Here is a 54,663-nt window from a genome sequence, read left to right on the forward strand (position 1 = left end):
ATGCAAGAAATCATAGCCTTGCACCAATTGATAGGTGAACTCGGTAAATGACATACCTTGTGCGGCTTCTCCCGAAAGGCGATTCTTAACCGAATCTTTGGCCATCATATAGTTCACTGTAATGTGTTTGCCGACATCACGAATAAAATCCAGAAAAGAGAATTCTTTCATCCAATCGTAATTGTTCACCATTACCGCCTGATTATCTGCTCCGGAGTCAAAATCGAGAAAATGAGACAACTGCTTGCGCACACACTCCTGATTGTGACGCAAAGTAACTTCGTCCAAAAGGTTGCGTTCGCTAGATTTACCGGAAGGGTCTCCGATCATCCCGGTTGCACCACCAACCAAAGCTACAGGCTTGTGTCCCGCACGCTGAAAATGTGCCAAAAGCATAATGGGGACCAAGTTCCCAATGTGCAGGGAATCTGCAGTTGGATCAAAACCAACATAGGCAGCACGCATGGCCTCATTAAGGTGTTCTTCTGTCTCGGGCATCACATCGTGAATCATCCCTCTCCATTGCAATTCGGCAACAAAATTGGTCGGCATCGCTATAAATTTTGGGCAAAGATAGCCGACCCCCTCTCAATATGAAAGTCAGGGCGGGAATTTTAACTGCATTTGCTGTGATTGCAGTACCTTAGCAGTATGATTCTTGTAACTGGAGCCACCGGTTTAGTGGGCAGTCATTTAGTCTGTAGCCTCACCGCTCAAGACCATAAGGTCCGCGCGATATATCGCGACAAGGCCAGTTTGGAAAAGTTTAAGATGGTCGCGGCCAGGTATCCCAAAGCACAATTGGATAAGGTAGAATGGCTAGAGGCCGATCTTTTAGATCTTATCTCTTTAGAAGCTGCTTGCCAAGGAATCACCACCATATATCACGCCGCAGCCTTTATTTCCTTTGACCCGAGAGACCAACGAAAACTAAGAAAGATCAACATAGAAGGCACGGCGAACTTGGTCAATGTAGCCCTTAGCAAAGGCGTTACTAAGATCTGTCATATCAGCTCCGTAGCCACCTTGGGCAAGGCTCTTGCGGGTCAAGCCATAACCGAAGAAACCGAATGGAATCCGCAGCAACCCGGAAGCGGCTACGCCATTTCTAAATACGGCGCAGAAATGGAGATCTGGCGCGGTGGCCAAGAAGGTCTAAAAGTGTGTATGCTACTCCCCTCGGTGATATTAGGAGAAGGGCACTGGAATTCCGCCAGTGGCAATCTTATTAAAAAAGGAGCTAATGGTATGCCTTTTTACACTCCTGGAGGATCTGGCTTTGTAGATGTTCAGGATGTAGTAAAAGCAGCAATTCTCATTGCGAATAGTGCGGCTTGCGAAGGAGAGAAGTTCCTCTTATCTGCCTACAATAAGGACTATAAGAGCTTTTTCACCGATCTGGCTGTGCATTTTAGCAGTAATGAACCCAAATATAAAGTCCCGCAATGGTGCATGCGCATAGCGGCAAGCACAGATTGGTTAGCCAGTCGAATTTTGGGAACGCCGCAACGCTTATCTCAGGCCTTGGTAGACTCCATCTATAAACAATCCAATTATTCAAGCGACAAAATAAAGGAGAAGCTCGATTTTGAGTTCACGCCTTGGGAACAGACCATTGAGCGAATCTGCGATGCTTTTAAAGCCCAGAATCATTTTTAGATTTAGGGGCGATCTCTCCCTGAAGCGTTCTTTTAACTGGTGGTTTTGTGAGACTGTCTTCGGTCTTAGCTGGAATTGAGGTATCAATTTCTGTACTGTCCTGTACACCTAAGCCAAGGCTGTCTCGTCTACGCTTCTGCAGTTCACGCATAGAGTCCTTGTAGCGCTTCTTGTCTTCTTCCTCTTGTTGAACTATAGAATCAACTTCTCGGAATCTGGCATTGATATTCTCCTGAACTTGGAGAAACATATCTCTGTAATTGTCCAGATCCGTGCTGTAAAAGGCATTACTCTTCTCGTATTGCAAACTATCAATATCGTATTTCTTGTAGATGTACTCGGTAAGCGCTATTTGCTCTCTGAGTAAGATAGTCCTGTTGAAATTCTTAGAAGCATTGGCCAAATAAGCATCTGTGTACACTTGGATCATCGTTTCCCTATCTATGAGGTTCTCGGGAGCCTCAGGATACTTTATATCCTGACACTGCCAAAGCAGGAGTGCGATGCCTATGTACCAGAGTTTCTTCATTAACGATTAAAGGTCAGACGTTCGGCCTTAGGTTTTTCCATCAGATGGAAATTCTCGTAAGCCAAGGTACCATTTATAAAAGTATGCGTAACACGCGATTTAAAACTGGTTCCTTCAAAAGGAGACCAACCGCATTTGTACATGATATTGTCCTTATTTACAGTCCAAGGGGCACTAGGATCTACCAAAACAAGATCCGCCTTATACCCTTTTCGAATATAACCACGGTCTTTAATCTCAAAGAGAACAGCTGGGTTGTGACACATCTTCTCTACCAACTTTTCTATAGATATGACCCCTTGATGCACATATTCCATAAGCGCTACCAAAGCATGCTGTACCAATGGCCCCCCAGAAGGAGCCGAGGTATAAGGATTGGATTTTTCCTCCAAAGTGTGTGGTGCGTGATCAGTGGCAATAACATCGATCTTATCTGATAGTAAAGCCTTCCAGAGGCCTTCTTTATCTTTAGCGGTCTTTACTGCCGGATTCCACTTGATCTTAGACCCTTTGGTTTTGTAATCCTCATCTGTAAAATGCAAGTGATGCACACAAACCTCTGCAGTGATCTGCTTGTCTTTAAGCGGTTTTTTATTGCTGAAGAGTTTAGTCTCTTTGGCTGTAGAAAGGTGGAACACATGAATACGAGCTCCTGTTTTCTTAGCCAAGGCCACAGCCTGACTCGATGAAATATAGCAGGCCTCTTCACTGCGGATCTTAGGGTGTAGCTCCATTGGAATGTCATCACCGTAGATCTCTATATGCTTTTTTAGGTTTTCACGAATGGTTTGCTCGTCCTCACAATGCAAGGAAATTCTAAGGTCTGTACTAGAGAAAATGGCCTCCAATACTTCAGGATCGTCCACCAACATATTTCCGGTTGAAGACCCCAAGAACAATTTGATACCAGCCACTTTGGTCGGATCCACTTTTTTAAGCTCCTCTAAATTGTCATTGGTCCCACCAAACATAAAAGAGTAGTTAGACCAAGAAACCTCAGCTGCTCTACTAAATTTCTCTTCTAGTAGTTTAATAGTTGTGGCTTGTGGCACAGTGTTCGGCTGTTCTATAAAAGTGGTGATCCCTCCGGCAACCGCCGCTTTGGATTCACTTTCAATATCTCCTTTGTGGGTCAAACCAGGTTCTCTAAAATGCACCTGATCGTCTATAACTCCAGGGATCAAAAAAGATCCATCTGCATCGATAACCTTGGTATCGGCAGACTTTACGCTAATGCTATCGGCAACATCTGCGATACGATCTCCTTGGATCAGTACATCGCCTTTCATTACCTGCCCCTCATTAACTATTTGGGCATTTTTTATAAGAATATCTCTCATTGTTTGGTTTGTTTGGGTTGGAAGTCTATAGTTCTAAACGTCCAAACAGGCGTTTTAGTCGCATGCCTATCACACCAAAAATAGCTTCTGATATGATACCTTTACTCATTTTAGACTCCCCTTGAGTTCGGTCGGTAAAGATAACGGGAACCTCGGTGATTTTAAAATTTAAAAGATAGGCTTTGTACTTCATTTCGATCTGGAATGCATAACCTACAAAGCGGATCTTGTCCAACTGAATAGTTTCTAGAACTTCCCGCTTATAACATACAAATCCGGCGGTAGTATCAAACACCTTAATACGGGTAATGAAACGCACATATTTAGAAGCGATCCAACTCAGCAAAACTCTGCTCATGGGCCAGTTCACAACGTTGACTCCCGTTACATAACGCGACCCAACTGCCAGATCTGCCCCTTGCTTTGCGCAAGCGTTATAAAGCCTCAACAAATCATTCGGATTGTGCGAAAAATCGGCGTCCATTTCGAAAATGTATTCGTAAGGTCTTGCTAAAGCCCACTTAAAACCGTGAATGTAAGCAGTTCCGAGTCCTTGCTTACCAGATCGCTCTTCTAGATGTAGTCTACCAGGGAATTCCTTTTGCAAGGCCTTGACCAGCCCCGCAGTTCCGTCCGGCGAATTGTCGTCTACCACCAGCACATCTAAAGCGCGCTGCAAGGAGAATACATTGCGCAGCAAGCGCGAGATGTTCTCAGCTTCGTTATAGGTGGGTATGACTACAAGTCCTTCTGACATGCCTGTTTTGAGGCAAATGTAGTTTTTTTCAACTAAAGAAATGTGAAGATTTTTGTAATTGATCGGCTGCATACAAGCGACATTTAGGTTACCTTTAGACGGTGGAAATCGCCGAACTCAGTCTTAGAGAAATAACCTCAGATTCTTGGATCATTAGCCTGGTAGTTTTAGCCCTGCTGATCCTGGCTATCGCCGCCTACAATTACCAGGAGAGTTTTCGGAGTTTTTTACAATTGCCGTTGAGCAATCGCTATTTTATAATCTCTGGTAAATCGCAACACACAACTAGCCCATTTCCGACCCTATTGTTTTTGGTTGGACTTATTGGAGCGGCACTGTACGGAAGTTTTTTAAGTGTTGAATTAAATGCAGGCAGTTCTCCAGGTCTATCCTTTTTTTTGCAAATGACTGCAGCAATATTCGGCTTTTTCAGTATCAAATTCCTCTTAACGCGACTTCTAGGAGTTGTTTTTAAGTTGGAAGACCTAGTAGGGACCTATGTTTTCGAAAAATTGAGCTTTCTGAATCTGATCGGATTAGGACTTCTTGGATTCTGTGTAGTTTATCGATACGGTCCACTACAAAGTGAATGGGTCTTATACCTCGCAGGACTGCTCGCGATAGGAGCTTATATTATGGGCCTGATTTACAGCTACAAAAACAATGAAAACCTGATTTTTCGCAATTTCTTCTATTTTATTTTATATCTTTGCGCACTTGAAATTTCACCCTTTATTCTGCTGTATAAAGTGCTGATTTAAAAGGATGAAAAAGGAAAAAAACGGGGATATGAAAGTGAAAACAATTTTGGTGTCTCAACCAGAGCCTAAAGTAGAGAATTCTCCTTATTTCAACTTGGTTGAAAAACATAAGGTAAAGATCGACTTTAGACCTTTTATTCACGTAGAAGGTGTGTCTGCTAAAGATGTACGCTCGCAAAAGGTTGACCTTGCCAATTATACGGCTATCATACTTACCAGTCGTAATGCCGTAGATCACTTCTTTAGAATTGCAGAAGAAATGCGTTTTAAAGTACCGGATACTTTAAAGTATTTCTGCCAGTCAGAAGCGGTGGCTTATTATTTGCAAAAGTATGTTGTATATCGCAAGCGTAAGATCTACGTAGGTAAACGCACATTTGCAGAGCTGATCCCGTTGATCAAAAAATATAAGAACGAATCTTTCCTTTTACCCTCATCTGATATGTTAAAGCCGACAGTACCGGCCTTATTGGACGAAGTTGGTGTAAACTGGAAACAAGCGACCTTCTATAAAACCGTTGTAAGTGATCTTTCTGATCTTCGCAACGTTTACTACGATATCTTAGTTTTCTTTAGCCCGAGCGGAATCAAGTCTCTCTTTGAGAATTTCCCAGATTTCGAGCAAAACGACACGCGTATTGCGGTCTTCGGAAACACTACAGTAAAAGCGGCTTCAGAACGCGGCTTGGAGATCAATATTCAAGCACCGACCCCAGAAACCCCATCGATGACCATGGCACTGGAAAAATACATTGCAGAAGTCAACAAGAAGAAATAAAAAAAGCTCCGCACATTGCGGAGCTTTTTAGTTTATCTAAGAGCTGTTTACTTTAAAGGTCCTCCGGCTAGAATTTCCTCGCTGGCCATATCATCAAACTGTTTGAAGTTCTCTCTAAAACTCGACGTAAGTTTGGCAGCTGTCTTATAATAACCTTCGTCATTATTCCAAGTCTTCCGAGGACTCAAAACCTCATCAGGAACATTTGGACAAGTTCTTGGCTGATGCACTCCAAATACGGAGTGTATGTGGTAGTTGTCCTTATTGGCCGCTTCTAGACTTCCGTCCATAGCCGCAGTGATCATAGCACGGGTGTATTTGAGCTTCATACGCGTACCTACACCATAAGGTCCTCCGGTCCATCCTGTATTGACTAACCAAACATTTACACCAGCCTCTTGCATCTTCTTGCTCAGCATTTCTGCGTACTTGGTTGGGTGTAAAGGCATGAATGGAGCTCCGAAGCAAGCAGAAAAACTTGGCACAGGCTCGTCTATACCCGCTTCTGTTCCTGCCACTTTAGCCGTATATCCACTAATGAAGTGATACGCAGCTTGTCCTGGAGTTAGTTTCGAAATTGGAGGTAGTACTCCAAAAGCATCCGCAGTTAGAAAGAAGATATTCGTTGGGTTCTTACCTATAGAAGGCACTTGAATATTTTCGATGTGATAAATCGGATAGCTTACTCGTGTATTTTGTGTGATGGAAGAATCGGTATAATCCACTACGCCGTTCTCGTCCATGATCACATTTTCTAGGATCGCACCTTTTTTGATCGCATCGTAGATCTCTGGCTCGCTTTCTCGAGACATATTGATCACTTTGGCGTAACAACCACCTTCGAAGTTGAAGATAGTATTCTCTGCTGTCCAGCCGTGCTCGTCGTCACCAATGAGCTTTCTGTTAGGATCTGCAGATAAGGTTGTTTTCCCGGTACCCGAAAGTCCGAAGAAAATAGAAGTGTCACCATCTTTCCCAACATTAGCAGAACAGTGCATTGGTAAAGTGTTCTCGAAAACAGGAAGTGTAAAGTTCAACGAACTGAATATCCCTTTTTTAATCTCTCCCGTATAAGCTGTTCCACCTACTATTGCAGTTTTTCTAGTAAAGTTTAGAATGGCAAAGTTGTGCTGACGGGTGCCGTCTAGTTCGGCATCTGCCATAAAACCTGGAGCGTTGATCACAGTCCATTCCGGGCTGAAACCTTCTAGCTCAGAATCTTTTGGGCGCAAGAACATATTGTAAACAAACATATTGGACCACGGATACTCATTGATCACGCGGATGTCTGTACGATAATTCGGATCGGCGCAAGCATAGCAATCCCGAACGTAGATCTCCTTTTCGCTTAAATAAGCAGTGATCTTGTCGTAAAGCGCATCGAACTTATCAGAATCAAAGGGAATATTAATAGGACCCCACCAAATTCTGTCTTTGGTAATGTCGTCTTTAACGATAAAACGGTCCATGGGGGACCGTCCTGTGAATTCTCCTGTATTTACCGCAAGTGCACCATTGTAGGCTTCGCGACCCATGCCTTTGGCTATGGTAATGTCGTGTAATTGTTCTGGCGTTAGTTGGTAGTTAACCTTCGCGTTCTTTATTCCGTAGTTGTCTAACGAAATCGTTTTCGTGGAAGGGGTGTTGTCGACCATTATTTTTTAATTTATCAGATGTCTAATTGGTTTACAAAAATAGAAATTAATGCCTAAACAGGGCGCGAAATCTAGCTTTTTACTTAGGATTTACGCCACAGCGCCAGCAAGAGGCGCAGCCAACCGAAAATTAGTAAGGTACCGCCAAGAGGAGTTATAAAAACCAAAGGTCCAGGTGTAAAGTCCCATACTTCCGTGAATGCAAGTACGTATAAAGATCCGGAGAAAAAAATGACCCCTATCAGCCACAAGTAATACACTTGTTTTAGCGCTTTTTTATCTAAAGAGCTCACCAAAGACAACCACATAAGCGCCAAGCCTTGATAGACTTGATACCTTACCCCAACCTCAAAGTTGGCCAATTTCTCGGCAGATAACAGCGCCTCAAGGGCATGAGCACCAAAGGCACCTAAAACAATAGAAAGGGCGGTAAAGATAATTCCCGCAAGAGCAAAATTTTTGTGTTCAATCCGCATGAGCTAAGAGGTACAATTTGTATTTTCGCAGCACTACGAAGGTACAAAATTAAGCCACCATGCGTGAACTTTTAATTATAGGAGCTGGTCGTTCTGCCAGCAGTTTGATCAACTATCTACTAGACAAATCAGCCTCAGAAAATTTGAACATCACCATAGGCGATCAGTCTATACAAGCCGCTCAAAAGTTCACCGATGGGCACCCTAATGCGAGAGCTATCATGCTCGATGTCTTTAACGAAAAAGACCGCAGAGCTGCGGTTCAAAGTGCAGACTTGGTGATTTCCATGCTTCCCGCTCGTTTTCATATAGAGGTGGCCAAAGACTGTTTGGAGTTTGGCAAACATATGGTTACCGCCTCTTATGTGAGCGATGAAATGCTCAGTTTAGATACTAAGGCCAAGTCTAAAGGTTTGGTTTTTATGAATGAAATTGGCTTGGACCCAGGGATAGATCATATGAGCGCCATGCTTGTCATCGACAGAATTCGCGATAATGGTGGAAAAATGTTGCTTTTTGAGTCCTTTACCGGAGGCTTAATTGCTCCGGAGAGCGACAACAACCTCTGGCATTACAAGTTCACTTGGAATCCGCGTAATGTGGTTGTAGCTGGTCAAGGTGGTGCTGCGGAGTTCATCCAAGAAGGCACCTACAAATACATTCCCTACCACAGACTCTTTAGAAGAACCGAGTTCTTAGACATAGAAGACTACGGCCGATTTGAAGCCTACGCCAACCGTAACTCACTTAAATATCGCGAGGCCTACAGCTTGGAAGACGTATTGACCTTATACAGAGGCACCATAAGGCGTGTTGGCTTTAGCCGCGCTTGGAATATGTTTGTTCAGTTGGGCATGACAGACGATAGTTATCATCTGCAGAACACAGAAACAATGACCTATCGGGAATTCGTAAATTGCTTTTTACCCTACTCGCCTACAGATTCCGTCGAACTAAAGATGCGCCACAACTTAAAGATCGATCAGGACGACGAGATGTGGGACAAACTCATGGAATTGGATCTCTTTAACAACAAAAAGACCATCGGCATTAAAAATGCTACTCCAGCGCAAGCCCTGCAAAAGATCTTGATGGACAAATGGACCTTAGACGATAACGATAAGGACATGATAGTAATGTACCACAAGTTCGGTTACGAACTAAACGGCAAGCGCAAACAAATAGACTCCAATATGGTTATCATTGGAGAGGATACTGTAGAAACGGCCATGGCCAAAACAGTTGGACTGCCGGTAGCCATAGCCGCTTTAAAGATCTTAAATGGTGAAATCACTACTCCAGGAGTACAGATTCCTATTGCTAAAGAAGTCTACGAGCCTATTCTAAAAGAACTCGAAGATTACGGCATAGTATTTAAAGAGAACTTTACCGATTACTTGGGCTATAACCCAGACAATATCGCCGGTTAATCACGGCTCCCCATAAACATCATAATAAAGTAGACCAAAGTCGCTAAAGAGCCTAAGGCAGCTACCACATAGGTACGGGCAGCCCATTTTAGAGCGTCTTTAGAACCGGCATACTCTTGCTGGGTCACCATATTTTCGCGCTCCAACCAAGCCAGCGCTCTGTTAGAAGCATCGAATTCCACGGGCAAAGTGATAAAGGCAAACAATGTGGTTACGGCAAAGAGTCCGATACCAACACTAAATACGGCAGTACCAAAAGCACTCCCGGCAGAGGCAAGCACCAAGCCTGCAATTATAACAATGTTAGACAATTTACTCGCAATCCCAACCGCAGGTACGATCTTAGAACGCATAGTAAGCCAAGAATAGGCTGTGGCGTGTTGTACGGCGTGCCCTACTTCGTGTGCGGCCACAGCAGCAGCAGCAGCGTTACGCTGATTGTAGACTCCTTCACTAAGGTTAACCGTCTTCTTTAAGGGATTGTAATGGTCTGTAAGCATTCCAGGCGTAGAAATGACCTGAACATCGCGAATGCCGTGATCGTCTAGCATCTTCTGGGCGATCTCAGCTCCGCTCATCCCATTTTGCAAACGCACCTTGGAATACTTTTTAAACTTGCTTTTTAGGGTGTTGCTCACATACGCACTTACCAAAAAGATAATTCCACCCAGTATATAATATCCTAACATTCGTGTCTTGTTTAATTCAATTAAAGATACAAATAGACAGCAAATTTGCTGCCAAATTTTAAAGTGGAATTTTTGTCAGGCTTTTAGTCGCGTCTGGTCAGATAGGCACGCTGTACCACCCTAACCGGATAGCTTTTTACTTCGGGAATTTCTTCGGATGTACCCCCGCTAATTTCAGCTTTATCAGTTTGCACCATAGTGATCTCGAAGATCATCCGCCTGTCTGTAAAGAATTCTTCTCGTGTTGTGATAAGATTGCCCTGCACTTCAAAGATGCTGATCAGGGTTTGACCTACCAAGCGGGCATCTAATACAATGTCATTCTGCTCATCAACCCGATACAACCCTTTGTTGGCATCTACTGTTTTGAGCAAATATTGCCGCGGAGCTTGTCCCTGATACCCTAAAACATAGTTATACACACCTAAAGTATCGGTAGCAGATAGCTCAAAGCTCATGTCGATTTCTTGAACATTGCTGCCATTATCTATGGTCAGCTTTCCGCTATATCGACCAAAAAAGTCGTCTGGAAATTTCACGGAATCTGCAGGCATGTCTTGTCCAAACATACAAGTTGTAGTAAACAAGAAGAGCAGAATTCTCATTAGCCTACAATGTTTACGATCTTACCAGGAACAACAATTACCCGTTTAGGAGTGCGGCCTTCCAGATACTGCTGTGTCTTCTCGTCTGCTAGAACAGCAGCTTCTATTGCAGCTTTATCCATATCCATAGGTAGCTCCATGGTAAAGCGCATTTTCCCGTTGAAAGAGATCGGGTAAGCCTTTGTGCTTTCTACCAAGTAGGCCTCGTTAAACTCCGGATACTGCACTTTAGATATTCCCTCTTCGTGGCCTAGTTTTGCCCAAAGCTCCTCTGCGATATGTGGCGCATAAGGAGAGATCAATACGGCTAAAGGCTCCAAAATAACCCGACTATTACATTTGCTTGCTGTTAATTCGTTAACGGCGATCATAAAGGTGGAGACGGAAGTGTTGAAGCTAAAGGCCTCAATGTCTTCTGTCACCTTTTTGATAGTCTTGTGCAAGGTCTTAAGCTGCTCCGCTGTAGGTTCTGTATCTGTGGCATTAAAACTACCTTCTGGCCCGCTGTGGTAGAGTTTCCAGAGTTTTTTTAAGAAACTATGAACTCCAGTTATACCAGCAGTATTCCAGGGTTTGGCCTGCTCTAAAGGTCCTAAGAACATCTCGTACATACGCAGGGTGTCTGCCCCATATTGCTCGCAGATATCGTCTGGATTTACTACGTTGAACCAACGCTTAGACATTTTTTCTACTTCGCGGCCAACGATGTATTTCCCGTTCTCCAATTCAAATTCGGCATCCGCAAATTGGGGCTGCCACTTTTTAAGAGCTTCCACATCTAACTCATCCGAAGCATTTACCAAGTTCACATCTACTCTGAGAGCATCGGTGTCTATGTCTTTGGCCAAACCTGCAGACACATAGGTGTTTGTCCCCTTTTTTCTGTAAACAAGGGCGCTAGTTCCAAGGATCATCCCTTGGTTGATCAGTTTTTTAAACGGCTCATCTACCTTAATGAATCCGCGGTCGTACAAGAACTTCACCCAAAAACGACTGTACAACAAATGCCCTGTGGCGTGCTCGCTTCCTCCAATGTAGAGGTCTACGTTCTGCCAATAATCTAATGCAGCCTCGCCGGCAAAATCTTCCGTGTTCTGAGCATCCATATAGCGGAAAAAATACCAACTACTCCCCGCCCAACCTGGCATGGTGTTAAGCTCTAAAGGGAAAACAGTCATATGATCCACTTTATCGTTAGCAACCACCTGATTATTCTCGGTATCCCAAGCCCAAACATCGGCGCGACCCAAAGGTGGATCTCCGTCTTCTGTTGGCAAATACTTCTCTACCTCTGGCAACACCAAGGGAAGGTGTTCACTAGGTATCATTTGCGGCAAACCTTTCACATAATAGACCGGAAAAGGTTCTCCCCAATAACGCTGTCTGGAAAAGACCGCATCGCGGAGTCTGTAATTGATCTTGCGCTTACCACTACCCAAAGCCTCTAACTTATCGATTACTGCATTGAAAGCCTCTTTATAAGGCATGCCACTCACAAAGTCACTGTTGGTGATCACGGTGCCTTCTTTATCTGTGTGAGCCTCCTCTGATACGTCTACATCTTGAAAAATGTTGACTATAGGAATATTAAAATGCGTAGCAAAGTCCCAATCGCGCTGATCTCCACATGGAACAGCCATAACCGCGCCGGTTCCATATCCGGCAAGTACATAATCGCCAATCCAGATAGGCACAGGCTCTTCTGTTAGCGGATGTTTGGCGTAGGCTCCGGTAAAGACTCCAGTAATATTTTTAACATCGGCCATACGATCGCGTTCCGAACGCTTAGCCGTGGCAGCAATGTATTCTGCTACCTCTTTGCGCTGCTGATGCGTGGTTATTTTGCCAACCAGATCGTGTTCTGGCGCCAAAGTAACAAAGGTCGCTCCGTAGATGGTATCTGGTCGCGTGGTAAAGACCTCTATGGGAGCATCGGCTATGTTTACATCGTCTGAAATGACCTTGAAGATCACCGAAGCACCTTCTGATTTACCAATCCAGTTTCGCTGCGATTCTTTTAGGGAATCTGTCCAGTCAATAGTATCCAACCCTTGCAGTAAACGTTCTGCATAGGCAGAGATACGCATGCTCCACTGCAGCATTTTTTTGCGAATCACAGGGAATCCACCGCGCTCGCTCACCCCGTTCACTATCTCGTCATTGGCCAGAACAGTTCCTAAACCTGGGCACCAGTTGACCTCGGTCTCTGCCAAATAGGCCAAGCGGTACTGCAAGAGTACTTTTTGCTTACGCTCGTCACTGTAGTTGTTCCAGGTCTCTGCCGTGAATGGAACCACCTCGTTGTCACAACGCGCATTGATGCCGACATTTCCTTCTTCTTCAAAGACCTTAACCAGCTCACTGATAGGATAGGCTTGTTCGTGCGATTTACAATACCAGCTCTCGTAGAGTTGTTGGAAGATCCACTGGGTCCAGCGGTAGTATTCCGGGTCCGAAGTTCGCACCTCGCGTGACCAGTCAAAAGAGAAGCCCATCTTGTCGAGCTGCTCACGGTAACGCGCAATATTTTCTTTGGTGGTGATGGCTGGGTGTTGCCCAGTCTGAATTGCGTATTGCTCGGCGGGTAGCCCGAAGGAGTCATATCCCTGCGGATGCAAAACATTAAATCCTTTATGACGTTTGTAACGCGAGTAGATATCACTGGCTATATATCCTAAAGGATGTCCTACGTGAAGTCCAGCTCCTGAAGGGTAAGGAAACATGTCCAAAACATAATATTTCGGATCGGCTGTTTCATTAGATGCCTTAAAGGACTCTTGGTCTGCCCAATACTGTTGCCATTTTTGTTCGATGGCGTTAAAGTGATAACTGCTCATTGCCAGATTTTATGCGCGAATTGGTAATTTTCTAATTGCCTAAAAACAATAGCCGCAAAGTTAAAAATTATTGTGCCAATAGCCCACAGGAAATCCGCAGTAAAATTGGGCCTTTAGAAATTCAAACAGACGAAAACCAAAACTTTAGACGTTATTAAGGCAGCCTCCAAAAAAGGATGTATTTTTACCTCTAGTAAAGCCCAAGCCCGATATGAGTTCCAAATACGAAAAGTTCCAAAAAAGACGCCTGATCTCATCTTACTTCTCTGTAGTTCTGAGTATCACCTTGGTCTTGTTCCTTTTGGGAATGTTGGGGCTCATCGTATTGAACTCCAAACAAGTGGGCGACTATTTTAAAGAGCAGATTCCCTTTTCGGTTTATTTGAAAGACGATGCTAAAGAAGCCGATGTGACCCAGCTACGACAAGGCTTAGCCATGGCAGATTATGTAAAATCTGCCACCTATGTTTCCAAACAGCAAGCGGCAGAGGCACATGCCGAGGCTATAGGTGAAGACTTCATGGATTATCTAGGGTACAATCCGCTGCAAAACAGCATTGACGTATACCTCAACGCGGACTACGTAACTGCCAATACCTTTGAAGAAATTACCAACGAACTCTTAGACAAACCCTTTGTAGAAGAGGTAGAATACGACAAACCTTTGGTAGAAAAATTGGAAAGCAATGTTAAACGCATAAGCCTTTGGATGCTTGTGATTACAGGTGTTTTCTTGGTTATCGCCGTATTGCTTATAAATAGTTCTATCAGACTTTCGGTTTATGCCAAGCGTTTTACAATCAAGACCATGCAAATGGTTGGAGCCACCAAAGCCTTTATTCGCAGACCATTTATTTGGCAAAACATAAAACTTGGATTACTCAGTGCGATCTTGGCCATGGCAGGCATGTTGGGGGTGTTATATTACCTGCAAAAGAGCTTTGCCGAACTCAACCTATTAGACGATAAGCTACTACTAGGCGGTCTTTTTGGTGGAGTACTTGTCTTTGGGTTCCTGATCTCTTGGGCAAGCACTTATTTTGCAACGCAACGCTTTTTAAACCTGCGTATAGACGAGCTTTACAACTAAAGCTGCAGTATGCGAAAAACAGTTTTAATAATCTTTGGAACACTCTTAGCCTTTATCTTACTTTGTGTCTTGCTCTTGGAGCTGTTGGTAATAAGAGACACCCAACCTCATGATTGTTTGGTAAAACAGGTCAAAATAACGGCGGTAGAAGCAGGTAGTGATTTTGATATTTTTATTACTGCGGATACGGGCCAGCGCTACTATATCAATCGGGGGCTAGAACAAGGTCTGACGTTAAATTCTTTGAAAAAGACCACTTTGAACCGGACCGCTAGCGTACATTTAGCTAAATTTGCCCTTGGAGTGTCCAATCATATCTCGCAGTTGCAAGTAGGAGATTCCATAATTTTTACAGAATTCAAGTAAATGGGAGAACAAAAACGTAAACAACAGTCCAAGCCTCAGTTTGTCTTTAACAAAAAGAACTATCGCTTTATGTTGATCGGGCTAGCCTGTATCGCTCTAGGTTTTATTCTTATGGCAGGTGGCGGCAGTGACGATCCTAACGTTTTTAATCCAGACATCTATCACTGGCGAAGAATCCGTTTAGCCCCATTCTTGGTTTTACTTGGCTTTGGGATCGAAGTATACGCCATCTTACTCAAAACAGACAAGGAGCAATAATTCATGGAGCTTCTAGACGCTATTATTCTTGGGATCATTCAGGGATTCACCGAATTTTTACCTGTGTCTTCCAGCGGCCATTTGGAGCTTGGAAAAGCTATTTTGGGCGGCAATGCAGTGCCGGAAGAGAGTTTGTTATTTACTGTTGTCTTGCACTTTGCAACAGCCCTGAGTACTATAGTTGTTTTTAGAAAAGACATTTGGGAGATCTTAAAAGGTCTGCTGAGCTTTAAGTGGAACGAACAAACACAATTCTCTTTAAAAATTGTGATCTCCATGATCCCCGCTGCCTTGATCGGGTTTTTCTTTGAGTCCGAATTGGAAGCATTTTTTGGTGGAAATATCGCCTTTGTCGGAGCCATGCTCTTGCTAACGGCTGCGCTTTTATTTCTGGCCGATCGCGCGAAGAATACCCTTAAGCCCGTTTCTTATAGCAATGCTTTTGTAATTGGAGTTGCCCAAGCAGTGGCCATGTTGCCAGGTATTTCTCGCTCAGGTTCGACCATAGCTACTTCTGTACTCTTGGGTAATGATAAAGGAAAAGCTGCGCGTTTTTCATTTTTAATGGTCATTCCGCTGATCTTTGGAAAGATCGCTAAAGACATTTTAGACGGAGCTTTGAGCAGCCCGGATACTCAATTCGTAGTTTTAGGCGCCGGATTCATCACTGCTTTTATCTGTGGGATCATTGCCTGTACTTGGATGATACAACTGGTAAAGAAATCTAAGCTCACCTATTTTGCTATCTATTGCCTTTTGGTAGGACTCCTTGCCATAGGCGTGAGTTATTACTAAGATGACCGGACAAGACTTTTTAGACGGACAACTACTGCTAATAGACAAACCTCTGGAATGGACTTCCTTTCAAGTGGTTAACAAAGTGCGATGGCTTATTAGAAAGCAATTCGGCTTTAAAAAGATCAAAGTAGGGCATGCCGGAACTTTAGACCCATTGGCCAGTGGTTTACTGCTGATCTGCACCGGAAAGTTTACCAAGCGCATCACGGAGTTTCAAGCGCAGCATAAAGAATACACCGGGACCTTTACCCTTGGAGCTACCCGCCCGAGTTTTGATATGGAAACCGAGATCGATCAGGAATTTGACCTGAGTGGATTAACTGAGGCTGCTATAGAAGCTGCGACTCAACAATTCCAAGGAACCATAACCCAATATCCTCCAATTTTCTCCGCAGTAAAACAAGACGGAAAACGTCTCTACGAACTCGCCCGGAAAGGACAACAAATAGAAATAAAACCCAGAGAAGTTGAGATCCTGCACTTCTCTTTAAGTCGAATAGCGCCGCCAGAGGTGGATTTTATAGTGCAATGCAGTAAAGGAACCTATATAAGATCTCTAGCCAATGATTTTGGTAAGGCTTTAGACAATGGGGCATATCTTTCTGCCTTAAGACGCACTAAAATTGGGACCTACAGCGTTGAAGATGCAATGGACATAACCGCATTCGAAGATTACATAAGTAGTTTGTAATTAAGTTTTTACCCGCAATTCAGCTTATATTAGCAATACGAATTCAGCCCCATGAAGTACACTCCGTCTTTAAAAGCTTTTATACTCTCGTTCCTGATCACCGGGAACTTGGCACTATTGCTTTGGGGTTTTCAGATCAGAAAAAAAGTAGCAGAAGATCGGCAGACCGAATACGATATAGAGCTGCTGGCAGACCTTTTAGAAGAAGAACTCCAAGAAGAAACCACAGCTTCTGCGCAGCAAACTAAAACCCACAAGGCCTTTAACGAGACCCGCAAAGAGCTCACTGCCTTAAGCAACCAATCTCAAGAAGATCAAGACGATTTTGACCAACGCCTAAAGGCGCTAGATCAAGCCATTAAAGATGTAGAGAGCGCCAAAGACAATCCAAGTTTTGAAAAAACGGACCCTTACGAGGCTCCAGAAAAAAAGGTAGTAGATGGCAATGAAAGCAATACTAGTATCCGCTATCGTCTGGTTGACCGCAATGCCTTATATGTTCCCAACCCGGTCTATACCTGCGCTGCCTCCGGAACCGTGGTAGTAAACATCAGTGTAGACGCAAAAGGACGGGTCATTGCGCAAAGTATAAACGAGAATTCCAGCAGCACCACTAACGGTTGTCTCTGGGATGCTGCTTTAGACTATGCCTCTCAAACTGTATTTTCTAAAGCGCAAAGAAACAGCCAACTCGGCAGTATCACCTATTATTTTCCCGGTCAGGGTTAGAGCAGTTCCAAAAGATCTGCTGCTATGGCTTTACCCTTATCCTTATTGTACCAAACTTGCAAGTCTTGTTTGAATTCTGGAGTGAGTTTTCCGTGTTCTGCCTTAAAGATGTTGACCATGGCCGTTGCCGGAGTTGGTCTTGGCCCCCAGCTGCCCAATAGCTCTTTACGGGTATTGTCAAAAGCGATAAGTTTAGGGATAGATCGAGCGCCTTGGGTCAGAAAAGCATCCATCAATTCTAAATTCTCATCGCGTAATAGGATCTTGAGCTCGATATTGGGATTTTCCTGGACAAAGGCATCCATGATGGGCGTGGCATGAGCTGCATCTCCACACCAGCTTTCCGTTAGAACCAGCCAAGTTAGGGGCTTATCTCTTTTGGCAATTTGCGCTCGAGTAGCCTCGTCCAATTTAAAGGTTTTGGCCCAGCGTTTCATTCGTCTGTCGTTTAAGAGCGTGTATTGCGCCAAAGACTCCGTGACTTCCGGACCAGTATTGGTATCGTTTTCCACGTGTTGCTTAACCAATTCCTTGTACTCTTGATAACTCATAGCCTTCTCTAGCCCTTGCTGAATTAAATCCAATGTTGGGGTTTCCATGATACTTTCCATAGCCAATCAGACGCAAATAAAATAAAAAACTTACTACCTTGATCGTTCCTAAGAACAATCCTAATTATTCGATCATGGATAAAATCAATCGATGCGCTTGGTGTGGGGATGATCCGCTCTATGTGAAGTACCACGACAAAGAGTGGGGAACCCCTGTTTACGACGATGATACCCTTTTTGAATTCCTGATCTTAGAAACCTTTCAGGCGGGATTGAGTTGGATCATCGTGTTGCGCAAACGCGAAAACTTTAGGCGCGCTTTTGACCGTTTCGACTATAAGAAGATTGCCAAATACGGAGAAGATAAGGTAGCTGAGCTATTATTGAACCCGGGAATTATCCGCAACAAACTCAAAGTAAGAGCAACAATTAGCAACGCCCAAGCCTTTATGAAGGTTCAAGAGGAGTTTGGAAGTTTTAGCGATTATATATGGGGGTTTACCGAGGGCAAACCAATAACCAACAGTTATAAGAGTTTAAAGGAAGTTCCTGCCAACACTCCCTTAAGCGATACCATTAGTAAGGATCTTAAAAAGCGCGGGTTCAAATTTGTGGGCACAACCGTGATCTACGCTCATATGCAAGCCACAGGCATGGTCAATGACCACCTTACTTCTTGCTTCAGATACAAGGAGGTCTAAAACCTATTCCTTCTCCTTTAATAATTCGTATTGGGCTTTGTAGGTCTGCGCCAAGTCAAATTCTTTAAGCGCCTCTAGTGTTTCTGCAAATCGAAGATATTCGATAGCTTCAGGCTTTTCGTTAAGGGCAAACAGCTTGACATACCATTTCTTCGCTTCAGTATAATTCTTTTCTAAGAAACGTCCACTGGCTAGTTTTTGATAGACCTGAGCAGAATGATAACCTTGAGCCACCACGTCTTCGTATACTGCTAACACATCGATCTGGGTTGAGGAGACTGCAGGTCCTTGCTGGTTATCGGCCTGGGCTAAAGCTCCACAGGAAAACAGGGAAAGTGCGAGTAAGCAAAGATACTTTGACATATACAGGGATGAATTTGAAAGCAAATTTCTGCCAAAACTGTGAAGTTTAATAGATTAAACCTCTTATTCACAGTATTGTAGGAAACTACGGCAAGGTACGAATTTTAAAGTAAATCTTCTGGCGCAGTCGCCTGCCAATTTTTACGGAGAAACCCCAAACCCCTCACCAATTTGGTAAGGGGTAGCGATTTGTTCTATTGCTTTATGAGTTTACGCTGTACGGATCCGAATTCACCCTTAAAAGTGACTATAAGTGTGCCGCTCCAGATTGGATTGAGGTCTAGTTGTATCACTCCGTTGCTGCTTTGTACTGCGGATGTGTACAATCGCTGTCCGTAAATGTTGTGGATCTCAACACTTACTGGTCCTCCGATATTATTGAGTCTAAAATTGACACGATCATCGGCCGGGTTTGGATAAGGCCCTATAATGTTGTTATCTGCCCACTCGGCAGCAGAGAGGGTAGCCACGTCTATGGTCCAATAACCCTCTGGCGCAACTATGGGTCTGGTTAGTTGTTTGCCAGAATTGGCCTCTGCCCAGATATAATATTCAATATCCACATCAGAAGGGATCGTCAAATTGGCTGTCCAATCGTCTCCTCCAGCCGGAGTCATATCGATCTCATTATAAGCGCCAGCTCCTGTTTCTCGCCAAAATACCTTAGCCTGATTGATGCCTGAGTTGTGTTTGATCATAGCGTCAAAAACCACATTGAGTCCTTCTGTAGCTTCTGCCACAGGCTGGTGCACTATCCACAAAGGCTCGGCCACACCAATAGAATGCGTGATGCAATGAATCGCTCCAAATAGAGCTATCAAGTTCTCTCCGGAGTTATCCACATCTATACCCACCACATTGTACCCTGGTAATAATTCTTCATATTTGGCCAAGGCAGGCCCATCTACTGCTGGTCGATAGGTAGGCACTATAACTGTTCCGTTGATAAAAACAGAATTCGAATAGGTTCTATAATAGCCTCCGGTATCTGGATAATTGCCTCCCACACTTGGCGGCGCGTCTATCCATTCGACCTTGTAAGGCGTTCCAAAAGGCGAGTTGAAATTGCTCAAAACATAATCGATATTGGCTTCGATCTGTGGGCCGTCGGCCACGCCAGGAGGATATTTACTTACAAGCAAGGTTTCCTCATCTAGCAACTTCATATGCATGTCGATATGATGGATTAGATCGTAATCCAACATATCCATTTTAATATAATTAGAGATGCCCATATAATCGAGCATGATATCATCTATCTGAGCTTCTGTTTTAGGGCTTACACCGTAAGGGTTCCCTGGCTCATTCTCTTCTAAGATAAGCTTAGAGGCAAATCCGTTACCCAGACCGTCGCTCATAAAGTTACCTCCCGTGTTGACAAGGTCGTTAGTGCCAGAATCGGTAATATAGATAGGGCTGCCAGTATAGGTAGCATGGGCAGAAGGAATAACATCGTCCAATGGCCGCGGTCTGTTGTAAATCCAGTCTACCAAGGCTCACTCGCCTACATCGTCTGAGTAGACAGTGTTCCCAGCGTAATCGCGGATCCAGATACTGTTCCAGGGTTGATCTAAAAAGATCACATTGGTCAAATCAACACCGTTTGATGATAAATAAGAGGCTACGGAGGCTTCATTTTGGGTCACAATGATCACTTTTGCCTCTTCTACGGCAGCTGCCACTATTTGGCGTAGTATGTTTGGAAAAGCAGGTTCCCAAGTAATCACAAGATACTCGATCTCTTCCCATTCGGCCATTGTTCTAACCGCTGAACTGGGTGGAGGGGTTGGAATCGCACTTGCAAAGGTCATTTCACTGACCAATAGCGATTCTTCTTCTGTAATGTAATTGGGTAAAGGGGAATCGGATTGTGAAAATCCAACAAAAGGCATGGCAAGTATAAAGGCCAAAGCCATTATTTTTTTGATAGGGGTCATAGCGCTTTAGTTTAAGTAGGACTCGAATATACTGATTTTCAGCGGAAATACTAAGAGAACTACTCCTTGAGATATTCTAAAAAGTCTGCACGTACTATCTCTCTAGCCCCCAAACTCGCCAAATGATCTGTATACATCTGACAGTCAATCAGCTTGTAATTCTGCTCCAAAAGTGATGCTGCTAAAAAGCTGAATCCAACCTTAGAGGCATCGGATCGTTTTGAGAACATACTTTCTCCGCAGAAAACCTTGAACTCCGGCAGGTCAATGCCGTAAAGTCCACCAACCAATTCGTCTTGATACCAAACCTCAACGCTATGGGCATGTCCCATTTGATGCAATTCTATATAGGCCTGAACCATTTCTTCGGTGATCCAGGTGCCTAACTGATCGGGTCTGGGTGCAGCCCCACAAGCACGAATCACTGCTTCAAAACAGGTGTTTTGGGTTATTGCAAAGCCACCTGTTCGAATAGACTTACGCAAACTTTTAGACCGTTTAAACTCAGCAGGAAACAAAACCATCCGCGGATCTGGACACCACCATAAAGGTGGGTCGCCATCTGAGAACCAGGGAAAGATCCCAGAGCGATACGCCAGCAATAAACGCTGCGGCTTTAAATCTCCACCTAGAGCCAATAAACCATCTGCTCTGGCCTCAGTTGGGTCCGGAAATCTCAAGGATTGATCTAAAAAATGGAGCATGACGAATCTACTAACTGTCGGATATTGCGAATGTTAGAAATTTTTATAACCTTTACAAAACCTAAAGTGGTAGGTTTTTTTTAATTTATTTGAGTTTGCCATTTTAGTAACCTAAAACCAACGAAACTAACCCTGCTTCTGGCGGGGTTGTTTTATTTTACAGCAGTAATAAGCCTGCAATAAAAACTGCACTACCCACCAACATAATGATCAAAGTATAAGGTAAGATCTCTTTGGCTTTGAGTTTGGTGATTCCCAAAAGCGGTAAGGCCCAAAAGGGTTGTAACATATTGGTGATCTGATCCCCGTATGCCAAGGCCATTACTGCTTTTGGCAATGGCACGCCAAGCTGCATGGCCGATTCGATAACGATAGGGCCTTGCACAGCCCATTGGCCACCACCACTGGGCACAAAGATATTGACCAATCCAGCGCTAAAGAAAGTAAAGATAGGAAGCGTGGTCTCATTGGCAATGGACACAAAAAAGTCTGCAATTTGCCCTACCATGCCACTCTCTGCCATAATCCCCATGATCCCAAAATAGAGTGGGAATTGTATCAAAATACCCGCCGCGCCCTTTATAGCTTCTTCTACAGCTGCCAAGAACGAATTGAACGATCCGTGAAGCAGTAGCGCCATCCCAAGCATAAAGAAGTTCAGCATATTGGGGGTTAAAGTTAGTTGCAGTAGTTGCGATCCGTATTGGTATAGAAAAGTACCCAACACAAGTAGCCCGACTCCACGACCAAACCACAAGGAAGCGTCTAAGCGCTCGGCAGCTCCCTCGGCCTGTTGCGCAGTTGTCTCTAAACTATATGGTCTAACATGAACCTCAGTGTGGGGGGCGTGCTTAGATAGCCGATAGAATACCAGTGGAATTAGAATGAGTAATAGTGCAAATAGCAAGAGGTTCCACCAGCTGAAAATAGTTGCACTGCCCGGAATGGCATCTGGTAGTTGCGCCAACACAGCTGTATCTGAAATACCTGCCATGATCTGCTGTAAATGTCCGGATTCGGCTACTTTTAATGGAGCGGAACCACTTATGCCGCCATGCCAGATCATCAATCCGCAGTAACCTGCAGCTCCAACAAGTGGATAATTGATCTTAAAACCGCGTTGGGTAGAAGCTTCTGCTACCTTTCTAGCCATAATGGCTCCGAAGATCAATCCCAACCCCCAATTAAAAAAGGAGACCAAAAGCGTACTTACGCTTACCAGCAAGACCGCCTGCGCCGTATTGCTGACCAAACCCGTTAGGCCCTGAATGAGTCGATTCATGGGCGCGCTGAGCACCAGAATATGACCCAATACCAATATGAGCATCATTTGGTAGCCAAAAACCAATAGGTCCTTGTTCCAGATACCCCGCTCCCAGTAAGAGAGCAATTCTAAAAAATGAGATCCTTCTGCGGGGGCAGGAGTTGTGAGTAAGGCCAGAACCAAGGTGGTCAAGGTAAGCAGCACCGCAATAGTAAAGGGTGCCGGCAAAAACCGTTTAAAGATGACCTCTATGGTTCGGGTAAAGCCCACTTAAGCTTTTGGCTTAAAAGGGGAGATCGTCGTGATCTTCCTCGCTAAACTCGCTAGTTGGCTCAAAGGCATCGGCCGGTGGTATAGGCGGCATGTCTGAAGGGAGGTCGGCCTCCATGCGCTCAATACGCCATCCTTGGATAGAATTGAAATACTTAGTTTCTCCTTGTGGATTCACCCATTCGCGACCTCTAAGGTTAATACTGATCTTAACAGATTCCCCGACTTTAAAGTTGTTCAATAGGTCTGTCTTATCCTGAACGAATTCTATCATTAAATGCTGCGGATACTGCTCTTCTGTAGTGAGCACTACTTCGCGTTTTCTGAATCCGTTAGAACCGTAGGTTTTGGTTTCGTCTATGAGTTTTAAAGTTCCTTGTACTTCCATAATCTTACTTTGATAAGAGCACTTTCCAGGCGTCTGAAACGGCTCCTTTGGCGATATAATTTTTTGCTAGTTGATGTTTTTGCTCACGATCTCCTTGGATCAAAACCTCCGGATGAAAGGCCTCCATAAAGCTGGCGCTTTCAACCTCGGTAGGCAATTGTTCTACATTGCCCAATTGACCCAGATCGTTTCCGCTTAAAATAGTACTCAAACGGATCTGCTCCGGAATCTGATCCACACCAATACCAAGTGTGCTCAATGGTTTAGGCACCTCGAACATTCCAGTCTTTGCCCGGCTGTACCAATTACCACCCATACGAGCCACCGTGTCTATCTTAGCGGCATCGATACGACCTTCATTGTCTAAGATCTCTTCTTTTATGTGCATGCGAACTACCTGCGCGATCACAAGGTTTCCCGCTCCGCCTTCTTCTCCCAAGGCAACCACATTTAGCACCTTGCATTCGAGCTGAACAGGCGCTTCTGCAACGCGCGGAGGAATGACAAGTTCGGAGGGTAACTCGGTAAGACCGGCTTTCACGAACTCGTTCACTCCTTTAGGGTATTCGGTAGAAGAAAGTGACATTTGTTGCACCATGTCGTAGTTGACAATATTGATCACAACTTCTGGCACATCCAAGACATTCTCTAGGGTGTGTTTTACGGTATTGTCCCTAACTCTGCGAGCTGGTGAAAAGATCACTACGGGTGGATTGGCGCTGAACACATTGAAAAAACTGTAAGGCGAAAGGTTAACCTTTCCGTCTTTATCTACCGTACTTGCAAAAGCGATTGGACGCGGAGATACCGAGGCCAATAAAAAACCATGCAATTTGCCCGTTGAAATGTTTTCCGGATGTATTGTAAGCATGGCTACAAAGGTAATTATTCTCTTAGGTGAATCACAAAAAAGGGGGCTAAATCCGTACAATAATTTCAACATAATTACATTATATTTAGCCAGAGACAGCTCAGGCTATGGAGATAAATACTCGTTTTACGCGCAGAGCGATCATCGTGTTCACTTTGGTCATTGTAGGGATAGTTGGCTACAACACCTATTTGTTCTACAATCAGCTCAAAGACAACGAACGCGACAAGATGCAGATCTTTGCCAAGGCCTTACAAGAAATGGCAGAGACCAGCACTGATGAACTAGGCACGGACCAGAGCCCGCTGATCATTGAGGTCATTAGAAGCAATACTACTACGCCGCTCATTCTTTATACACACAAAGGAGATTCCTACGATTTGAGCAATATACCCCAGGGTGCACAGCTCAGCAGAGAAGAGATAGAGCAAATGGTGGAACAGTTCAAGCAAACCAACTCACCTATAGAAACGCGTTTTGAGGGAGAAGTGCTGAACACCATCTACTACGGAAACGCCCCGATTATCAACAAAGTAAAATACTATCCGCTGGCCATTTTGCTGGTCATTCTACTTTTTGTGGGATTCATTTATTTCTTTTACCAGACCACTAAATCGGCCGAACAGAATAAGCTTTGGGCAGGGATGGCCAAAGAAACGGCCCATCAGATCGGCACGCCACTATCTTCTCTTGTAGGATGGACAGAGATCTTGAAAGCAGAGAACACCAATCCGGCCTATATCGCAGAAATAGAAAAAGATATTAAACGCCTACAAACCATTACAGAAAGATTCTCCAAAGTAGGCTCTAAACCCAATTTAGAAGAGCGGGATGTGGTTAAAGAAACCCAGTTGGCCTACGACTATCTCAAAGCCCGAACTTCTAAACTGATTCAGTTCGAATTGGATCTGCCTCAGAAGAAGATCCCTGTGATGCTCAACGAACAACTATTTGGTTGGACAGTTGAGAATTTGGTGAAAAACGGAATCGATGCTATGAAAGGCAAAGGTACTATCAGCATAGAAATCAGCGAGCAACCCAAAACGGTTACCATACATATCACTGATACTGGGAAAGGAATTCCAAAAAGAAACTTCAAGAAGATTTTTAACCCGGGCTTTACCACCAAAAAACGCGGTTGGGGCTTGGGTTTGTCGCTGGCCAAGCGTATTATCGAAGAATATCACGAAGGCAACATTCGAGTGCTAAAGAGTCAAATCGACTCCGGAACTACGATGGAAATTCAACTCAAACGCCTTTAAAACGCATCTATGACCACTACTTCTAAACTCATTAGAAAAGCAGAACTCAAAACCAACTGTCCGGAGTGTTATACCACAGACGGATTGATGGTGGAATTCTATCAGCCCTATGTAAACGGCCGCTGGTATAAGCGGTTTCTTGATGAACTGAGCTCCAAGATGTATTGCACCAAATGTGAAACAGAGATCTTTCCGGTCTCTTGGACTCCAGATATTGAAAGGGTTTACGACTATCACAAAAAGAGCACCAAGATGCGCTCTTCTAAAAGGCATTGGAAACCTCTTGCCTTCATTGTAATGCTAACAGGGATCGCTTTGGTCGCGACCGCTGTTGTATTTGGATTGAATTATTTAAGCTGATCGCGAATAGCTGCGGCAGTGGCTTCAAACTCCTCTTGACTCATACTTACCTTTTCTGAAAAAGTCATCTCGCCCATGTGATTCAAAGGGATAAGATGCACGTGTACATGCGGAACTTCTAGTCCTATCACCGCCATTCCCACACGTTTACACGGAATTGACTTACCGATAGCCAAAGCCACTTCCCGAGAGAATGCCATAAGGCCTTGGTAGGTCTCTTGATCCAGATCAAAGATCTTGTCGACTTCTTTTTTGGGAATGCAGAGGGTGTGTCCTTTGGCATTCGGATTGATATCTAAGAATGCATAAAATTCTTCGGTTTCGGCGATCTTATAAGAAGGGATTTCGCCTTGAACGATCTTAGTAAAGATACTGGCCATAGGTCTGTTGTTTATCGGAATCTAAAAATAGCAAATAAAAAAGCCCCGTTAAAGAACGAGGCTATATAATTTATGTGGAAGGATCTATGCTCCTCTGGTGATCTCCATGATCTCGAACTTCACTGCGCCATTTGGCACTTGAACCTCGGCAATCTCTCCCACTTTCTTACCTAACAACCCTTTGCCGATAGGCGAATCTACAGAGATCTTTCCGCTTTTTAGATCGGCCTCACTTTGAGCAACCAATTTATAGGTCATCTTGGCATTGTTCGCTGTGTTCTTAATGGTAACAGTAGAGTGCACCAATACTTTAGATGTGTCTAACTGAGACTCGTCGATAAGTCGCGCTCCGGCCAAGGTCTCTTCTAGCTTGGAAATTCGCATTTCCAACAAGCCCTGCGCTTCTTTAGCTGCGTCATATTCGGCATTTTCAGAAAGGTCTCCCTTATCTCTGGCCTCGGCAATAGCCTGTGAAGCCTTAGGACGCTCTACATCTTTGAGGTGATTGAGCTCCTCACGTAGTTTCTTTAATCCTTCTGCGGTGTAATAGGATACATTACTCATAACTTCATTCTTTTAACGCCCTGTAGAGGGCGCCTGTTCAAAAAACACAAAAAATCCCATGCAGCACGGGATTTCGTGTGTAAAGATACTAAATTTTTAAATTTTCAGTCAGAATACACTAATTTGCACTCCCTTGAGTTTAATAGTCAAGGATTATAAATTGTTATAAAAAATGAAAGCATTCAGATTTGTACTTTACGTAATGGCTGTTGGTTTGATGAGTGTCGGATGCAGTGGCGATGATGGCCCGCTGCGCGCCAATCCGAATCTTCCCAACATTAACGTGAATCTTACGCTAGATCTGAACCTTCCGCAGTACAATCCTTTAAACTTTCCTGGAAATTCCTTTGTAACTGGCTTACAAGGAATACGTGGTATAGTGATCTACAACATAGACAACAGTCAATATACAGCCTTCGAGATCGCTTGCCCCAATACGCCTTTAAGCGATTGTTCTACCATGACTGTGGACGGGCTTACAGCCACTTGTCCTTGTAATGGCAATCAGTACAACATCATTACCGGACAATTAACGGCAGGCGAAGGACAGTACCCGATGCTCACCTACCGTATTTCTAGATCCGGAGATCAACTTACCATCAATAATTAGAACTGGATACTCGCGCCCACTAAGAAATTAATGGTCGCCTGAGGAAAAAATCCAGCGCCTTCAATGGTAGTAACGGTTCCGGGATTACTAAAATCGTCGTCAAAGGTGAAGAAGTAGCCGTTAGATACATACTCCACGTTGAATATATTGTTCACCAACCCACTAAAGACAATGCGCTCTACTAGTGGGGCAGTTTCCCAGCTGTAGCTAATGTTCAAGTCGTTAACAAAGAAAGAATCTAACAAAGAGGCTTCACTATCAATGTTGCCCATATATTGCTCACTCACGTACTTAGACAAGAAACTAATCTGCAGATCCTCTTGTGGCATATACGTTAAAATACTTCCTGCAATCAATTCTGGAGAGAAGGAAATGTTTGTAGTACCCAAGTTTACCAATTCGCCATCGCGTGAGGTTGTAAAATCTTGGTTCTTATTGCTGCTGATTGCAATATTGGGTCGCCAGTTTAGTTTTGGAGCAATTTGTAAATTAGCCTCAACTTCCAAACCTAGGCGGTAACTTTTTCCGCTAGTGGCGCGAATCGGTTGCCCAACGTCATCCAAAGCTCCAGTCAATACCAATTGGTTGCGGTAATTCATAAAATATGCATTAGCACTGAAACTGTTCTTGCTCGCTGTATGACGCCATCCAAGTTCAAAGTCGTCTAAGGTCTCTGCAGTGGTTACGCCGTTTTCGTAATCTGCGCGTCTTGGTTCTCTATTGGCTCGTCCATAAGATGCATACAGCTGATCATTACTGTTGATTTTATAGCTCGCACCAGCCTTAGGGTTGAAAAAACTGAAGTTATCATCTACATTCAGCTCAATGAGATCTGAAGTGGTTCCATCTGCCTGATAATCGATGAACCGGCCTTGCAAATCGGCAAATACGGTCCATTGATCATCGATACGATAAGTGGCCTTGGCAAAAGTGGTGAACTCGTTCTTAGTACCTGTTCCGAAGTAGTAACGGTCGCGAATTTGAGAACCACCAGCATTCTGGGCCCAAATCACTTCTCCAAAGTGATCTCCTCCGTAGTAACTATAAAAGAAACCACCAACTATATCTACCGTATTGTCCTTGTAGTTTACAGAAGTATTGACCACGTAATAGTCGTTATCCAACCATCGGCGACGCACCAAATCTGTAGTATTGATCACTTCACCGCCGAGTTCAATTGGCGTAAATCCATAGGTCTCGAAATCTTCATCTTCACGATACTGCTCAAAGAATCCGCGGCCATAAGTATAGTTAAGCCCTACCGTAGCAGACCAGTTGTTATCAAAACGCTGGTTCCAATGCAGTTGATAGTGATCTTGCGCATAATCATCTACCTCATTGTCGTAGAACTGAATGTTTCCATTGGCATCGGTGAACTGCCCTACTGGGTTAAAAGTTCTATTGGTCTCAAGGGTTTCTCTATCAATTCCGAAGTACGCTTGATAGGTCAATTCACGACCACCAAAAGCGATAGCTTTAACCAGAGTATTCTCTCCCACATAAGCAGCTTGTAAGAAATAGGATTTTAGATCGGAAGTGGCTCGGTCTATATACCCATCCGAAGTAATATTAGATAAACGCCCTGCTATCTCCCATTTGCCATTGAGCAATCCGGTAGAGAACTTTAAAGTGTGTTTTCGAGTGTTGAAAGACCCAAAGGAGTTCGCAAATTCTCCGTTGGCCTCTTCTGAGACAGCGTCCGTCAAAATATTCAAGCTTGCACCGAAAGCGCCAGAACCGTTAGTAGAAGTTCCTACCCCACGCTGTAACTGTAGGTTCTCTACAGAAGATGCAAAGTCCGGCAGGTTCACCCAAAAGGTCCCCTGACTCTCAGCATCATTAAAAGGGATTCCGTTAAGGGTAACATTTACGCGGGAAGCATCGCTACCGCGGACGCGAATTCCGGTATAACCTACACCTGCCCCAGCATCACTATTGGTTACTACACCTGGCAAATAATTCAATAAAATTGGGATGTCTTGCCCTAAATTTCTCGGAGCAAGTTCCTCTTTGGTGACATTGCTGTGCGTGATTGGAGAGTCTGCCTCCACCCGTACAGATTTTACAAGAACCTCATCTAGAGCTTCTACTTTGGTTGTGTCAATTACTGTTTGCGCTTGTGCCATCCAGGTAGTCATTCCTGCAAATAGCACGACCATTAAACGTTTCATTCGTCTGTGGATATCTATCCGTTTTAGAGGAATAAAAAGAGGTAATTATTCTATGTTGGTTAAAAGTATTTACTGCGGATGCAGTCCATTGAAGTGGGGTTCCAGATTCGCATCAAGAACAACAACATTCGATCGTCGAGCTACGGCTTTCAACCAATAATTAGGTTAATCTCTGCTTTGAAATAATCATCACAAAGCGCGCGCAAAGGCATCTGTTCAAAATCGAACTAAAACATCCAACGCGACAAGCCAGCACCTCACTAAAAACGTCCACTGGACGTTTTCTTAACGTTCGGCTTCCTAAACGGCATTACCCGTTCCAGGTTCAATGGGTATAATCTCAGCCTTGTTTTTACACAAAGCACCCCTTTGTTGAGATCGTGATACAAAGATAAGGAAAAACTAGATTTGCGGCGGACGACGATCTGCTTTTTTTTGCGATTGTCGTTTTTTGTCTTCGCTGCGCTTTTGCTTAACCGCTCGTGGTATGCGAGTCGCTTTGCGCGTTTTTTCTGTCTTTAATCCTTGCTGCAAGAGGTTAAAGAAACGTTGGATCACCAAACGCTTATTTCGAACTTGACTCCTGGTCTCTCCGCAGTGCAATTGCAATTGCCCGTTGGAAGTTAGCCTTGAAGCCAGTCGGGTTTTTAAGAGCGTTTTCTCATCTTCGGTTAAACCCAAAGAGTCATAAAGGTTAAAGCTTAAAACAACCTTGGTCGCAACCTTATTGACATGCTGCCCTCCAGAGCCACTGGAGCGAGCCATCTTAAAATGTAATTCGCTTAAGAGTTGCGCTCTATCCATTACATATTGGGTCGGTGCTCGCGTTGTAAGAGATCGTTGACCGTCTTAACCGGGTTAAAGGTCAATAGAGGAACTTCTACAAAAATGGTATTCCAATGCGCCATAGAACCGTTCCACAATCCTGGCAATTCTAAGGCTTTTACAATATTGCCGTCTTTGTCCTTATGGGTAATAAAACCAGTGTTCGGGTCGGTAAAGGCAGAAAGATCAAACTTGTCTCCTTTGTAATCGCGAACCCCGCAAACCAGATCTACCGGATTAAAGTGGGTTGACTCGTGGAATATATTGCGCTGCGATGGATCTTTGAGATCTATCTGTGCAGATTCTACAATTTGCAAGGACTGCACGCCATCTTTATCCACAACCCAAAACGGTCCTCCGCCAGGAGATCCTGTATTTTTTACCATACCACATACGCGGGTAGGTCTGTTCAGTAAGCTCAGCAAATGCAAAATACTGTTGCTCACATCTTTAATATTGAGCTCGTTCCACATAAAGGATTTTACCTCGGTAACTAGTTCCGGGTCTATCTCCTCTTGCCGCAACTCTTTCACATAATGATGGATCTTATGTTGCAACCACAACAGCTTTCCGGCTAACATTTTCTTGTAGCCAGAGATCTCTTCCACGTACTCTTCTGCAATGACATTGTCTATATTCTTAATGAAAACAACATCGGCATTGATCTCGTTTAAGTTTTCCAATAGCGCTCCGTGACCTGCTGGACGAAATACTAGTTTCCCCTCCTTATCGCGAATGGGCTCATTGTTGATGTCTACCGCTATGGTATCTGTAGAGCTCTTTTGAAAGGAATACGAAACATGAACCTCTTTCTTGGTCTTTTTTTCAACCCGACTCTTTATACTCTCAAACGCCTCTTTGAAATACTCCACGTGTATCGGAGCAAAGGTGAAATGAACAAAGACCTCATCGCGATTAGCTGCATAGAAGCAACCTTCATAAAGTTGCTCTTCAAAAGCGGTTGTGAAGTGCTTGTTGTATTTGTGAAATGGGATTAGCCCTTTAGGCAAACGAGCAAAGTTAAGTCCCTTTTCTGACAAGAGAACCTCTGCCACAATAAGTGCACGCTGCCCTTTAGTTTTGTATTTGTAATCCGGATAGAGTTCGCGGACCGCCTTGCGCAGTGAATTAGCAAAAGCAAACTCAGAAAACGAATTCAAAAACTCCTCTAATTGAGTCAACCTGTGGTGAGCAATAAAATCTTTGAGTTTTTCCTTATCAGGATCGTAATGGGTAAGCAGCGTATTTAAGGTCTGGAACATGCGCGTGGCAGCGCCAGATGCCGGCACGAATTTGACAATATCAGAACTGTTCTTGTGTTTGTCAAAGTATTGAATATACTTCTTGCGCTCCTCAGAATTAAAATTGCTTATCCCGTTGCCGATCACTGCTGGGGTATTGATCTTGGTGGGTGGGAAACCCCTTTTAAACATCTCGAGCTGTCCTAAAACTTGTGCTTTTGACAAGCCGTGTTGCTCAATTTGTTGTTCGTCTTCTCGGTTAAAATCCATGCCGTCTTTCGCGGTATTTGTCAATTTCAAGAATGGCCGTTTCCAATCTTGTCTGTTCATCACCTTTTAGCAACAAATGGGGAGCATCTTGCTGCTTTAATCGTTCTTCAAAAATAGAAAATAGTTTTTGTCTATCGAAAGGACGGTCTCTCAAGGGATCATTTTCCCAAGGCGCATCGATATAAGTCAATAAATAAAGGTCGTAATGCATCTGGGTCAAACCCTGCTCTAATTCCGCAGGGATCTCTCCAAAATAATAGTCCGAATAACAGGCAATCTCCAAAAGGTTAGTGTCGCAGAAAAGCAGTGAATTGGCCACGGCTAAGGCTTCGTTCTCCGCGCGAATTTGTCCTTGAGCTATGGGCAGAATATCTGAAAGATCCGATCGGAAAGGATCCCTGACAACAACTTGCTCATAGTAATGACGCATGTATTCGGCCACATAAACAGTCTCATAATGAGCTGCCAGGGCTTTTGCCAAGGTGGTCTTTCCGGTAGATTCCGGGCCAACTATGGCAACCTTTATCAGCTCGCTATTTTGTTGTCTAAGTGTTTCTTCCACGCGTAATAGCCTTGAATAGCTAGAAAGGTAAAAATTAAATACTGTAAAGCAAGCATACCCCAACCTCGGTAGGCATAGAGTGGAACACTGATCACATCTGCAAAGATCCATAAGGTCCAGTTCTCCAATTTCTTGGTCGCCATATACCACATGGCAGTAAAGAATATACCAGAAGTAAAGATGTCGATGTAATTAGACGTGCCTATTGTTGTCCCAGAGGCCGTATAGACTCCATAAGTCACTGCCATGGTGAGCAAACAGAGGCCGAAACCTATCCATTTCTCACGACTGTTTGTCCGACTTACTTTTACCACCAAAGCATCGTCTTTTCGGCGTGCCCAGTTCCACCAACCGTAGATACTCATGGCCGAATAGTAGACATTCATCATCATATCGCCCAAAAGCTCATCTTGCAAAAAAATGTAGACCGTGATAACAGTCGCGACCAAGCCTGTCGGATAAACCAGAATATTTCGCTTTTTGGCGTAGATCACACTGGCAATTCCAAAGACGAAAGCCACGGCTTCCAGTACAATCAACGAGGTTGTGCGTTCGTAGTACGGAGAAAGGAAAAAATCAAAAATGGGGTTCATAGTCGCTTCTATCGCTTTTAACCATTTTTAAATATAAGACCACTTGATTCAGATCTATAAAGGCCTCTTTTACTGCGGAGTTCAACAAATCCATCACCTGGTCATAGGGCCCGTAAACCTGTGTGCTCAAAGGATTCTCCAATACAGTGAGCCCAGAAGCTCTTAAGGTTTTTATAAAGGCGATTATTGGAGCTTCAAAATCATCCTGTAAAGGGCTCAAAGTAAGTTCTACAGATACATTCATCGGTTGTGATTTTCAAATACGGTTCCCATGACCAAAAGATTAGCTCCTGCGTCATAGGCGGTTTTCATTTGTGCTTCGGAGCGAATCCCTCCACCAACAATAAGTGGCAAATTAATTGCAGCTCGTACTGCGCTAATAATCTCCGGACGTACTGGATTTAGTGCACCACTTCCAGCTTCCAGATAAACACAACGCGCTCCGCAGTACTGTGCTGCCAGAGCTACTTCGACCACGGTTTCTACATCGTCTTGCGACATGGCCCGGGTTTGGGTAACACGAGCGACCGCAGACTGATTCCCTCCATCGATCAGTAAATAAGCCGTCGGGATGACCTCCAAAGAGGAATGTCTTAAAAACTTTGCGGCTTTGCGTTGTTGCCCGATCAAATATTCAGGATTATCTCCGGAGTAGAGAGAGAGGAATAAGACAGCATCCGCAGCATCGGTCAATTGATCATGACTCCCCGGAAACAAAACAATTGGTAGGCCCGCCGGTCTGAGACTGGCTACAGTTCCTGCCGTTGCACCTGTGGGAACCTCACTGCCTCCTACAAAAAGATGCGTGGTTTGCTTCGGTATCACAGTCAAGAATTCATGGGCAGAAGCGGGATCGAATTTGTCTGGATCTACCAGAATAGCTAATTGCCGCTTTCCAATCTGTGCTGCGCTCAATAGCGCTTGGATAATACTAGTTTGTCTTTGGGTATCCATAACAACAACTGAATCCATCAAACTCTAGAAAAAACACCTCGTATACACTCTTAGCTCCCTTGAAATCTATGGTGGCAGTAGTCTGCTGATCTACCCCTAAGTGAAAATCGTGTACATCTATATGCTGTAAGAAGCTCAATCCAGGTTGTCCGAACATTTTGTAAAGGGTTTCCTTGGCACACCAGACCAAACTCAATTTACGGATCAAGGCTTCTTCATTGGCCAGGGTTCTATATTCCTCCAGCGGTGTAAACTTATGGGCGATCTTAAGGATCTTTCCACGTTCTTTTTCTATATCAATACCAACGGCATTTGGCCCTACTATGATACCGGTAAACTCAAAGGAATGTGTAATACTGATCCCCGTCCCATCTTTTAGGTGCGGTTTGCCAAAATCATTGTAGTAGAGGTCGTGGTCGTTGTAACCGGCCATAGCCAACAAATGCCTGATACTTAAAAACCCTCGGCGGTGAATGTCACTTTTCATGCCTTGAACCCTATCGGCATGAGCTGGCTGCAATTCGATTCCGGCTGCAAGCTCCTCAAAAGTCTCTTCTATCTTCCAGAGATAAACAGTAGTCTGATTCTGAGCTGTTATAGTTTTGTAAAGAGGCACCGGAATTACTGGATATTGCTTAATTTTGCACAGCGCTAAAGCTGGCGCGGTATTAATATCAAATATACATATATGTCAACGAATACAACTGCATATACGCCTTATAAAGTTAAGGACATCAGTCTTGCAGACTGGGGACGCAAAGAGATTGAACTCGCTGAGGCAGAAATGCCAGGACTTATGTCCCTGCGTGAAGAGTACAAGAATGAGCAACCCCTTAAAGGAGCACGAATTGCCGGATGTCTTCACATGACCATCCAAACGGCAGTACTTATTGAAACCTTAGTTGCTCTTGGAGCCGAGGTAACTTGGAGCTCTTGTAATATCTTTTCTACGCAAGATCAAGCTGCAGCTGCTATTGCCGCTGCAGGAATTCCGGTTTATGCCTGGAAAGGAATGAACGAGCAAGAATTCGACTGGTGTATTGAGCAAACCCTTTTCTTTGGAGAAGACAGAAAGCCACTCAATATGATTCTAGATGATGGAGGTGACCTGACCAATATGGTTCTGGATAAGTATCCAGAATTGGTTTCCGGTATCAAAGGACTGTCAGAAGAAACTACTACTGGAGTTCATCGTTTGTATGAGCGTATGGCAAAAGGAACTTTGCCAATGCCAGCCATCAACGTAAATGATTCAGTAACCAAGAGTAAGTTTGACAACAAATACGGCTGCAAAGAAAGTGCGGTAGATGCTATCCGCAGAGGTACTGACATCATGCTTGCTGGTAAACGCGTTGTAGTTTGTGGTTACGGAGACGTGGGAAAAGGAACTGCGGCTTCCTTCCGCGGAGCAGGTAGTATTGTTACCGTAACCGAGATAGACCCTATCTGTGCGCTACAAGCTGCTATGGATGGTTATGAAGTTAAAAAATTAGAGACCGTAATCGGGAACGCTGACATTGTGATCACCGCTACCGGAAACAAAGACATTGTACAAGGACAACACTTTGAGGCTCTTAAAGACAAGGCTATTGTTTGTAATATTGGTCACTTTGACAACGAGATCGACATGGCATGGTTGAACAAGAACCACGGAGCAACCAAAGTAGAGATCAAACCTCAGGTTGATAAATACACCCTTAACGGAAAAGATGTGATCATCCTTGCAGAAGGCCGTTTGGTGAACCTTGGTGTTGCTACAGGTCACCCGAGTTTTGTGATGAGTAACAGTTTTACAAACCAGACCTTGGCACAAATTGAACTTTGGAACCACAGTGACAAATACGAGAACAAAGTGTATATGCTACCAAAGCACTTGGACGAAAAAGTAGCGAAATTGCACTTGGCCAAGATAGGTGTGGAACTTACAGAACTCAGAAAGGAACAAGCCGACTATATCGGAGTTCAGCAAGAAGGTCCTTTTAAACCAGAATACTACAGATACTAATAGTTTCTTAACGAAAAAGAAAACCCTCGCCAATCGGTGAGGGTTTTTGTTTGCTATTGTTTTATAAGCACCATGGACGCCGATTCTCCTTTTTCCATATTGGTAATCGCTTCTATAACATTGAGCGAATCTGAGAGTGTCAGTTGGACTGTGTTTGCACCAATGCTACCTGCACTTGTCGCCTCTACCTTTAGGGTTACTGGTTTACTGCTGAGCTTAATGGTGAAACTTTGTGGTTTATTGCCAATGGCCTCGTTTTGAATTAAGATCTTGTCGTCTGCATAAATGCTGATACGATCGCCGTCTTCTCGGCCTACATCGGTAAGTGTTAAAGTTACGCTATCGTCTTTGGAGAAGACCTGTACTACTTCGTCCGCTCGCAAGAAATTGGTATTTAAGGTGTCTAGTGTACGCAATAAATTGACCGCATCTTTCTTTTCTTTACTCACCAAGATACTTTTGTCTACAGCCTTATCTAGTCTTGCGGCGCGCTTCTCTATCTTGACCAAACTCTTCATATCAATCTCCCCGTCGATACAAGAACCTCCGTCGTCGTATTTGCCAACAAAAGTACCAGCGAGTTTTCTGCGGTCGTTGAGCTTGGCCAGACGGCCTTCAAAATGAATGTAACAGAAATCTGTCTGTGTAATTGGCGATTTGGTATAAACGATCCCCGACTCGCGAAACTTGAGCTGCTTCTCGTCTTTATCATAAGTTCCGGTGATCATACTCTTGGTCTCATGCGGCCCGGAAAGGTCTGTTATGGAATAACCTTTAATAAAACCATTGGTCTCCTCAAAGCTGAGTTTATAAGAGATAAAGGAGGAATCTGAAAGGGTGATCACCCCTAAATACTCGTGGGTGGTTTGGGCCGAAACGGTACTAGAAACAAGCACTATGGCCAAAATTAATTTTAAAAATCGCATTGAATTCGGATGATGTTCTGTATCTTGTTGTAAACTTAATCAATACAAATTATGAAATTAAAGTTTCTACTTTTATTTTTTGCATTGATCCTAGCCGCTCCGGTAGCGCAAGCTTCTTTCCCGGTGCAGCGAACTGCAACCGTGTCTGTTGAGGCACAAAGTGACGAGAATGCCGAAGTACTTTACTCGCCTGCAGCAGCAGGACAAAAAAGTCAAGGTGTTGCCTTATTGCTTTGGTTGTTCCTCGGTGGACTTGCAGCACACAGATGGTACTTAGGTAGCCCATGGTATTGGAACCTACTATTTATCATCACTGCTGGAGGTTTGTTAGTTTGGGCCATTATCGATTTAATTGACATCATTACCGGAAACTATCCGGCCAAAGGTGGCTTTAAATCAGAATTCTGGTAGGATCTAATTGCCGAAAGAATTAAAAACCCTCGCCCAAGGCGGGGGTTTTTTTATTGCTCTTTCTTACACAAAAAAAGCCCCTGCTAAAAGCAAGGGCTCTCTTATCTCAATACAAACTATTTCTTAAGCTTCTGAAGTGTGGAATAATTGAAACGTAAGATTTGTGAAAAATGTTTGAATCAGCTCGCTATCGCTCAGCTGATTCGAAAAACAAAAAAAGCCCCTGCTAAAAGCAAGGGCTCTCCTATCTCAATACAAACTATTTCTTAAGCTTCTGAAGTGTGGAATAATTGAAACGTAAGATTTGTGAAAAATGTTTGAATCAGCCCGCTATCGCTCAGCTGATTCGAAAAACAAAAAAAGCCCCTGCTAAATGCAAGGGCTCTCCTATCTCAATACAAACTATTTCTTAAGCTTCTCCGTGTGGAATAATTGAAACGTAAGACTTGTTGTTTCTCTTCTTTTCAAACTTCACAATACCGTCTACTTTGGCATGTAAGGTATGATCTTTTCCGGCGTATACATTCTCACCTGGATTGTGAGCAGTACCGCGTTGACGTACGATGATGTTCCCAGCAACGGCTGCTTGTCCACCAAAAATCTTTACGCCTAAGCGTTTCGATTCTGATTCTCTACCGTTCTTCGAACTACCAACTCCTTTTTTGTGAGCCATCTTCTTTCGGTTTTATAAGTTACTACTAGAGGTTATGCTTTACCTCCGTCTAATTTGTCTTGTAATTCTTTAAGCTCATCCCACTTACCATCGGCAGCAAGTTTAGCTTGTTGTGGCCAAGTGTCTGGAACGTGGTTTCCACGAACTCCAGCGATGATCTCACTGATCGCAGCTGGCTTTGCTTTGGCAAGGTCAGCAAAAGTAGCGATCCCTGCTGCAGCAAGAGTTTCTGCAATCTTAGGACCAATACCTTCGATCTTTTTAAGATCGTCTTTAGCGGCTTTCTTTGGAGCTGCCTTTTTTGGAGCTGCTGCCTTAGGAGCTTCTTTCTTAGCTGCAGGCTTAGCCGCTGCTTTTGGAGCCTCCTTCTTGGCTGCTGGCTTGGCTTCTTTCTTAGGAGCAGCTTTCTTAGCTCCAGAAGCAACAATGCTCTCAATTACGATCTCAGACAAATACTGTCTGTGTCCATTCTTTACTTTGTAACCTTTGCGACGTTTCTTTTTGAATACGATCACTTTGTCACCTTTTAAGTGCTTAAGCACCTTAGCACCTACTTGGGCACCTTCTATAACCGGGGCGCCAACAGTTACTTTGTCTCCATCGCCAATAAGAAGTACGTTGTCAAAAGCAACTTTCTTTCCTTCTTCTGTGGCCAAACGGTGTACAAAGACTTTTTGGTCTTTCGCAACTTTAAATTGCTGCCCTGCTATCTCTACAATTGCGTACATGGCGTAACGTTTGATTAAATTGTTTTTAAACTGATCCTCTTGAGCACAAAATCAATATTGCTTAAGAGGGGTGCAAATATAGGGCTAAATACCAAAAAGACAAACGGTTTCAATTAAATTTCACACCGTAAAAATCCGCAGTAAAAACTGACTTTCCTATTGCCGCTTCAACTTGATAGGTAAACGTCCGCGGTTGGCCCAATAAACCCCCACCAAAATAAGTAGTGAAGCAAGGGCTTCTTGCAGGGTAAAACGCTCTCCGTCAAGAAGGCCCCAGAGTACAGCAACAATGGGCATTAAATAAGTAACAGAAGCCGCAAAAACAGGAGTTGCCATTTGCACCAATTTGTTGTACAAAACCTTGGCCATAGCAGTTCCAAACAGACAAAGCACCACCAAATAGCCCAAAGACGAGACCACCTCTTCGCGCTCTAATGGATTGGTCTGCAAGAACCCATCCCAAAGCAAAACAAAAAAGGCAGGTACCATGATGGCTGCAAAATTACCCGCGGCAATTGCCAAAGGAGGCACTTCTTGTAAATGCTTTTTGATGATGTTGGAATTGGTAGCATACATCACCGAGGCTAAAACCACAAAAAGAGCATAGAAATAATTCTGATCGGGTTTTAAAGCTGCACCACCTAAGATCAAGAGAACGGTCCCGATAAAGCCAATAACCACCCCTATTACTTGCTGCCTGGAAGTTCCAATTCCAAACAGACTCAGTCCGATAATAATAGTGTTTAACGGCACTAAAGAATTCAAGATAGAGGCTATAGCACTATCTATCTCGGTTTCTGCAAATGCAAAAAGAAAGGCCGGAAAAAAGGTTCCTAAAAAGCCGGAGATGGTGATCCAAAGTAAGCTTTTCTTAGGGATCTTTCTGAGTTTACTCCAGCCGGCGATCAAGAGAAAAGCACCAGAGATCAGCACGCGCAAGGCTCCCAACTGAACCGGATTCAGACCAACTAGCGCTTTTTTGATCAGGATGAAAGAACTCCCCCAGATCAGTGCTAAAAGCACCAAAAAAATCCATTTGAGATTGGCCTGTTGCATGAAGTTGCAAAGGTCTGAAAAATAATAGGATCAGGCTATAAAAAAAGGTTTATTGTGTCCAGCTCATGCTCTCCATGATACGGCGTACATCTTCACGCAGGTACTCCACAGCAGGCCAAATAGAATCGAAGTTCGGCTTGGCGTTGAAATAGACCGAGCCTGTCACAAAGTGATTGATAGAATCGGTAACATAGAATTGAGATTGGGTAGCAGCATCACCATCGATCATATAAAACATACCATACACCTTATTGATAGGATCAATACGCGGTTGCTCCAAGATCTTATTGGCCTTGACAGTATGATCATAGGTGAGTTTTTGGGCATCAAACAAGAGCGAGTCTAAGTTGTTCTCCACCGGGCGGTAAGTCATATAAATGGTCGCATTTATATCCGGGTAATCTACATTGACCCAACAGTTAGCTCTTTTCTGAACGCGAGCGATCTGATTTACACTGAAGCTGTAGTCACAGTCAAAGTCGGCCTCGGCATAAACAGCCTTAGGATATTCCAATCGCAATTGAGCAGCAGGTTTTACGACCACTCGTTCTTGGCAGCTCCCTAAAAATAGTATACTGAATATTAATGCGGCAAAATACCTCATTCCTTTATGGTCAACTTGATTTGTTTGATACGTTTGTTCTCAAAAGCTTCTATGGTAAACGTGTAATTCTCGAATTTTAGTACCTCGTTCTTTTTGGGGAACCCTTTGGCGATCTCTAACAGAAATCCAGCTAATGATTCTGCTTCGCCTTTAGCTTCTTCAAAAAGCGAAGGGTCGTCCAAACCGATCACCTTATAGACGTCTTTAAGCGGGGTTTTGCCCTCAAAGACATAGGTGGTGTCATCTAGTTTAGAGTAAATGATATCATCATCGTCGAACTCATCAGAGATCTCACCCACTATCTCCTCCAATATATCTTCTAAAGACAGTAAGCCACTAGTACCTCCGTATTCGTCAACCACTATGGCCAAGTGCATTTTCATCTCCTTGAATTCGGCCAACAGATCGTCGAGTTTCTTGTTCTCTGGTACAAAATAAGCTTCTCTTTGCAAGGAAACCCAGTCGAGTTCTGAATTGTCCAGATAAGGCAATAAATCCTTTACATAGAGTACACCAGTAATATTGTCAATATTGTCTTCGTATACCGGAATACGCGAATAGCCGTTAGCGACCAGATCGGGTAAAATATCTTTGAAGGCCATTGCTTTATTGAGTGCAAAGATATCCATGCGTGGCTTCATGACCTGTTTTGCATCGGTATTTCCAAAGGTCACTATGCCCTGCAAGATCTTTTGTTCTTCTTGGGTAGTGTCATCTTCTGAAGTGAGCTCTAAGGCCTGAGACAAATGGTCTACGCTGAACTTAGATTTCTTCTGACCGAATCTATTCTCTATGATCTGGGTCATGGATCGCATGGGAATTGAAAGTGGCGAGAGCGAAAATTCTAAAGCTTTTAACGGATAGGCCATAAAAAGTGCAAAGGACAAATTGTTACGCGAAGCATAGATCTTAGGCAATATCTCCCCGAACAATAAGATCAGAAATGTCACAACGCCCACTTCTACAACAAAACGCAAAGGAATCCCCAGCACACTAGCGGTTAATCCTCCAAAGAAAACCTCAGCCACCGAATCAAAAAGCAAGATGATGGCAATATTTATAAAGTTATTAGACACCAGGATAGTGGCCAGTAATTTTTTTGGCTTGGTTAGCAGGTCATTGACAATGGCGAGCTTTTTAGAAGGCGCTTCTGTATCTGCTTCCAGATCTGTTACAGAAAGTGAAAAGAAGGCAACTTCTGAGGCTGAAATAAGCGCAGAACAAAGTAAAAGCAGTACAATGACTGCAAGACTAATTGCGTTGGAATATGCTAAGGCTAACAGTATACTCGGAGGTTCCAGATCCAAGGGTTATTGGGTTTAGTTACTAAAAAGGAAGATCATCGTCGTCCTCTTCTACTGGCGCCGGGGCTGCCGGCTTTGCCGCAGGAGCAGCCTGTGGCTGCGCAGATGGCTGTGCCATCTGACCCGGCGCTCCCATATTTGCAGGAGCTCCGCCTTCTGCTTTTGGGGTCAAGAAAGTAAAGTCCGTACATTGGATCTCTGTGGAATACCGATCGTTTCCTTGTTCGTCTTGCCACTTTCTGGTCTTTAAACGACCTTCTATATATACCTTATCTCCTTTATTGAGGTACTTTTCACAAATCTCTGCGGCTTTATTGCGCACGACAATATTGTGCCACTCGGTATTGGATACCTTTTCTCCAGTGGTTCTATTGGTATAGGTTTCGTTGGTAGCCAAAGGGAATCGACCTATGGCTCCCCCACCTTCAAAATAATGCATTTTAACCTCGTCGCCGGTATGGCCAATAAGGATCACTTTGTTTATCGTCCCGCTCATAATTCTAACTTCTACGAAGGAGTCAAAAACTCCTCACATCAAAATCAAATATACCTAAAATTTTGGCTTAAAAGCCGTAGCTGTTTATAAATCGTTCTAAAACCACAGGCACCGGAAATTCCCTGAGCTCCTCCGCAGAAATAGCTCCCTCTGGTTCTGTGGTTGTAGGGATTATCCAGAAGGTGATCTCCAAGTGCTGATGAGACAATTTATGCACTACCGCTTTATCGTTATATCGTATCGGATCAGCCTCGGCATCCGCAGAAAATATTTGCCCAAATAGCGAACTACTTTTAATGTCCTTAACCGTTGCCGACTGCTCGGTCTCTAAGTTTGGAAACTCGTAGAGCTTGTGCCAAATCCCTTTGGCGGTGCGTTGTTGCAGTAGTGTTTTATGCTGCGGACTTTGGGCAATCAGATAATTAAAATACCGCTTAGTTACTTTTATCTTGCCTTTCTTTACCGGCAAGGCACTAATCTTATCCTGAGCTCGAGCCACGCATCTATCTGCAAAGAAACAGTGCTCGCAATCTGGATTCTTGGGGGTACACAATCGCGCCCCGAATTCCATAATGGCCTGATTAAAAGTTCCGGGCTGCTGCTTGTCTATTAGCTCTTGCGCCAAAGTTTTAAATTCCTTTTGACCCGCAGAACTATCTATAGGAGTATCAATACCAAAACTACGCGATAGCGCCCGGTATACATTACCATCAACCACTGCGGCGGCCTCATCAAAGCAAATCGAGGCAATCGCACTTGCGGTATAGTCACCTACTCCTTTGAGTTTTTTCAGTTCCCCATAATTATTTGGAAATTGACCATTCAGGTCGTAAGCCACATACTTGGCTGTGGCGTGCAAATTTCTGGCCCTGGAATAATAACCCAAGCCTTGCCACAGCTTTAAGACCTCTTGTTCGCTGGCCTCGGCCAGATCTTTCACCTCGGGGAAACGCGCTGTGAACTTTAAATAATAAGGTAAACCTTGTTCAACGCGTGTTTGTTGCAGCATAATTTCGGACAACCAAATCTTGTAGGGATCTTTGGTCTGTCGCCAAGGCAGTTCACGTTTATTTTGTAAGTACCACGCAATTAGTGGGTTAGAAAATTCGGAGGGGACCGCGTTCATAGGAGCGAAGGTAGCCGATATCTCGTTATTTTTTAAGCAATTAAGCTTTATTAATTGAATTTAAAATGTTTATATTTGCGCTCTTGTAAAATTATCCCTTAAACAAAAAACACATTAATAATGACGAAAGCAGATATTGTAGCGAGAATTTCAGAGAAACTTGGAATGGAAAAAGGAGATGTTCAAGCTACTGTTGAAACCTTTATGAGTGAGGTGAAGAATTCTTTGGAGAGTGGTGACAACGTATACCTAAGAGGATTCGGAAGCTTTATCATCAAAACTCGCGCCGAGAAAACCGGTAGAAATATCTCTAAGAATACAACAATCAAGATACCTGCACACAATATTCCAGCGTTCAAGCCTGCAAAAGTATTTGTAGAGAGCGTTAAGTCTAACGTGGAGGTTAAATAATAACACTAATAGATTCTGACCTATGCCAAGTGGTAAAAAAAGAAAAAGACATAAGGTAGCGACGCACAAGCGCAAGAAAAGAAGACGCGCTAATCGTCACAAGAAAAAGTAGTGTTTCACTACTTTTTTAGTATTCAGCATTAACAAATCGTTCTTTGATACTGAAAATAACTGCCCGCTTTGCTGAGCGAAAAGGCTGGTATTTTCAATGGTTTTAGAAGTAAAACCTGTAAAATAATATGTTTAATCCATCTGTGATGGCCTTAGGGCTTCATGGATATAAAATTACATCGAGTGAACTACGAATTATTTATTAGATCCGGTTCCTCTGAAGTTGATTTTGCCCTTTTAAAAGATGGAAAACTTATTGAACTGCACAAAGAAGAAGACGGCAACAAGTTTTCTGTAGGTGATGTTTTCATTGCCAAGATCAGAAAAACGGTGCCCGGCCTAAATGCAGCATTCGTGAATGTGGGTTACGAAAAGGACGCCTTTTTGCACTATCACGATCTGGGGCCAAACGTTCCTTCTTTAATGAAGTTCATAAAACGTGTAAGCACAGGTAAACTTAAAGAGTATTCTCTAAAGAACTTTCCTTTCGAAAAAGAGATTGATAAGCACGGAAAAATCAACGACGCGCTTAAAAACAATCAATCGATTTTGGTTCAGGTTGTAAAAGAGCCGATCTCTACCAAAGGACCCCGAATTTCTTCGGAACTGTCCATAGCAGGTAGATATATTGTATTGGTTCCTTTTTCCAATCGGATCTCGATCTCGCAAAAGATCGGCACAAAAGAAGAAAAAGACAGACTAAAACGCCTGGTGACCAGTATTCAACCCAAAGGTTTTGGGATCATAGTACGCACCGTTGCGGAAGGAAAGAAAGTAGCTGAACTGGACAAAGACCTGCAGAATTTAATGGACCGCTGGACGGCCATCTGCAAGAAGCTACAAGGGGCGCACCTCCCCTCTAAGGTGCTTAGTGAGATGAGCAGAGGAACCTCTATGATTCGCGACTTAATGAATGACAATTTTAGCGCCATTCATTGCGATGACGAGCAACTCTACTATCAGATCAAAGATTATGTGCAAGAAATTGCACCCAAGAAGGAGAACATTGTAAAGTACTACGATTCTAAAGTTCCTCTTTATGAGAAATTTGGAATTGAAAGACAGATCAAGACCTCCTTTGGTCGAACGGTATCGACGAGCAAAGGCGCCTATTTGGTAATTGAGCACACCGAGGCCCTCCACGTTATCGACGTGAACTCCGGAAACCGATCCAACAAGTCCAAATCGCAAGAAGACACAGCCTTAGAAGTGAATTTAATTGCCGCTACCGAGGTAGCGCGCCAATTGCGTCTTCGCGATATGGGTGGTATAATCGTGATCGATTTTATAGACATGGGTAAAGCCCAACACAGACGCGAACTCTACAACCATTTGCGCAAGGAAATGGAAGACGACAGAGCAAAACACAAGATTTTGCCGCCTAGTAAATTTGGACTTATCCAAATTACCAGACAACGCGTAAGACCGGAAGTGAATATCAAAACCCGAGAAGAAGATCCTAACGGACAGTCGGGCGAGATCGAAGCTCCAATCAGTGTGGTCCATAGAATTACCGAAGACCTAAAACGCTTAAGTAAAAAAGACTATAAAAATCTGACGTTAAATACGCATCCTTTTATAGCGGCCTTCTTAACCAAAGGCTTTCCATCTGTGCGAACCAAATGGTTCATGGAGCACAAAAAATGGGTAAAAATCCAACCTAGAGATGCTTACACGTATCTGGAATATCATTTTAAAGATAAAAATGGTAAGAAAGTAAATTAACCCTAAGAAACCCTCATCGCATTTGCGGTGGGGGTTTTTTGTTTTAAAAACTTTTCTTTTTTGGGCATGCCCCTCTCTTTGTTCGGGTCGGGCTTTTCGCAGTACATGGTACTTTGCTGCAATCCCTCATGCGGATTATCAATTCTCAAATCAATCCATAAATTCATAAATTAGTACGGACTTACTCCCCAAGTGCTTTTGAATGTTTTGTTCATTAGTAACTTGGGGAGTGTTGTTTTAAAACTCTGACTTGTGAGAAAATTACTTTTATGTATTCCCCTATTGTTTTTATTCGCTTGTGCTAGTGCTCCAAAAGCACCTTTTGATCTGCTCTTAGGGTATGATTATTCCATAGTCGAATACGAATTCAACTCAATTAGAGGGGATTTCTACAATGTGAAATACAGCTATGAAATGCAATTAAACTTAGGTGCTGGTTTCTCAACGCGCAGCAAGGCGTTTGGCCAAGGAATCTATGTTGACATACGCCCCCTTGCTGTTCACAATTTCAACGCCACTGATTACAGAATAACAGCCATATCTGAGAATTTTGGAATTAGCGCTTTACCCGTATTGTTCTATATCTTTGAATGATATGAACCTCCACGAACACTTCAAAAACCTATTTGACCAGCACGAGCTTTGGGAAGATGAGATCACCCTAAAACGCTACGAATACCTCAAGGTTCAGGGTACGGCAAATACCAATCTCTATTACGTTATTTCTGGGAGTCTGCGCGCCTATATAATTGACGAGTTTAAGGGCTATGTACAGCAGGTCAGATTGGCTGAGAAATAAATACTAAAAGAGGCAATGGCCTCTTTTTTTTATGCCTGAGTGTGATTTTTTACCTTAAGGGTGTACTAACGCAGTGAGTCTCTATTATAATCGATGAGTAAATCGGCCGATTTTACAAAACTGATCAAACAGCACGAAGGTATTCTCTATAAGCTCAGCAACGCTTATGCAGATAGACCAGAAGAGCGCCAAGACCTCTATCAGGAAATGGTATATCAACTCTGGAAATCTTTTGGTTCTTTTAAAGGAAATTCCAGTTGGTCTACCTGGATGTATCGCGTGGCCTTGAATACGGCGATAAAGTATCTAAAGCTGCAAAAGCGCAAGCCAGACGATCAGCAACTCATACCGGAGTTGCACAGAATCATAGAAGAGCAAGATGCCTTAATGGACGAGCGCACGCAGTATTTGTACGCGCAGATCAGACAACTGGGTGAAGTGAATCGGGCGATAGTCCTCTTGTATTTAGACGGAAAATCGTACGAAGAAATTGGACAGATCACGGGTTACAGTCCGAGCAATATCGGTACCCGATTAAATAGAATCAAAGCACAAATGCGTGCCAATAAACCGCAGCACTAGTTATGGAACTACATGAAATGCAAGCTGCCTGGCAGCAGATGAATCTGAAAATCGAAAAACAACAACAGTTAACAGATCAATTAATTATGGAAATGACCACTCAAAAATACCGCGCAAAATATCAGAAGCTCAACACTTACGAAACTATTGGTGGCGTGCTCTGCTATATCTTTGCAGCTTATATACTTGTTAATTTTGGCAAGCTAGACATTTGGTATTTACGCCTTTGCGCTATTGTAGCGATCGCTGTTTTGACCGTGCTTCCCATACTTTCATTAAGCGCCATTCGCGATCTACAAAATTTACCCATAAGTTCAGGTACTCAAAAGCAGTTGATGGAAGACTTTACCGATCGTAAACGTAGATTCCTCTTGTTTCAAAAGATCAATTTAGGAATGACCCCGCTGCTTATGGTGGCCATATTGCCGGTCTTTGCGAAGCTCTTTAAAGGCCAAGATGTGTTTGTAGAAGGCTCCGTGATGTTTTGGTATGTGCCTATTGGAGGAATCATACTCTTCTTGGTCTTCGGTTGGGTTTTAAAGTGCTACAGAAGCATCAATGCCTCGGCAGCAAAGACCTTAGAAGAACTCGATCAGCAGTAAACTACCAATCCGAATCTTCTAATTCAAAAAGATTATCAACGGTGGTGGAGAAGATGGCTGCCAATCGCAAAGCCAATACCGTTGAGGGGACGTATTTACCCAACTCCATGGCATTGATGGTCTGGCGGCTTACCTTGGCGGCTTCTGCCAAGGCTGCCTGGGTCATGTTGTGACGCGCGCGCTCTACTTTGATATTATTCTTCATTGCTAACCGTATTGTGCAGCTTGCGCAACTGCCAGTTAAAGCGAATAATAAAGAACGCCAAAATGGTGAACATATTAACGATCATGATCCATAGAAAGGAAAGATCGTAAACAAAGATAAAGGCCAGCAGTAACACGCCGTAATTCACATAAGTGGCCCAGACCAGGCTCTTTAGGCGAATACTACTGATGAGCTCGTCCTCCAATTTCTCCTTAGAAAAAGCGACAACCAGACCGCTTAAAATGATAAGCACTCCCAGTATCTCGTTAAGAATGTTGTTATCGATAAATCCAAAATACTTGCGTTCTCCAAAGATCTCATCGACAGCAATTGCAAAGACAGGCAGGTCTAAAAATGCCGGGCTGTAATCGTTGAGAACTGTCAAAAATCCCAGAATAGCAGCTGGGATGAGCACCATCCAGCCCCATTTTTTGTAGCGATGCGGAAATAAATAATTCGTGTTCATTACTATTCGTTTTTAATGATTGATGTTTCAAAAGTATAGAATATTTTCCATTATGTAAAGTTTATTTTACTTTTTGTCGTTTATTTATGACATTTCATAGCTCGTTTTTTCATGCTTGAATGTGTATTTTTGAAGCCGATGAATCGTGCGCAACACCGTAAAACCTATACTGTTGAAGAGGCTCAGGCTCGGCTGGAACGTTATTGTGCCTACCAGGATCGCTGCCATAAAGAAGTGGAGAAAAAGTTGACCGAGATGCGCATGATTCCCGCTGCTAAAGAGGAGATCATCTTGCATTTAATGCAGCACAATTACCTCAACGAAAGTCGTTTTGCACAGAGTTTTGCTCGAGGTAAATTCCGAAACAAGAAGTGGGGAAAACAACGCATTGTTCGCGAACTCAAAACCCGAGGCATCTCTGCCTATAATGTAAAACTGGCTTTAAAGGAAATTCCAGAGGCAGACTATTACAGCACCTTCCACAACTTAGCGGAAAGGCGCTTTGCTTCTCTAACCGAGACCAATCCGCAGAAAAAGAAAAAGAAATTGGCAGATTACCTCATTTACCGAGGTTGGGAGACGCATTTGATCTATGAGAAGATCAATGAATTGATGAATTTGTAATACTAAGAGATCCCCAATTTACGGTGGGTATTCACCACGGCCTTCTCGTTCTTACCATCTATCCAAGCTTGTCCTTTCATGCGACGCATGGCATTATCAAAGTGTCGCATTACAAATATGTTATACAGGGCCTTTCCTAGGTTCTTCGGATTGCGGGCAATGGCGCGTAAGCTCATACTAAAGCCTGGCGTTATATAGCGCATATAATGCCAATATCCCTCTGGCATATAGAGCACATTACCGTGCTCCAAGTCTGCGATATAACCTTTAGCTTGTTTTAAAGCAGGCCATTTCTCATAGTCAGGATCGGCAAAATTTATGTCCTCTCGCGTAATGAGTGAATGCGGGATCTTGTACAAATAATCATTTTGCGCTTGGTCAAAAAGGATCACTTGCTTCTTCCCGTGAAAGTGAAAGTGAAAGATGTTGGCGAGGTCTATATCGTAGTGCATAAACGTGTAAGAGTCCTCACCTCCAAAGAAAAGCATAGGCAAACCTTTCATGAGTTTGATACCAAAATCAGGATAGGAGAAATCCTTTTGTAGCTCAGGCACCTCTTTTAAAATGTTCCAAAGAAATATCCGGAACTTGGTTGGTTCGCGCTTAAGTAAGTCTATATACTCACTCATCTTCATTTTTGCATGTGGCTCATTAAATCCGTCTTTGTAATCTACCGGACGGTCGTCATAAAGAGGAACCTCTTTCTCTCCGGCAACGGTGGCCATATAATCCAGATCCCATTTCTCAAAGGCTGGCCAATCTTCGATAAAACGTTTTATCACAACTGGCTTTTGGGGTTTTAAGAATTCTCTTTTAAACTCCTCCTTAGTAATGGTCTCGCGAACTTCTATTGGACTTAACTGCATACTCCTTCTTAAGATCGGGGCTAAAATTACGAAACATTTAAATAACCTAAAACGATCCTTCTACATGGCAATCTGGGACTAGAGCGGTTTGAAGAAAAACAAAAGGGCGAGGATATCCCCGCCCTTTTGCCCCTAGCGATACTCTACTTAACTATCGGTCGTAATGACCAGAGCATCTGAGAAGGTACTGAATCCGTCCGAACCACAATTGGCACGCACATAGATTTCATAAGTGGTCGATGGACTCAGCCCTTCTATTTTGAATGAATTTTGCGAGGTATTCTCTGTAGTTCCGGTTCCTAAAGCAAAACCTGTTGGCCCGTACTCGATCTCCCAAGCAGTCTCGTTATTCTCGTCCCAAGACAGCTCAATAGTGGTGTCGCTTAGACTCACTAGCTGCAAATTAGACGGTGGATTACAGGTCACGCTCGGCTCTGCAGTAACTACATCCACAGATATATATTCACTAAACCCATCAGAACCGCAATTGGTACGCAAATAAATGCGATACTCCGTAGCTGGTTCCAGGTCTTCAATGAAAAAACTCTCTTGTGAGGTTTGGCGGACCGTACCGGTGCCTAAAGCAAAACCAACCGGGCCGTATTCAACCTCCCAGGCGGTTTCTGCGTCGATCCCCCAAGAAAATAAGATGGAGGTCGAGTTGAGTTGTTCAATAATGATGCTTCCGGGTTGTTTGCAATTGTTCGGAGCGTCGTCGTCTTTACTACAGGAAACTAAACACAGCCCAACAATTGCTAATACTAGCAACTTTCTCATAGGTGTTCGAATTAAGATTGGGTAATGGTGTTTCCAGTCTAAAGAACGCCAGAGGGAGACTTAAATTGTAGTTTGTAATAAAAAAAGTAGTGAAGTTTACTTCTTTCGCGCCGCTTCATTACGGGCAATTTTATGCCCAGGTCGCGTCCATTTGGGTTTTTCACCTAAAGGATTGTATGCAGAGTCTTCTGCCTCAACTGTTTCCGGTTGTGCTTTCTTTACAAACGCTTTCTGCGGAGTGAGCCCAAGCATTTTAAACATTTCCATGTCCTGGTTCACGTCAGGGTTTGGCGTGGTCAATAGTTTGTCTCCGGCAAAGATGGAATTCGCTCCGGCAAAGAAACACATGGCTTGTCCTTCTCTGCTCATCTCTGTACGACCTGCAGACAAGCGCACCTGGGTTTTTGGCATCACAATACGCGTAGTGGCTACCATGCGGATCATCTCCCAGATAGAGATCGGCTCAATGTCTTCCATCGGAGTGCCCTCTACGGCTACTAAAGCGTTGATAGGTACTGATTCTGGCTGCGGATCTAGTGTAGCCAAGGCTACCAACATTCCGGCTCTGTCTTCCAGGTTCTCTCCCATTCCAATGATTCCGCCGCTACAAACCGTCACATTGGTCTTGCGAACATTAGAAATGGTATCTAAACGGTCTTGATAAGCGCGCGTAGAGATCACATCTTTGTAATAGTCCTCTGAGGTATCCAAGTTGTGGTTATAGGCATACAAACCGGCTTCTGCCAATCGCTTGGCTTGATTTTCGGTCACCATACCTAGGGTACAGCAAACTTCCATATCGAGTTTGTTAATGGTACGAACCATTTCCAAGACCTGATCGAACTCTGGACCATCCTTTACGTTTCTCCAGGCTGCTCCCATACACACTCGTGAACTCCCCGATGCCTTAGCACGCAAAGCCTGAGCTTTTACGTGCTGCACAGTCATTAGATCATTACCTTCAATATCGGTGTGATATCGGGCCGCTTGAGGGCAGTAACCGCAGTCTTCCGGACAGCCACCAGTCTTAATGGACAAGAGCGTAGAGACTTGTACCGTATTTGGATCGTGATGCTCGCGATGCACTGTAGCAGCGCGATAAAGCAACTCCATAAGCGGCGTATTGTAAATTTCCATGATCTCTTCTCGGGTCCAGTCGTGTCGCATAGTTTCGCTATTCTCGCTCCGTTAAAATTTGGTTGCCGAAGCCTGGGTTAGATATGCAAATATAAGATTCGTATGCAGATAAATTGCGGTTCAAAGCCTGAGTTTTTCACGGCTTATTTACATACAATTAGACTCACGGCGTTTCCGCCAAATCCAACCGCGTTGATCATTACGGTCTTAAACTGCTGAGGCTTTTCTATCGCTTGTTCTAAAAATGGATTTACAGGACAATCTTGCTGTTGTAGCATTAGCATGGCGAGTTCCAAACTGAGCATGCCGGAGGTTCCTAAGGTGTGGCCAATAAGGTGCTTATTTGATACTAAATAAGGCAAGTTAGAACCAAATACTTCTTGTAATGCCCGGTATTCCGCCTTATCGCCCAAGATAGTTCCCGGAGCGTGCATCACCACAGCATCTACAATTTCCAGTCCTGCTGCGGTTAATGCCATTTTCATGGAATCTTGAAAGCAATCTGCTTGTTTACTTAAAGAAGTATGATGATCTAAGGTTTCCGTACCCCAGCCAAAACCACATATAAGTCCTTGTGCCTGTGGATGGTCTCCTAAAACTAAAACAGCTGTTGCAGCCGCCTCTCCCAACACCATAGTGTTGGCCGTTTTATCAAGATCCAGAGCACGGCAGGCAAAGCCGTCTGTATTTTTTGAATAAAGATTGAGGGCTTGCATTTGAGCAATGGTAAAGGCAGTGAGTGGCGCCTCGGTCCCTCCAACAAGCATTGCCTGAACCATACCAGAACCCAACCAAGCAATTCCATTCAGTACAGCATGCATTGCAGAAGCGCAGGTTACAGAATGTCCCAAGCTCATTGCAGGGAGCTGAAGATCTTGAGCCACCCAAGTGGAAACATTCCCCAAGGTAGTAGTGGGAGAAGACAGTGTATGGGCTTCCCCGCGGTTTATAAAATCTTGATGGTATTTCTCAAAAAGTCCCGTGGCTCCGCGCGATGACCCAATGTTAACTCCCCATTTTCCCTTAATCTGCATACCATCCATTGAGCCTCTAGCAGCCAAGATTGCCAACAAGGCTGTTCTGTCCAGACGCTTGTAATTGGGATTTTGTTGAGCCAGCTGTTCTACCTCCTGCTCAAGCTGCTGAGATAAACGAGCAACAGCAACAGGACCAGATGGTGTTGTAGTCTTAGAAAACAAAGCTTGACCAGCACTGTAATTTTCCCAAACAACTGCAGAAATGCTGCCCAATGCAGACACGGAAGACATTCCTAAAATGCTTATGTGGTCCATCAAAATTTTGTAAATTTCTGCAAAAATAGGCCTTTAAAAGTTCATTTGAAGCATCAGAAACTATGGATGAAGTATTACCTCAGAAAAATTGGTGGCAACGCAATTGGAAATGGGCACTCCCAACAGGAGGTTGCTTGGTTGTGCTTGTTTTAATAGTAGTTTTTGTGGTTTCATTGGTCACTGGAGTCTCGGCGCTTTTTAAAGAGTCAAAACCCTATCAGACTGCCTTGACAAAGGCCCAAGAAAGTGAGTGGGTCATAGAACAATTGGGCGAGCCTATAGAAGTGTCGGGTATTGCTCAGGGGAATATCAATTATTCGGGTAACCAAGGCACAGCAGATCTAAAGATCCCGGTAAAAGGACCAAAGAACAGCGGAGAAATACTGGTTTGGGGCGATAAATCCGGTGATGAGTGGGCCTATAAATACATCCGCTTTAGAGTCTCCGGTTCCGAGCAGGAATACGATCTGATCAACAACCGATTGCTAAGTGCCGAAAGCGACTAGGGCTTGTCTCAGAACTTCATAAATCTTCTGCAATTCCTCTTGTTGAATCACAAATGGAGGAACTATATAGATCGTATTACCCAAAGGCCTTAAATAAACCCCTCGATCCATAAAGAATTGTAGAATGGTGTCACGCTCTTTGCCGTAACGCGGTATTTCTTTTTTAAGATCGATGGCATAGATCACACCACATTGTCTGGTAGAGGCTACTGCAACATGTTTTTTTATCTCGGCATCGAATTCCTGATGGGAATCAATTATCCTTTGGATATTCTGTTGGATCTCGTCGGATACAAGCAGCTCCATGGCAGCAATGGCAGCAGCACACGCCAAAGGATTTGCAGAATAGGTATGCCCGTGAAAGAATCCGTCGGCTAACTGATCGCTGTAAAAAGCATCGTAAACCGCTTGCGTAGAAGTAGTGAGTCCCATAGGCAAAAGCCCGGCGGTTAGGGCCTTGCTCAAGCAGATAATATCAGGGAGTTCGCTAAGTTGTTCACTGGCAAAATATGTCCCTGTTTTTCCGAAACCGGTCATGACCTCATCGGCTATACAAAGAGTCCCTGCAGCATGACAAGCTGCGATCATGAAAGACAAGCCAGTTGCATCGTTGAGTTGCATTGCAGCAGCCCCTTGAACCAAAGGCTCAAATACAAAAGCCGCCACCCGTCCAGTTTCCAAATACTTTTTGAGGTCTTTTAAAACCTGCTCGTTGTTGGATCCATTTGGAGGTGTTATCCGCTTGACCTCCAAAGAAAAATCGCTAAAAGGTCCGTTGTAAACATCCAAACCTGAAACAGACATAGCCCCAAAAGTGTCGCCGTGGAAGCCGTTTTCGAAGGCCAGCAAGAGATCGCGCTTTTCAGCGCGATTGAAGTGATATTGCAAGGCCATTTTAACGGCAACCTCAATACTGGTAGAGCCGTTATCGGAAAAGAAAAC

At 43.8% G+C, this 54,663-nt stretch carries 66 protein-coding genes (2 of these 66 only partly in view); 24 read left to right on the top strand and 42 right to left on the bottom strand.

The features are described from left to right. On the bottom strand, positions 1–552 hold the start of the coding sequence (tyrS, locus tag AC0J2F_RS06255) for a tyrosine--tRNA ligase (RefSeq protein ID WP_473009293.1). Its footprint begins 747 nt before the window's first position; the window shows 552 of its 1,299 coding nt (coding positions 1–552); it begins with the start codon at positions 550–552; its stop codon lies beyond the left edge, outside the window. Positions 553–651: 99 nt separating this feature from the next. On the opposite strand from tyrS, the gene AC0J2F_RS06260 reads away from it, so the two are divergent. Continuing rightward, complete coding sequence (locus AC0J2F_RS06260) at positions 652–1,659, top strand: NAD-dependent epimerase/dehydratase family protein (protein WP_473009294.1); 1,008 nt, start codon at positions 652–654, stop codon at positions 1,657–1,659. Here the strand turns inward: AC0J2F_RS06260 and AC0J2F_RS06265 are convergent. Genes AC0J2F_RS06265 through AC0J2F_RS06275 form a run of 3 tightly spaced genes read right to left on the bottom strand, consistent with a single transcriptional unit; the run spans position 1,637 to position 4,285 of the window. Next, the gene (locus AC0J2F_RS06265) at positions 1,637–2,188 is read right to left on the bottom strand and encodes a DUF4296 domain-containing protein (RefSeq protein WP_473009295.1); all 552 of its coding nucleotides are present in this window, start codon (positions 2,186–2,188) and stop codon (positions 1,637–1,639) included. The genes AC0J2F_RS06260 and AC0J2F_RS06265 overlap by 23 nt on opposite strands. Continuing rightward, positions 2,188–3,528 carry a dihydroorotase gene (locus AC0J2F_RS06270; protein ID WP_473009296.1) on the bottom strand — a complete coding sequence of 447 codons (1,341 nt, stop codon included), beginning with the start codon at positions 3,526–3,528 and terminating at the stop codon, positions 2,188–2,190. The genes AC0J2F_RS06265 and AC0J2F_RS06270 overlap by 1 nt, the downstream gene beginning before the upstream one ends. 25 nt (positions 3,529–3,553) lie before the next feature. Beyond that, positions 3,554–4,285, bottom strand: a complete 732-nt coding sequence (locus AC0J2F_RS06275) for a polyprenol monophosphomannose synthase (RefSeq protein WP_473009297.1) — start codon at positions 4,283–4,285, stop codon at positions 3,554–3,556. 101 nt (positions 4,286–4,386) lie between these two features. On the opposite strand from AC0J2F_RS06275, the gene AC0J2F_RS06280 reads away from it, so the two are divergent. Continuing rightward, positions 4,387–5,046 (top strand): DUF4271 domain-containing protein, encoded by a 660-nt coding sequence (locus AC0J2F_RS06280; protein WP_473009299.1) that lies wholly within the window; start codon positions 4,387–4,389, stop codon positions 5,044–5,046. 28 nt (positions 5,047–5,074) lie between these two features. After that, positions 5,075–5,824 (top strand): uroporphyrinogen-III synthase, encoded by a 750-nt coding sequence (locus tag AC0J2F_RS06285; protein ID WP_087525514.1) that lies wholly within the window; start codon positions 5,075–5,077, stop codon positions 5,822–5,824. Between the two features lie 47 nt (positions 5,825–5,871). Here the strand turns inward: AC0J2F_RS06285 and pckA are convergent, their stop codons facing one another. Both pckA and AC0J2F_RS06295 read right to left on the bottom strand, forming a co-directional pair. Next, entirely contained in the window at positions 5,872–7,479 is a 1,608-nt protein-coding gene (gene pckA, locus AC0J2F_RS06290; protein ID WP_473009300.1) for a phosphoenolpyruvate carboxykinase (ATP), read from the bottom strand. 83 nt (positions 7,480–7,562) lie between these two features. Next, a complete protein-coding gene (locus AC0J2F_RS06295) occupies positions 7,563–7,955 on the bottom strand; it encodes a DUF423 domain-containing protein (RefSeq protein WP_473009301.1) in 393 nt (130 codons plus the stop codon). A 59-nt stretch (positions 7,956–8,014) separates the two neighbouring features. Between AC0J2F_RS06295 and AC0J2F_RS06300 the strand changes: the two genes are divergently transcribed. Next, complete coding sequence (locus AC0J2F_RS06300; protein ID WP_473009302.1) at positions 8,015–9,385, top strand: saccharopine dehydrogenase family protein; 1,371 nt, start codon at positions 8,015–8,017, stop codon at positions 9,383–9,385. Here the strand turns inward: AC0J2F_RS06300 and AC0J2F_RS06305 are convergent. The 3 genes from AC0J2F_RS06305 to leuS all read right to left on the bottom strand — a co-directional run bounded on the left by AC0J2F_RS06305 (position 9,382) and on the right by leuS (position 13,516). Continuing rightward, positions 9,382–10,074: a zinc metallopeptidase gene (locus AC0J2F_RS06305; protein WP_473009303.1), complete on the bottom strand. Its 693-nt coding sequence runs from the start codon at positions 10,072–10,074 to the stop codon at positions 9,382–9,384. The two genes, AC0J2F_RS06300 and AC0J2F_RS06305, sit on opposite strands and share 4 nt — an antisense overlap. Positions 10,075–10,157: 83 nt before the next feature. Continuing rightward, positions 10,158–10,679, bottom strand: a complete 522-nt coding sequence (locus tag AC0J2F_RS06310) for a hypothetical protein (RefSeq protein ID WP_473009304.1) — start codon at positions 10,677–10,679, stop codon at positions 10,158–10,160. Next, positions 10,679–13,516: a leucine--tRNA ligase gene (leuS, locus tag AC0J2F_RS06315; RefSeq protein WP_473009305.1), complete on the bottom strand. Its 2,838-nt coding sequence runs from the start codon at positions 13,514–13,516 to the stop codon at positions 10,679–10,681. Before leuS ends, AC0J2F_RS06310 begins: the two co-directional genes overlap by 1 nt. 211 nt (positions 13,517–13,727) lie before the next feature. On the opposite strand from leuS, the gene AC0J2F_RS06320 reads away from it, so the two are divergent. Genes AC0J2F_RS06320 through AC0J2F_RS06345 form a run of 6 tightly spaced genes read left to right on the top strand, consistent with a single transcriptional unit; the run spans position 13,728 to position 17,448 of the window. Then, the gene (locus tag AC0J2F_RS06320) at positions 13,728–14,606 is read left to right on the top strand and encodes a cell division protein FtsX (RefSeq protein ID WP_473009306.1); all 879 of its coding nucleotides are present in this window, start codon (positions 13,728–13,730) and stop codon (positions 14,604–14,606) included. Positions 14,607–14,615: 9 nt separating this feature from the next. After that, complete coding sequence (locus AC0J2F_RS06325) at positions 14,616–14,972, top strand: hypothetical protein (protein WP_473009307.1); 357 nt, start codon at positions 14,616–14,618, stop codon at positions 14,970–14,972. Further along, complete coding sequence (locus AC0J2F_RS06330; protein ID WP_087524141.1) at positions 14,973–15,230, top strand: DUF3098 domain-containing protein; 258 nt, start codon at positions 14,973–14,975, stop codon at positions 15,228–15,230. A 3-nt stretch (positions 15,231–15,233) separates the two neighbouring features. Continuing rightward, positions 15,234–16,025 (top strand): undecaprenyl-diphosphate phosphatase, encoded by a 792-nt coding sequence (locus AC0J2F_RS06335; protein ID WP_473009308.1) that lies wholly within the window; start codon positions 15,234–15,236, stop codon positions 16,023–16,025. Position 16,026: 1 nt separating this feature from the next. Continuing rightward, positions 16,027–16,719: a tRNA pseudouridine(55) synthase TruB gene (gene truB / locus AC0J2F_RS06340; protein ID WP_473009309.1), complete on the top strand. Its 693-nt coding sequence runs from the start codon at positions 16,027–16,029 to the stop codon at positions 16,717–16,719. Between the two features lie 51 nt (positions 16,720–16,770). Beyond that, positions 16,771–17,448 (top strand): energy transducer TonB, encoded by a 678-nt coding sequence (locus AC0J2F_RS06345; RefSeq protein ID WP_473009310.1) that lies wholly within the window; start codon positions 16,771–16,773, stop codon positions 17,446–17,448. Here AC0J2F_RS06345 and AC0J2F_RS06350 read toward each other — a convergent pair. Next, positions 17,445–18,059 carry a thioredoxin family protein gene (locus AC0J2F_RS06350; RefSeq protein ID WP_473009311.1) on the bottom strand — a complete coding sequence of 205 codons (615 nt, stop codon included), beginning with the start codon at positions 18,057–18,059 and terminating at the stop codon, positions 17,445–17,447. The genes AC0J2F_RS06345 and AC0J2F_RS06350 overlap by 4 nt on opposite strands. A gap of 74 nt (positions 18,060–18,133) precedes the next feature. Between AC0J2F_RS06350 and AC0J2F_RS06355 the strand changes: the two genes are divergently transcribed. Then, the gene (locus AC0J2F_RS06355; protein WP_473009312.1) at positions 18,134–18,700 is read left to right on the top strand and encodes a DNA-3-methyladenine glycosylase I; all 567 of its coding nucleotides are present in this window, start codon (positions 18,134–18,136) and stop codon (positions 18,698–18,700) included. Positions 18,701–18,703: 3 nt separating this feature from the next. Here AC0J2F_RS06355 and AC0J2F_RS06360 read toward each other — a convergent pair whose 3' ends face one another. From AC0J2F_RS06360 to AC0J2F_RS06390, 7 genes are all read right to left on the bottom strand, one after another. Continuing rightward, positions 18,704–19,063 (bottom strand): hypothetical protein, encoded by a 360-nt coding sequence (locus tag AC0J2F_RS06360; protein WP_473009313.1) that lies wholly within the window; start codon positions 19,061–19,063, stop codon positions 18,704–18,706. Between the two features lie 194 nt (positions 19,064–19,257). Further along, entirely contained in the window at positions 19,258–20,556 is a 1,299-nt protein-coding gene (locus AC0J2F_RS06365; RefSeq protein ID WP_473009314.1) for an agmatine deiminase family protein, read from the bottom strand. Positions 20,557–20,559: 3 nt separating this feature from the next. Then, entirely contained in the window at positions 20,560–21,000 is a 441-nt protein-coding gene (locus AC0J2F_RS06370; RefSeq protein ID WP_473009315.1) for a hypothetical protein, read from the bottom strand. Between the two features lie 59 nt (positions 21,001–21,059). Beyond that, entirely contained in the window at positions 21,060–21,704 is a 645-nt protein-coding gene (gene aat / locus AC0J2F_RS06375) for a leucyl/phenylalanyl-tRNA--protein transferase (RefSeq protein ID WP_473009316.1), read from the bottom strand. A gap of 157 nt (positions 21,705–21,861) precedes the next feature. Next, the gene (locus AC0J2F_RS06380) at positions 21,862–23,238 is read right to left on the bottom strand and encodes a short-chain fatty acid transporter (RefSeq protein ID WP_473009317.1); all 1,377 of its coding nucleotides are present in this window, start codon (positions 23,236–23,238) and stop codon (positions 21,862–21,864) included. A 13-nt stretch (positions 23,239–23,251) separates the two neighbouring features. Further along, positions 23,252–23,626 (bottom strand): DUF3127 domain-containing protein, encoded by a 375-nt coding sequence (locus AC0J2F_RS06385; protein ID WP_473009318.1) that lies wholly within the window; start codon positions 23,624–23,626, stop codon positions 23,252–23,254. 4 nt (positions 23,627–23,630) lie between these two features. Beyond that, a complete protein-coding gene (locus AC0J2F_RS06390) occupies positions 23,631–24,497 on the bottom strand; it encodes a flavin reductase family protein (protein WP_473009372.1) in 867 nt (288 codons plus the stop codon). A gap of 107 nt (positions 24,498–24,604) precedes the next feature. Between AC0J2F_RS06390 and AC0J2F_RS06395 the strand changes: the two genes are divergently transcribed. Together AC0J2F_RS06395 and AC0J2F_RS06400 are read left to right on the top strand one after the other, a co-directional pair. After that, complete coding sequence (locus tag AC0J2F_RS06395) at positions 24,605–25,759, top strand: sensor histidine kinase (RefSeq protein ID WP_473009319.1); 1,155 nt, start codon at positions 24,605–24,607, stop codon at positions 25,757–25,759. 9 nt (positions 25,760–25,768) lie between these two features. Beyond that, a complete protein-coding gene (locus AC0J2F_RS06400; protein WP_473009320.1) occupies positions 25,769–26,119 on the top strand; it encodes a hypothetical protein in 351 nt (116 codons plus the stop codon). On the opposite strand, the gene AC0J2F_RS06405 is transcribed toward AC0J2F_RS06400, so the two are convergent. Together AC0J2F_RS06405 and greA are read right to left on the bottom strand one after the other, a co-directional pair. Beyond that, positions 26,107–26,499: an HIT family protein gene (locus AC0J2F_RS06405; RefSeq protein WP_473009321.1), complete on the bottom strand. Its 393-nt coding sequence runs from the start codon at positions 26,497–26,499 to the stop codon at positions 26,107–26,109. The two genes, AC0J2F_RS06400 and AC0J2F_RS06405, sit on opposite strands and share 13 nt — an antisense overlap. Positions 26,500–26,583: 84 nt before the next feature. Then, the gene (gene greA, locus AC0J2F_RS06410) at positions 26,584–27,063 is read right to left on the bottom strand and encodes a transcription elongation factor GreA (protein WP_087524126.1); all 480 of its coding nucleotides are present in this window, start codon (positions 27,061–27,063) and stop codon (positions 26,584–26,586) included. A gap of 172 nt (positions 27,064–27,235) precedes the next feature. Between greA and AC0J2F_RS06415 the strand changes: the two genes are divergently transcribed. Then, positions 27,236–27,673 (top strand): Rieske (2Fe-2S) protein, encoded by a 438-nt coding sequence (locus AC0J2F_RS06415; protein ID WP_473009322.1) that lies wholly within the window; start codon positions 27,236–27,238, stop codon positions 27,671–27,673. On the opposite strand, the gene AC0J2F_RS06420 is transcribed toward AC0J2F_RS06415, so the two are convergent. The 8 genes from AC0J2F_RS06420 to AC0J2F_RS06455 form a co-directional block, all read right to left on the bottom strand. Beyond that, positions 27,670–29,844: a TonB-dependent receptor gene (locus AC0J2F_RS06420; RefSeq protein WP_473009323.1), complete on the bottom strand. Its 2,175-nt coding sequence runs from the start codon at positions 29,842–29,844 to the stop codon at positions 27,670–27,672. The genes AC0J2F_RS06415 and AC0J2F_RS06420 overlap by 4 nt on opposite strands. Positions 29,845–30,246: 402 nt before the next feature. Beyond that, positions 30,247–30,648 carry an alternative ribosome rescue aminoacyl-tRNA hydrolase ArfB gene (arfB, locus tag AC0J2F_RS06425; RefSeq protein ID WP_087524123.1) on the bottom strand — a complete coding sequence of 134 codons (402 nt, stop codon included), beginning with the start codon at positions 30,646–30,648 and terminating at the stop codon, positions 30,247–30,249. Then, complete coding sequence (locus AC0J2F_RS06430) at positions 30,648–32,240, bottom strand: DUF4301 family protein (RefSeq protein WP_374957942.1); 1,593 nt, start codon at positions 32,238–32,240, stop codon at positions 30,648–30,650. Before AC0J2F_RS06430 ends, arfB begins: the two co-directional genes overlap by 1 nt. Then, entirely contained in the window at positions 32,170–32,742 is a 573-nt protein-coding gene (locus AC0J2F_RS06435) for an AAA family ATPase (protein ID WP_473009324.1), read from the bottom strand. Before AC0J2F_RS06435 ends, AC0J2F_RS06430 begins: the two co-directional genes overlap by 71 nt. Continuing rightward, a complete protein-coding gene (gene pnuC / locus AC0J2F_RS06440) occupies positions 32,706–33,335 on the bottom strand; it encodes a nicotinamide riboside transporter PnuC (RefSeq protein ID WP_087524120.1) in 630 nt (209 codons plus the stop codon). Before pnuC ends, AC0J2F_RS06435 begins: the two co-directional genes overlap by 37 nt. After that, a complete protein-coding gene (locus AC0J2F_RS06445) occupies positions 33,319–33,579 on the bottom strand; it encodes a thiamine-binding protein (RefSeq protein WP_473009325.1) in 261 nt (86 codons plus the stop codon). Before AC0J2F_RS06445 ends, pnuC begins: the two co-directional genes overlap by 17 nt. Then, positions 33,576–34,289: a phosphoglycerol geranylgeranyltransferase gene (locus tag AC0J2F_RS06450; protein WP_473009326.1), complete on the bottom strand. Its 714-nt coding sequence runs from the start codon at positions 34,287–34,289 to the stop codon at positions 33,576–33,578. The genes AC0J2F_RS06445 and AC0J2F_RS06450 overlap by 4 nt, the downstream gene beginning before the upstream one ends. Then, positions 34,267–34,905: a 4'-phosphopantetheinyl transferase family protein gene (locus tag AC0J2F_RS06455; RefSeq protein WP_473009327.1), complete on the bottom strand. Its 639-nt coding sequence runs from the start codon at positions 34,903–34,905 to the stop codon at positions 34,267–34,269. Before AC0J2F_RS06455 ends, AC0J2F_RS06450 begins: the two co-directional genes overlap by 23 nt. A gap of 72 nt (positions 34,906–34,977) precedes the next feature. On the opposite strand from AC0J2F_RS06455, the gene ahcY reads away from it, so the two are divergent. Then, entirely contained in the window at positions 34,978–36,294 is a 1,317-nt protein-coding gene (gene ahcY / locus AC0J2F_RS06460; protein WP_473009328.1) for an adenosylhomocysteinase, read from the top strand. 53 nt (positions 36,295–36,347) lie between these two features. Here the strand turns inward: ahcY and AC0J2F_RS06465 are convergent, their stop codons facing one another. Next, the gene (locus tag AC0J2F_RS06465) at positions 36,348–37,220 is read right to left on the bottom strand and encodes a hypothetical protein (RefSeq protein ID WP_473009329.1); all 873 of its coding nucleotides are present in this window, start codon (positions 37,218–37,220) and stop codon (positions 36,348–36,350) included. A 51-nt stretch (positions 37,221–37,271) separates the two neighbouring features. On the opposite strand from AC0J2F_RS06465, the gene AC0J2F_RS06470 reads away from it, so the two are divergent. Then, positions 37,272–37,631, top strand: a complete 360-nt coding sequence (locus tag AC0J2F_RS06470) for a TM2 domain-containing protein (RefSeq protein ID WP_272831327.1) — start codon at positions 37,272–37,274, stop codon at positions 37,629–37,631. A 409-nt stretch (positions 37,632–38,040) separates the two neighbouring features. On the opposite strand, the gene rpmA is transcribed toward AC0J2F_RS06470, so the two are convergent. From rpmA to mutY, 7 genes are all read right to left on the bottom strand, one after another. Next, positions 38,041–38,304 (bottom strand): 50S ribosomal protein L27, encoded by a 264-nt coding sequence (gene rpmA, locus AC0J2F_RS06475; protein WP_087524113.1) that lies wholly within the window; start codon positions 38,302–38,304, stop codon positions 38,041–38,043. Between the two features lie 32 nt (positions 38,305–38,336). After that, positions 38,337–39,032: a 50S ribosomal protein L21 gene (gene rplU / locus AC0J2F_RS06480; RefSeq protein ID WP_473009330.1), complete on the bottom strand. Its 696-nt coding sequence runs from the start codon at positions 39,030–39,032 to the stop codon at positions 38,337–38,339. Positions 39,033–39,188: 156 nt separating this feature from the next. Next, positions 39,189–40,088, bottom strand: a complete 900-nt coding sequence (locus AC0J2F_RS06485; protein ID WP_473009331.1) for a DMT family transporter — start codon at positions 40,086–40,088, stop codon at positions 39,189–39,191. A 49-nt stretch (positions 40,089–40,137) separates the two neighbouring features. Further along, on the bottom strand, positions 40,138–40,692 hold the full coding sequence (gldD, locus tag AC0J2F_RS06490) for a gliding motility lipoprotein GldD (protein WP_473009332.1): 555 nt from the start codon (positions 40,690–40,692) through the stop codon (positions 40,138–40,140). Then, positions 40,689–41,999: a gliding motility-associated protein GldE gene (locus AC0J2F_RS06495; protein ID WP_473009333.1), complete on the bottom strand. Its 1,311-nt coding sequence runs from the start codon at positions 41,997–41,999 to the stop codon at positions 40,689–40,691. Before AC0J2F_RS06495 ends, gldD begins: the two co-directional genes overlap by 4 nt. A gap of 19 nt (positions 42,000–42,018) precedes the next feature. Next, entirely contained in the window at positions 42,019–42,492 is a 474-nt protein-coding gene (locus AC0J2F_RS06500) for a single-stranded DNA-binding protein (protein ID WP_473009334.1), read from the bottom strand. 67 nt (positions 42,493–42,559) lie between these two features. Next, entirely contained in the window at positions 42,560–43,618 is a 1,059-nt protein-coding gene (mutY, locus tag AC0J2F_RS06505; RefSeq protein ID WP_473009335.1) for an A/G-specific adenine glycosylase, read from the bottom strand. Positions 43,619–43,738: 120 nt separating this feature from the next. Between mutY and AC0J2F_RS06510 the strand changes: the two genes are divergently transcribed. From AC0J2F_RS06510 to AC0J2F_RS06535, 6 genes are all read left to right on the top strand, one after another. Further along, positions 43,739–44,029: an HU family DNA-binding protein gene (locus tag AC0J2F_RS06510; protein ID WP_087524106.1), complete on the top strand. Its 291-nt coding sequence runs from the start codon at positions 43,739–43,741 to the stop codon at positions 44,027–44,029. Between the two features lie 294 nt (positions 44,030–44,323). Beyond that, positions 44,324–45,865, top strand: a complete 1,542-nt coding sequence (locus tag AC0J2F_RS06515) for an Rne/Rng family ribonuclease (RefSeq protein ID WP_473009336.1) — start codon at positions 44,324–44,326, stop codon at positions 45,863–45,865. 252 nt (positions 45,866–46,117) lie between these two features. Further along, entirely contained in the window at positions 46,118–46,459 is a 342-nt protein-coding gene (locus AC0J2F_RS06520; RefSeq protein WP_374957953.1) for a hypothetical protein, read from the top strand. A 1-nt stretch (position 46,460) separates the two neighbouring features. After that, the gene (locus tag AC0J2F_RS06525) at positions 46,461–46,664 is read left to right on the top strand and encodes a hypothetical protein (RefSeq protein ID WP_374957954.1); all 204 of its coding nucleotides are present in this window, start codon (positions 46,461–46,463) and stop codon (positions 46,662–46,664) included. 93 nt (positions 46,665–46,757) lie between these two features. After that, a complete protein-coding gene (locus AC0J2F_RS06530) occupies positions 46,758–47,246 on the top strand; it encodes an RNA polymerase sigma factor (protein ID WP_473009337.1) in 489 nt (162 codons plus the stop codon). A 2-nt stretch (positions 47,247–47,248) separates the two neighbouring features. After that, complete coding sequence (locus AC0J2F_RS06535; RefSeq protein WP_473009338.1) at positions 47,249–47,848, top strand: hypothetical protein; 600 nt, start codon at positions 47,249–47,251, stop codon at positions 47,846–47,848. Between the two features lies 1 nt (position 47,849). Here AC0J2F_RS06535 and AC0J2F_RS06540 read toward each other — a convergent pair whose 3' ends face one another. Beyond that, on the bottom strand, positions 47,850–48,053 hold the full coding sequence (locus AC0J2F_RS06540) for a helix-turn-helix transcriptional regulator (RefSeq protein ID WP_473009339.1): 204 nt from the start codon (positions 48,051–48,053) through the stop codon (positions 47,850–47,852). Then, positions 48,043–48,519, bottom strand: a complete 477-nt coding sequence (locus tag AC0J2F_RS06545) for a hypothetical protein (RefSeq protein ID WP_473009340.1) — start codon at positions 48,517–48,519, stop codon at positions 48,043–48,045. The genes AC0J2F_RS06540 and AC0J2F_RS06545 overlap by 11 nt, the downstream gene beginning before the upstream one ends. A 138-nt stretch (positions 48,520–48,657) precedes the next feature. Between AC0J2F_RS06545 and AC0J2F_RS06550 the strand changes: the two genes are divergently transcribed. After that, entirely contained in the window at positions 48,658–49,143 is a 486-nt protein-coding gene (locus AC0J2F_RS06550; RefSeq protein WP_473009341.1) for a regulatory protein RecX, read from the top strand. 2 nt (positions 49,144–49,145) lie between these two features. Here the strand turns inward: AC0J2F_RS06550 and AC0J2F_RS06555 are convergent, their stop codons facing one another. The 4 genes from AC0J2F_RS06555 to AC0J2F_RS06570 form a co-directional block, all read right to left on the bottom strand. After that, positions 49,146–50,009 carry a cupin-like domain-containing protein gene (locus AC0J2F_RS06555; RefSeq protein ID WP_473009342.1) on the bottom strand — a complete coding sequence of 288 codons (864 nt, stop codon included), beginning with the start codon at positions 50,007–50,009 and terminating at the stop codon, positions 49,146–49,148. Between the two features lie 147 nt (positions 50,010–50,156). After that, on the bottom strand, positions 50,157–50,786 hold the full coding sequence (locus AC0J2F_RS06560) for a fibronectin type III domain-containing protein (RefSeq protein WP_473009344.1): 630 nt from the start codon (positions 50,784–50,786) through the stop codon (positions 50,157–50,159). Positions 50,787–50,882: 96 nt separating this feature from the next. Next, positions 50,883–51,953: a biotin synthase BioB gene (bioB, locus tag AC0J2F_RS06565; RefSeq protein WP_087524095.1), complete on the bottom strand. Its 1,071-nt coding sequence runs from the start codon at positions 51,951–51,953 to the stop codon at positions 50,883–50,885. 113 nt (positions 51,954–52,066) lie between these two features. Further along, positions 52,067–53,215 carry a beta-ketoacyl synthase N-terminal-like domain-containing protein gene (locus AC0J2F_RS06570; protein ID WP_473009345.1) on the bottom strand — a complete coding sequence of 383 codons (1,149 nt, stop codon included), beginning with the start codon at positions 53,213–53,215 and terminating at the stop codon, positions 52,067–52,069. 62 nt (positions 53,216–53,277) lie between these two features. On the opposite strand from AC0J2F_RS06570, the gene AC0J2F_RS06575 reads away from it, so the two are divergent. Further along, on the top strand, positions 53,278–53,721 hold the full coding sequence (locus AC0J2F_RS06575) for a cytochrome c oxidase assembly factor Coa1 family protein (RefSeq protein WP_473009346.1): 444 nt from the start codon (positions 53,278–53,280) through the stop codon (positions 53,719–53,721). Here AC0J2F_RS06575 and bioA read toward each other — a convergent pair. Beyond that, positions 53,701–54,663, bottom strand: partial view of an adenosylmethionine--8-amino-7-oxononanoate transaminase gene (gene bioA, locus AC0J2F_RS06580; protein ID WP_473009347.1) — the 3' portion only. The gene runs 309 nt beyond the window's last position; the window shows 963 of its 1,272 coding nt (coding positions 310–1,272); its start codon lies beyond the right edge, outside the window — the gene reads right to left on this strand; the stop codon is at positions 53,701–53,703. The genes AC0J2F_RS06575 and bioA overlap by 21 nt on opposite strands.

The sequence above is a fragment of the Gilvibacter sp. CC01 genome (assembly GCF_055755295.1).

What these genes read in the sequence shown, in the direction of transcription:
- AC0J2F_RS06260 (WP_473009294.1), top strand. Translation starts at nt 652, where the DNA reads ATGATTCTTGTAACTGGAGCCACCGGTTTAGTGGGCAGTCATTTAGTC.
- AC0J2F_RS06265 (WP_473009295.1), bottom strand. Translation starts at nt 2,188, where the DNA reads ATGAAGAAACTCTGGTACATAGGCATCGCACTCCTGCTTTGGCAGTGT.
- AC0J2F_RS06270 (WP_473009296.1), bottom strand. Translation starts at nt 3,528, where the DNA reads ATGAGAGATATTCTTATAAAAAATGCCCAAATAGTTAATGAGGGGCAG.
- AC0J2F_RS06275 (WP_473009297.1), bottom strand. Translation starts at nt 4,285, where the DNA reads ATGTCAGAAGGACTTGTAGTCATACCCACCTATAACGAAGCTGAGAAC.
- AC0J2F_RS06285 (WP_087525514.1), top strand. Translation starts at nt 5,075, where the DNA reads ATGAAAGTGAAAACAATTTTGGTGTCTCAACCAGAGCCTAAAGTAGAG.
- pckA (WP_473009300.1), bottom strand. Translation starts at nt 7,479, where the DNA reads ATGGTCGACAACACCCCTTCCACGAAAACGATTTCGTTAGACAACTAC.
- AC0J2F_RS06295 (WP_473009301.1), bottom strand. Translation starts at nt 7,955, where the DNA reads ATGCGGATTGAACACAAAAATTTTGCTCTTGCGGGAATTATCTTTACC.
- AC0J2F_RS06300 (WP_473009302.1), top strand. Translation starts at nt 8,015, where the DNA reads ATGCGTGAACTTTTAATTATAGGAGCTGGTCGTTCTGCCAGCAGTTTG.
- AC0J2F_RS06305 (WP_473009303.1), bottom strand. Translation starts at nt 10,074, where the DNA reads ATGTTAGGATATTATATACTGGGTGGAATTATCTTTTTGGTAAGTGCG.
- AC0J2F_RS06310 (WP_473009304.1), bottom strand. Translation starts at nt 10,679, where the DNA reads ATGAGAATTCTGCTCTTCTTGTTTACTACAACTTGTATGTTTGGACAA.
- leuS (WP_473009305.1), bottom strand. Translation starts at nt 13,516, where the DNA reads ATGAGCAGTTATCACTTTAACGCCATCGAACAAAAATGGCAACAGTAT.
- AC0J2F_RS06320 (WP_473009306.1), top strand. Translation starts at nt 13,728, where the DNA reads ATGAGTTCCAAATACGAAAAGTTCCAAAAAAGACGCCTGATCTCATCT.
- AC0J2F_RS06325 (WP_473009307.1), top strand. Translation starts at nt 14,616, where the DNA reads ATGCGAAAAACAGTTTTAATAATCTTTGGAACACTCTTAGCCTTTATC.
- AC0J2F_RS06330 (WP_087524141.1), top strand. Translation starts at nt 14,973, where the DNA reads ATGGGAGAACAAAAACGTAAACAACAGTCCAAGCCTCAGTTTGTCTTT.
- AC0J2F_RS06335 (WP_473009308.1), top strand. Translation starts at nt 15,234, where the DNA reads ATGGAGCTTCTAGACGCTATTATTCTTGGGATCATTCAGGGATTCACC.
- truB (WP_473009309.1), top strand. Translation starts at nt 16,027, where the DNA reads ATGACCGGACAAGACTTTTTAGACGGACAACTACTGCTAATAGACAAA.
- AC0J2F_RS06345 (WP_473009310.1), top strand. Translation starts at nt 16,771, where the DNA reads ATGAAGTACACTCCGTCTTTAAAAGCTTTTATACTCTCGTTCCTGATC.
- AC0J2F_RS06350 (WP_473009311.1), bottom strand. Translation starts at nt 18,059, where the DNA reads ATGGAAAGTATCATGGAAACCCCAACATTGGATTTAATTCAGCAAGGG.
- AC0J2F_RS06355 (WP_473009312.1), top strand. Translation starts at nt 18,134, where the DNA reads ATGGATAAAATCAATCGATGCGCTTGGTGTGGGGATGATCCGCTCTAT.
- AC0J2F_RS06360 (WP_473009313.1), bottom strand. Translation starts at nt 19,063, where the DNA reads ATGTCAAAGTATCTTTGCTTACTCGCACTTTCCCTGTTTTCCTGTGGA.
- AC0J2F_RS06370 (WP_473009315.1), bottom strand. Translation starts at nt 21,000, where the DNA reads ATGACCCCTATCAAAAAAATAATGGCTTTGGCCTTTATACTTGCCATG.
- aat (WP_473009316.1), bottom strand. Translation starts at nt 21,704, where the DNA reads ATGCTCCATTTTTTAGATCAATCCTTGAGATTTCCGGACCCAACTGAG.
- AC0J2F_RS06385 (WP_473009318.1), bottom strand. Translation starts at nt 23,626, where the DNA reads ATGGAAGTACAAGGAACTTTAAAACTCATAGACGAAACCAAAACCTAC.
- AC0J2F_RS06390 (WP_473009372.1), bottom strand. Translation starts at nt 24,497, where the DNA reads ATGCTTACAATACATCCGGAAAACATTTCAACGGGCAAATTGCATGGT.
- AC0J2F_RS06395 (WP_473009319.1), top strand. Translation starts at nt 24,605, where the DNA reads ATGGAGATAAATACTCGTTTTACGCGCAGAGCGATCATCGTGTTCACT.
- AC0J2F_RS06400 (WP_473009320.1), top strand. Translation starts at nt 25,769, where the DNA reads ATGACCACTACTTCTAAACTCATTAGAAAAGCAGAACTCAAAACCAAC.
- AC0J2F_RS06405 (WP_473009321.1), bottom strand. Translation starts at nt 26,499, where the DNA reads ATGGCCAGTATCTTTACTAAGATCGTTCAAGGCGAAATCCCTTCTTAT.
- greA (WP_087524126.1), bottom strand. Translation starts at nt 27,063, where the DNA reads ATGAGTAATGTATCCTATTACACCGCAGAAGGATTAAAGAAACTACGT.
- AC0J2F_RS06415 (WP_473009322.1), top strand. Translation starts at nt 27,236, where the DNA reads ATGAAAGCATTCAGATTTGTACTTTACGTAATGGCTGTTGGTTTGATG.
- AC0J2F_RS06420 (WP_473009323.1), bottom strand. Translation starts at nt 29,844, where the DNA reads ATGAAACGTTTAATGGTCGTGCTATTTGCAGGAATGACTACCTGGATG.
- arfB (WP_087524123.1), bottom strand. Translation starts at nt 30,648, where the DNA reads ATGGATAGAGCGCAACTCTTAAGCGAATTACATTTTAAGATGGCTCGC.
- AC0J2F_RS06430 (WP_374957942.1), bottom strand. Translation starts at nt 32,240, where the DNA reads ATGAACAGACAAGATTGGAAACGGCCATTCTTGAAATTGACAAATACC.
- pnuC (WP_087524120.1), bottom strand. Translation starts at nt 33,335, where the DNA reads ATGAACCCCATTTTTGATTTTTTCCTTTCTCCGTACTACGAACGCACA.
- AC0J2F_RS06445 (WP_473009325.1), bottom strand. Translation starts at nt 33,579, where the DNA reads ATGAATGTATCTGTAGAACTTACTTTGAGCCCTTTACAGGATGATTTT.
- AC0J2F_RS06450 (WP_473009326.1), bottom strand. Translation starts at nt 34,289, where the DNA reads ATGGATACCCAAAGACAAACTAGTATTATCCAAGCGCTATTGAGCGCA.
- ahcY (WP_473009328.1), top strand. Translation starts at nt 34,978, where the DNA reads ATGTCAACGAATACAACTGCATATACGCCTTATAAAGTTAAGGACATC.
- AC0J2F_RS06465 (WP_473009329.1), bottom strand. Translation starts at nt 37,220, where the DNA reads ATGCGATTTTTAAAATTAATTTTGGCCATAGTGCTTGTTTCTAGTACC.
- AC0J2F_RS06470 (WP_272831327.1), top strand. Translation starts at nt 37,272, where the DNA reads ATGAAATTAAAGTTTCTACTTTTATTTTTTGCATTGATCCTAGCCGCT.
- rpmA (WP_087524113.1), bottom strand. Translation starts at nt 38,304, where the DNA reads ATGGCTCACAAAAAAGGAGTTGGTAGTTCGAAGAACGGTAGAGAATCA.
- rplU (WP_473009330.1), bottom strand. Translation starts at nt 39,032, where the DNA reads ATGTACGCAATTGTAGAGATAGCAGGGCAGCAATTTAAAGTTGCGAAA.
- AC0J2F_RS06485 (WP_473009331.1), bottom strand. Translation starts at nt 40,088, where the DNA reads ATGCAACAGGCCAATCTCAAATGGATTTTTTTGGTGCTTTTAGCACTG.
- gldD (WP_473009332.1), bottom strand. Translation starts at nt 40,692, where the DNA reads ATGAGGTATTTTGCCGCATTAATATTCAGTATACTATTTTTAGGGAGC.
- AC0J2F_RS06500 (WP_473009334.1), bottom strand. Translation starts at nt 42,492, where the DNA reads ATGAGCGGGACGATAAACAAAGTGATCCTTATTGGCCATACCGGCGAC.
- mutY (WP_473009335.1), bottom strand. Translation starts at nt 43,618, where the DNA reads ATGAACGCGGTCCCCTCCGAATTTTCTAACCCACTAATTGCGTGGTAC.
- AC0J2F_RS06510 (WP_087524106.1), top strand. Translation starts at nt 43,739, where the DNA reads ATGACGAAAGCAGATATTGTAGCGAGAATTTCAGAGAAACTTGGAATG.
- AC0J2F_RS06525 (WP_374957954.1), top strand. Translation starts at nt 46,461, where the DNA reads ATGAACCTCCACGAACACTTCAAAAACCTATTTGACCAGCACGAGCTT.
- AC0J2F_RS06530 (WP_473009337.1), top strand. Translation starts at nt 46,758, where the DNA reads ATGAGTAAATCGGCCGATTTTACAAAACTGATCAAACAGCACGAAGGT.
- AC0J2F_RS06535 (WP_473009338.1), top strand. Translation starts at nt 47,249, where the DNA reads ATGGAACTACATGAAATGCAAGCTGCCTGGCAGCAGATGAATCTGAAA.
- AC0J2F_RS06540 (WP_473009339.1), bottom strand. Translation starts at nt 48,053, where the DNA reads ATGAAGAATAATATCAAAGTAGAGCGCGCGCGTCACAACATGACCCAG.
- AC0J2F_RS06545 (WP_473009340.1), bottom strand. Translation starts at nt 48,519, where the DNA reads ATGAACACGAATTATTTATTTCCGCATCGCTACAAAAAATGGGGCTGG.
- AC0J2F_RS06550 (WP_473009341.1), top strand. Translation starts at nt 48,658, where the DNA reads ATGAATCGTGCGCAACACCGTAAAACCTATACTGTTGAAGAGGCTCAG.
- AC0J2F_RS06555 (WP_473009342.1), bottom strand. Translation starts at nt 50,009, where the DNA reads ATGCAGTTAAGTCCAATAGAAGTTCGCGAGACCATTACTAAGGAGGAG.
- AC0J2F_RS06560 (WP_473009344.1), bottom strand. Translation starts at nt 50,786, where the DNA reads ATGAGAAAGTTGCTAGTATTAGCAATTGTTGGGCTGTGTTTAGTTTCC.
- bioB (WP_087524095.1), bottom strand. Translation starts at nt 51,953, where the DNA reads ATGCGACACGACTGGACCCGAGAAGAGATCATGGAAATTTACAATACG.
- AC0J2F_RS06570 (WP_473009345.1), bottom strand. Translation starts at nt 53,215, where the DNA reads ATGGACCACATAAGCATTTTAGGAATGTCTTCCGTGTCTGCATTGGGC.
- AC0J2F_RS06575 (WP_473009346.1), top strand. Translation starts at nt 53,278, where the DNA reads ATGGATGAAGTATTACCTCAGAAAAATTGGTGGCAACGCAATTGGAAA.